Genomic DNA, 54,825 nt, shown 5'->3' with positions numbered 1-54,825 from the left:
CATCGGCTACCGGGCCTACGAGAAGCACGGCGTGACCCCCGCCTACCCCTTCGGGCACGGCCTCGGCTACACCGACTGGGCCTACGAGTCCCTCGAAGTCACCGCCGACACGGCCCGGGTGCGCCTGACCAACACCGGTACCCGGCCGGGCCGCGAGGTGGTCCAGATCTACCTGGCACCCGTCGCCGACGCCGTCCCGCGCCCCGCGAGCTGGCTGGCGGCCTTCGCGGGCGTCGCGGCCGGCCCCGGCGAGAGCGTCGAGGTGCGGATCCCGCTGCCCGCCCGCGCCTTCGAGATCTGGGACGAGACCGCGCACGGCTGGCGGCGGATCGGCGGGACGTACGAGGTCCGCGCGAGCCACTCGCACGCCGACACCCGGCTCTCCGCCACCCTCGACCTGTGACCCGCCCGGCGGTCCGCTGACCGGCGCGACACGCCGTAGGGCCGACATGGCCGGATAACGACCATGAAAACGGCCGGTGGACCGGACCGGGGGCGGGCCCTGACACCCGCCCCCGGTCCCTCGGCGTCAACGCGGGGGCTGGGCCGCCGTCACCTGTCGGTGCGCCAGTTCCGCGAGCCGCGCCTGCCCGTCCCGGCCCGGGTGGAACCAGTCCCAACGGCTCAGCTGCTCCGAGGAGAAGGGGTACTGGAAGACGGCGCCGCCGTCGTAGCGGCACAGCTCGTCCTTCGCGCACACCTCGCGCAGCACCTCGTTGTACTCGACCACCCGCGCCCGCACCTTCTCCCGGCGGGCCGTCGCGGCCTCGGCCCCCGACAGCGGGTCGGCCAGCATGGACTGACAGATCCCCAGCTTCCAGACCTGCCGCACCATCGGGGCGTCCTTGCCCTGTTCCCACAGCCGCTGGAGGTCCGGCACCGAGGACACGTACACCTGGGAGGCCGGCGAGGCCGCCCGCAACTGCCCCAGGGCCCGCTCGAACGCGGCCCGGAAATCGGCCACCGAAGTCATCGAGGAAACCGTCGGCCGGCAGGCGTCGTTCGAGCCCACCATGACCGTGACCAGGCCGGGCTTGTGCTGCGCCGCCGCGGTCAGCTGTCCCGCGAGGTCCGCCATCCGCGCGCCGGTCACCGCGTAGTTCCAGCTGTGCGCGGGCACCTCGGCCTCGCCGAGCAGCCGGGCCGCGAGGGACCGCACCGCGGGATCGCCGCCGGTGGCCCAGGACACCTCCGGACAGTCGGCCAGCACCGAACAGGCGTCGAAACCGCGGGTGATGGAATCCCCGACGGCCGCGACCGACGTGGGCGCGGTGTTCCAGCGCGGGGCCGCGGCCCGCGGCCCCCGCTCGCCCCCGGACGCCGGCTCGCCCGAGTCGCAGCCCGTGACCGCCGCGGCCAGCAAGGCCACCGCCATGCCCGCCCCCGCGACGGTCCGGCGCACGCTGCGGCGCGGAGCGGTGGTGCGCATCGCGTGGTCCCTCCCTCGTCGTCCCCGTCCTTCCGGGGGCGTCCTGCTGAGTGAATGCTCTGTCTTTACGGGCCTGGGAGCGACCGTACGTCACACCAGGACCCCCGGCGCACGGTAGCTTTTTCCCGTGGCGTTTCGGCCGCAGGTGCCGCTACGCAATGTCAAATAATTTCCGTTACATTACATCACGTCACATACTGTCCGTTTTCTGGAGTTTATTCCCGACCTCGTCCCACACTGGAGGTCCCGGTGACGACACGTGGAGTTCTGTACGTGCATTCCGCACCGCGCGCGCTCTGCCCGCATGTGGAATGGGCTGTTGCGGGCGTGCTCGGGGTGCGGGTGAACCTCGACTGGATCCGGCAGCCCGCCTCCCCCGGCACCTGGAGAGCCGAGTTCTCCTGGCAGGCAGAGGCGGGAACCGCCTCGAAACTCGCCTCCGCCCTGCGCGGCTGGCATCTGCTCCGCTTCGAGGTGACCGCCGAACCCTGCCCCACCGCCGAGGGGGAGCGCTACAGCTCGACCCCGGAGCTGGGCATCTTCCACGCCGTCACCGGCATGCACGGCGACATCCTGATCCCCGAGGACCGGCTGCGCGCCGCGCTCGCCCGGTCGGCACGCGGCGAGACCGACCTGGAGGCGGAGATCGCCAAACTGCTCGGCAAGCCCTGGGACGACGAACTGGAGCCCTTCCGCTACGCGGGCGAGGGCGCCCCGGTCCGCTGGCTGCACCAGGTCGTCTGAGCCCGGCGACGCGAAAGGCCCACCCGGAGTCCGGGTGGGCCTTCGTCGCGTTCGGAACCGCTACACGCTGCGGAACGCCAGGGTCACGTTGTGACCGCCGAACCCGAAGGAGTTGTTGATCGCGGAGATCGGGCCGTCGACCGGCAGCTTGCGCGGCTCGCCGCGCACGATGTCCGCGTCGATGTCGTCGTCCAGCTCGTCGACGTTGATCGTCGGCGGAGCGATCCGGTGGTACAGCGCCAGCACGGTCGCGACGGTCTCGATGCCGCCCGCACCGCCCAGCAGGTGACCGGTCATCGACTTGGTCGCGGAGATCGCGATGTGGTCGAGGTCGGCGCCCAGGACCTTGCGCAGGGCCTTCAGCTCGGCCGTGTCACCCTGCGGGGTGGACGTGGCGTGCGCGTTCAGGTGCACCAGCTCGGACGTGTCCAGGTTCGTGTTGTCGAGCAGGTTCTGCACGGCCGCCGCGACACCGCGGCCCGTCGGCTCCGGCTGCGCGATGTGGTGGCTGTCCGCGGACAGACCCTGGCCCAGCACCTCGCAGTAGACCCGGGCGCCGCGCGCGGCGGCGTGCTCGGCGGACTCCAGCACCACGACGCCCGCGCCCTCGCCGAGGACGAAGCCGTCACGGCCCTTGTCGTACGGACGCGAGGCACCCGTCGGGTTCTCGTTGTTCTTGGACATCGCCATCATGTTGGCGAACGCCGCGATCGGCAGCGGGTGGATGGCCGCCTCGGTGCCGCCGGCGACGACCACGTCGGCACGGCCCGTACGGATCATCTCGACGGCGTAGCCGATGGCCTCGGCACCGGACGCGCACGCGCTGACCGGGGTGTGCACACCGGCGCGGGCGTTGACCTCCAGGCCGACGTTGGCCGAGGGGCCGTTCGGCATGAGCATGGGGACGGTGTGCGGGGAGACCCGGCGCACGCCCTTTTCCTTCAGTACGTCGTACTGGTCGAGCAGGGTGGTGACGCCGCCGATGCCGGAGGCGATCACGGTGCCCAGCCGCTCCGGGGCGATGGACGCGTCCTCGCCGGCCGGAGCGGTGTAACCCGCGTCGGCCCAGGCCTCGCGGGCCGCGATGAGGGCGAACTGGGCGGAGCGGTCGAGCTTGCGGGCCAGCGGGCGGGGCAGTACCTCGCTCGGGTCCACGGCGGCCTGTGCGGCGATGCGTACCGGCAGTTCGGCGAAGCGCTCGCCCTCCAGGGGCGAAACGCCGGACCGGCCGGCGAGCAGACCTTCCCAGGTCGAAGCGCTGTCGCCACCCAGCGGAGTGGTTGCGCCGATACCGGTGACGACCACGGTGCGATTGGTCGGGCTCACAGGAATTCTTTCTCCACGTCTCAGGGGGTGCTGAATTGTCACGGCGCCACCGCCAGGTGGCGACAAACGCTCGTCAGGCTCAGGCCTGGTGCTTCAGGATGTAGTCAGCGGCGTCGCCGACCGTCTTGAGGTTCTTGACGTCCTCGTCCGGGATCTTCACCTCGAAGCGCTCTTCGGCGGCGACGACGACCTCGACCATGGACAGCGAGTCGACGTCCAGGTCGTCGGTGAAGGACTTGTCCAGCTGGACGTCCTCCTGCGGGATGCCGGCGATCTCGTTGACGATCTCCGCGAGACCTTCGAGGATCTCTTCCTGCGTGGCGGCCATGTGGCGCTCCTTCTGTAGCTAACTGGATGAATCAGGGCCGGAACGGGTCCCGTGCCCTAGGGGAGGGTAACGACCGTCGCGGCGTAGACGAGCCCCGCCCCGAAGCCGATGACGAGCGCCGTGTCGCCGCTCTTCGCCGCTCCGGTCGCCAGGAGCCGCTCCATGGCGAGCGGGATCGAGGCGGCCGACGTGTTGCCGGTGGTTTCCACGTCACGGGCGACCGTGACGTGTTCCGGCAGCTTCAGAGTCTTCACCATCGAGTCGATGATCCGCATGTTCGCCTGGTGCGGAATGAAGACGTCCAGGTCTTCCGCGGTGATCCCGGCCGCGTCGAGCGCCTGCTGGGCCACCTTGGCCATCTCGAAGACGGCCCAGCGGAAGACCGCCTGACCCTCCTGCGTGATGGCCGGGAACTTCTCGCCGCCGTCCTTGCCGAGGTACTCGTCCCACGGCACGGTCTGCTTGATCGTCTCGGACTTGTCGCCCTCGGAACCCCAGACCGTGGGGCCGATGGCCGGCTCGTCCGAAGGACCGACGACCACGGCGCCGGCACCGTCACCGAACAGGAAGGCCGTCGCGCGGTCCTCCAGGTCGGTCAGGTCCGACAGCCGCTCGACACCGATGACGAGGACGTACTGCGCCGACCCCTCGACCACCAGGCCCTTGGCGAGGGTCAGGCCGTAACCGAAACCGGCACAGCCCGCGGAGATGTCGAACGCGGCGGGCTTGCCCGCGCCGATCCGGTGCGCGATCTCGGTCGCGACGGCCGGGGTCTGCTTGAAGTGCGAGACCGTCGAGACGATCACCGCACCGATCTGCTCCGGGGAGACCCCGGCGTCCGCGAGCGCCTTCCCGGAGGCCTCCACGGACATCGCGGCGACCGTCTCCTGGGGCGAGGCCCAGTGCCGGGTCGCGATGCCGGAACGGGACCGGATCCACTCGTCGGACGAGTCGATCGTCTCCAGGATGACCTCGTTGGGCACCACCCGGGTCGGGCGGTAGCCGCCGACACCGAGGATGCGGGCGTACGGGGAGCCCTTGGCCGGTTTGATCTTCGACATGCTGTGTGGGCTCCTTCTCTCAGGCCTGCTGCTCGGCGAGGAGCGCCGCGGCCTTGTCGAGATCGTCCGGGGTCTTCAGAGCCACGTTCGGAACGCCCTTCAGCGCCCGCTTGGCCAGACCCGTCAGGGTGCCCCCGGGAGAGAGCTCGACGATCCCGGTGACGCCCAGATCGGCGAACGTCTCCATGCACAGGTCCCAGCGGACCGGGTTGGCCACCTGGCCGACCAGGCGGGCGACGACATCGGCGCCCTTCTCGACGACGAGGCCGTCCCTGTTCGAAACGTACTTCAGCGTCGGGTCCGCCGGGGCGAGGGCCTCCGTGGCCTTCTGGAGCGCCGCGACCGCGGGCGTCATGTGGTGCGTGTGGAAGGCGCCCGCGACCTTGAGGGCGACGACCTTCATGGAACCCTCGGGCTTGTCGGCCACGAGGGCGGCGATCTGCTCCGCGGTGCCCGCGGCCACGATCTGTCCCGCGCCGTTGATGTTGGCCGGGGTCAGCCCCAGCTTCTCCAGGTGCGCGAGGACCACGTCCTGGTCGCCGCCGAGGACCGCGGCCATGCCGGTCTCGGTGACGGCGGCGGCGTCGGCCATGGCCAGACCGCGGGTGCGGACGAAGGACAGCGCCTCCAGCTCGGAGAACACGCCCGCGTACGCGGCGGCGGTGATCTCACCGACGCTGTGACCCGCCACCGCGCCGAAGGCGTCCGGCGCGCCGAGCGCGGTCGCCGACAGGAGACCGGCCGCGACCAGCAGCGGCTGGGCCACGGCCGTGTCGCAGATCTCGTCCGCGTCGGCGTTCGTGCCGTAGTGGGCAAGGTCGAGCCCGATGGCGTCCGACCACCCGGCGACGCGTTCGGCGGCACCGGGGAGTTCGAGCCAGGGAGTCAGGAAGCCGGGCGTCTGAGCGCCTTGGCCGGGAGCGACGAGTACGAGCACCCTCACACTCTCTCTTGTGGACGGTCCCCGCCGCCCGTGGGGACAGGGACGAAGAACCGTCGGGCTAATTGTTGATGTCCGACAAAAGTCTAGGACTGCGGATCCCCGTCGGCCAGACGCCCCAGGATCAGGGCGATCCGCAGCGTGAAGGCCGAACGCACGTCGGAGGGTGACCAGCCGGTGACGTCGGTCACACGTCGGAGCCGGTAGCGCACCGTGTTCGGGTGCACGAACAGCATCCGCGCCGCCCCCTCCAGGCTGCTCGCCTGCTCCAGATACACGCTCAGCGTCTCCAGCAGAGCGGAACCGGCCTCTTCGAGCGGTCTGTAGATCTCCTCCACCAGCTGCTCCCTGGCCGAGGGATCCGAGGCGATGGCGCGCTCCGGCAGCAGATCGTCCGCCAGCACCGGCCGGGGCGCGTCCTGCCAGGCCGTGCAGGCCTTCAGCCCGGCCGCCGCCGCCTGCGCCGACTTCGTCGCGTTCAGCAGGTCCGCCACCACGGGCCCGGCCACCACCGGACCCGCCGCGAACGGCCCGATCAGCGACTTGGCCACCTGCATCGGGTTGTCGCTGCCGCCCGCGATGACCACCAGCCGGTCGCCCAGCACGCCGGTCAGCACCTGGAGCTTGTGGTGGCGCGCCGCGCGCCGGATCGCCTCGACCGTCAGCTCGCTGTCCCCTTCCGGGGCGGTGCCCAGCACCACGCACACGTGCTCCGGCGAGTTCCAGCCGAGCGCCGCGGCCCGCGACAGGGCGCCCTCGTCGGCCTCGCCCGAGAGCACGGCGTTGACCACCAGCGACTCCAGCCGGGCGTCCCAGGCACCGCGCGCCTCGGCGGCCTGCGCGTAGACCTGGGCGGTCGCGAAGGCGATCTCCCGGGCGTACACCAGCAGCGCCTCGCGCAGGATGGACTCGTCGCCCGGGGCCGCCACCTCGTCGATCGCGGTCTCCATGACCTCGATCGTCGTACGGACCATCTCGACGGTCTGGCGCAGGGTGATCGCCCGGGTCAGCTCGCGCGGAGCCGTCCCGAAGACGTCCGTGGAGATGGCCTGCGGGGTCTCCGGGTGCCGGAACCACTCCGTGAACGCGGCGATGCCGGCCTGGGCGACCAGGCCGATCCACGACCGGTTCTCCGGCGGCATCGCCCGGTACCACGGCAGGGTCTCGTCCATCCGCGCGATGGCGTTGGCGGCGAGCCGGCCGGAGGACTTCTCCAGCCGCCGCAGCGTCGCGCCGTGCGGGTGGGCCGGATGCGCGGGACGGGTCTCGGGGGACTGCTCACGTTCGGGTTGGGGCACGGGACAAGACTGCCTTATCGGCGCCCCGGCGCGGACTCGGGTCCACGGCCGGTCTCCCGCCGGGAGCTACCGTGACCCCCATGATTGATGTACGCCGCGCCGCCGACCGGTACGAGGGAGGGGACCCGGGCGCCGGGATCAGCACCCGCCACGCCTTCTCCTTCGGGTCCTTCTACGACCCGGACAACATCCGCTTCGGCCCGGTGCTGGCCTGCAACGAGGAGCGCCTCGCCCCCGGATCCGGCTTCGACGAGCACCCGCACAGCCACACCGAGATCGTCACCTGGGTGCTGGAGGGCGAACTGACCCACCAGGACGGCATCACCGGCGAGAGCGGCCTGGTGCGGCCCGGCGACGTCCAGCGGCTCGGCGCCGGAGCCGGGGCGCGGCACGTGGAGCGCAACGACGGCGCGGCCCCGCTGCGGTTCGTGCAGACGTGGCTCGCGCCGCTGACGCCGGGCGGGGAACCCTCGTACGAGGTCGTACGGGGCCTCGCGGACGGCACCCCCTACGAGGTCCCGCGGGCCGGCGCCGTGCTGCACGTGCGGCGGCCGGGCGCGGGCGAGCGGGTCCCCGTACCGGCGGCGGAACGGGTCTACCTGCACGTGGTGCACGGGGACCTGCGGCTCGACGGGGCCGAGCTGGGCCCGGGGGACTCGGCGCGGATCACCGGCGAGAGGGGCCTGGAGATCACCGCCGGGTCCCCGGGCGAGCTGCTGATCTGGGAGCTTCCGCTCTAGGCGGCGCGCAGCTCGGCCAGGACCGCGTCGGTGAAGGGGGTCCAGGCCTCCACCGCCCAGGGGCCGAAGGCGCGGTCGGTCAGCGCCACGCAGGCGGCGCGGGCGTCCGGGTCCACCCACAGGAAGGTGCCGGACTGGCCGAAGTGGCCGAAGGTGCGCGGGGAAGAGGTGGTGCCCGTCCAGTGCGGGGATTTGCCGTCGCGGATCTCCAGCCCGAGGCCCCAGTCGTTGGGGGACTGGTGCCCGTAGCCGGGCAGCACGCCCTTGAGGCCCGGGTGCACCACGGAGGTGGCCTCGGCGACGGTGCGGACGTCCAGCAGCCGGGGCGCCTGGAGCTCGGCGGCGAAGCGCACCAGGTCGCGGACGCTGGAGACGCCGTCCTTGGCGGGGGAGCCCTCCAGGGTGCTCGCGGTCATGCCCAGCGGCTCGAAGACGGCCTGGTGGAGGTATTCGGCGAAGGGGATTCCGGTGGCCTTCGCGAGGTGGTCGCCGAGCACCTCGAAACCGGCGTTCGAGTACAGCCGGCGCTGTCCGGGCGGACCCATCACGCGGTGCTCGTCGAAGGCCAGGCCGCTGGTGTGCGCGAGGAGGTGACGGACCGTCGACCCCTCGGGGCCGGCCGGTTCGTCCAGCTCGACCGCCCCCTCCTCGTACGCGACGAGGGCGGCGTACGCGGTGAGCGGCTTGGTGACCGAGGCCAGCGGGAAGCGGTGGTCCAGCGGCCCGTGGGAGCCGGCCAGGCTCCCGTCGGCGCGCACGACGGCCGCGGCGGCGGTCGGTACCGGCCAGCTCTCGACGGTGCGCAGGCTTTCCAGCGTGTTTCCGGGCTCCAGGCTCTCCATGCCGCCGAGCCTACTTGCTTGGAGTGCACTCCAGGGTTTTAGCGTGGAGCCATGAGCCAGAGCCTGACGCAGATGCAGACGCAGACGCGGTACACGATCAGCGAGGTCGAGGCCCGGACCGGTCTGACCCAGCACACGCTGCGCTGGTACGAGCGGATCGGCCTCATGCCGCATGTGGACCGCTCCCACTCGGGCCAGCGCCGGTTCACCGACAAGGACCTCGGCTGGCTGGCCTTCGTCGGCAAGCTGCGCGCCACCGGGATGTCGGTGGCGGACATGGTCCGCTACGCGGAACTCGTCCGCGAGGGCGACCACACGGTCGACGAGCGCCGTGAACTGCTGGAGCACACCCGCCGCGAGGTGCGGGCCCGGATCGCCGAGCTGTCCGACGCGCTCGGCGTCCTGGACTACAAGATCGAGATGTACGCGCTGAACACGGTCGCGGGGAAGGCACGGTCATGACGGAGCACACCACCATCGAGCGGGTGGAGCTGGGCAGGGGAGGCCCCGTCGTCGGGGTCCAGGGGCTCGGCTGCATGGGCATCAGCGAGTTCTACGGGGACACCGACGAGGCGGCGGCGCGGGCGACCCTGGACGCGGCGCTGGCCGCCGGGGTGACCCTCTTCGACACCGCGGACGCCTACGGGCGCGGGGCGAACGAGGAGTTCCTCGCGCCGTTCGTCGCCGCTCACCGGGACGAGATCACCCTCGCCACGAAGTTCGCCATCGAGCGCACCGACGACCCCGCCCACCGGGGCATCCGCAACGACCGGGCGTACGTCCGCCGGGCCGTCGAGGGCAGCCTGCGGCGGCTCGGGGTGGACGTGATCGACCTGTACTACATGCACCGGCGCGACCCGGCCGTGCCGTTCTCCGAGTCCGTCGGCGCCATGGCCGAGCTGGTGCGCGAGGGCAAGGTGCGCCACCTGGGGCTCAGCGAGGTCACCGGGCCGGAACTGCGCGAGGCGTACGCGGTGCACCCGATCGCGGCGCTCCAGTCGGAGTGGTCGCTCTTCAGCCGGGACGTGGAGCGCAGCGCGGTCGGGGCGGCGGCGGAACTGGGCGTGGCCTTCGTGCCGTACTCCCCGCTCGGGCGGGGCTTCCTGACGGGGTCCTTCGCGGACGCCGCCGCCGAGCTGCCGGCCGACGACTACCGGCGCCACCAGCCCCGCTTCACCGGGGTCAACGCCAAGGCCAACGCGGCGCTGCTGGACCCGGTCCGGGAGATCGCGCGGGCGCACGGGGCCAGCCCGGCGCAGGTGGCGCTGGCCTGGGTGCAGCAGCGGGCGGCGGTGCACGGGCTGCCGGTGGTCCCGATCCCGGGCACCCGCAGGCCCGGCCGGGTCGCGGAGAACACCGCGGCGACCCGGATCACGCTGAGCGGGCCGGAGCTGGCGCTGCTGGAGCCGGTCGCGGGCCGGGTCGCGGGGGACCGCTACCCGGACATGACCTTCAGCTCGGCGGCGCGCGAGGAGGGCTAGCGGCGGGAGCGGGCGGCGGGGTCGGGCGGCGCCGGGTCGGGCAGCGCCGGGGTCGGCGGCGGCGGGATCCGGGAGGGCCTACGCGTCCGCGGAGAGGCGCTCGCGCAGGGCCTCGTACTCCGAGTCGGTCAGCAGGCCCGCGCCGTAGAGCTCGCTCAGGTGCCGCAGGCGGGCGGCCTCGGCGGAGCGGGCGCGGGGCAGCGAGGCCACCGGGGTGCGGGCGCGCAGGGCCGCGAGGACGGCCGCCGCGAACGGCAGGGACTCGTGGACGGCCCCGTAGCCGATCCCGAACACGGCGGCGGCCAGGTCGTGGTCCGCGCGGGGGTCGCCGACCCCGGGGGCGGGGTCCCGGGGCAGCAGGCGCAGGTGCCCGATGCCCGGGCGCTCGGGGGAGACCCACTCGACGCCGGACAGGGCGGTCAGCGCGAACCGCTGGTCGCCCGCCCGCCACTTGGTGCTGGAGGCGCCGGTGCGCGACCACTGGAAGGTGACGGCCGAGCCGTCGAAGCCCACCCGGGCGTCGTACGCCTTCAGGTGCAGCGGTGGCTGCGGGACGTCGACCAGGAAGTGGTCACAGGGCTCGGCCGCCCCGGGGTCCAGCCGCTCGCGCAGCGCGTCGGCGAATTCCCCGGCCTGCGCCGCCCGGTCCCCGGGCAGGGTCAGCCGGTAGGGGTCGCAGACCTCCTTCAGCTGCCCGGCGGCAGCCTCCATCAGCGGATCCGCCCCCGCACGCGGCACGGCGCGCAGCACCACCGCGTCGCGCCGGCCCCCGGTCACCTCCACGCTCACCCCGGACAACGCTTCCAGGGGGATCCGCCGCTCGCCCAGCGCGTGCCAGAGCCGTGGCGTCCGTATCCCCCGTGCGAAGCGGATGAGCACCGAGTCCGAGTCGAACTCCCAGACGGCATGATTTCCGGCCAGTACGTCACCCATGCGGCACATCGTAGAGGGACGCACCCCTGCGCGTCCCCCTCGTCGGCCATGCCGTTTTTCCGTCTGCGACGCCCGCGGGCCGGAGGCGGTGGCCCTCAGGGGCCTTGGGTGCCGGAAATTCCGCGTCGGCAGTCGTCGGCGCCGCTCGCACACGCGACGGAACCGAAGGCGCCGGTTCCGATCTTGGCGAAGTTGTCCAAGGAGGCGGTCCCTGGCTCGAAATAACCGGTATGGCTCCTGGCCCCGGCCGAGGACAGCACCCGGGCCCCGAACGCCGCGGAGACCGGATCCGCGCCGTGCCCCAGCCCGCCGAACTCCAGGTGCGGTACGTCGGCGATCCAGTCGCCCTCGTCCCGCATGGCCCAGACCCGCGCGGAGGTGTGCAGTTCGGCCGCGTTCCCGGCGCGCATGCCGGGGCTGCCGGCCACCACCACGTCCGTCACCCGGCCCGGCAGCCTGTGCGCGGCCACCCCGCACACCACGGAGCCGTAGCTGTGGCAGAACAGGGCCACGCTGGCGTCCCCGGGCAGGGCCGCGGCCAGCGATTCCAGCCGCGCGGCGCCCAGGACGGCGAGCCGGCCGGTCGCGGCGTCCACGCCGAGGCCGGTGGGCGCGGTGTAGCCCGCCCAGGCGATGACGGCGCTGGAGGCGCCGGGCGCGGCCGCGCGCTCGGCCTCGTACAGGGACTGCGCCATGCCGACGGGGGCGGTGAGGCGGCGCTGGCTGCGCTCGAAGGTCACGGCGTCGGTGTCGACGCCGGGCACGATCACCGAGACCCGGCGGGCGGCGGCGAGGTTGCCGAACACCTCGGCCGCGAGGCCGGAGCCGGTGGGGTCGAAGACGAGGATCTGCCGGCCGGGCTCGGCCAGCGACTCGAAGCGGTGGGCGCGGCGTATCGCGGCCGCCCGGTCGGACGGGGTCAGCGCGACGTCCTTGCCGCGGGCCTCCTCGACCCGGGCGGCCTGGGTCAGGGCGGCGCGGTTGGCCCGGTAGCGGGTCTCGGCCGGGGCCCCGTCGAGGTTGCCGACCACGAGCGGGTAGCCGTCGGCGAGCCGGGACCGCTGGGCGGCGTCGAGACCGGCGAAGAAGCGCGAGACCGTCCGTACGGGGGAGTCGGCCGCCGGTACGGGCCGTCCGTCGATCCGGGCCACGGCCCACGCCGCGAGCGCGAGGGCGCGCGGCGCGGCCGGCGTCTCGGGGCGGTGCACGGCGGTCCAGCCGGTCGTCGCCAGCATCAGGAAGACCACGGCGAGCGCGAGCATCATGCGCAGGGCGGCCGGACGTACGGAGACGTCGTCGTCGGCGGAGTGGGCGGGGTGGCCGGGCAGGTTCACTGGAGCCAGCGTAGGAGACCGGTCGAGCCCGTGGCGCTCCGGGTGACCGGTCTCACGGCCGTACGTGGAGGCACCGCCCCTCCGGTCACGGTGGGTTGCCGGCCGCCCCCGTCGGCGCGGCGTCCGCCCCGCGGGACGCGCCGCGCTCAGCCCGCGGCGGGGGCGGCCGCGCCCGCGGGCCGGGGCCCGCGCCAGTCGGCCGCGAGGGCCGGGCCGATCTGGTCGAGGTAGGTCTGCGTCATCCGCCGGATGGCGGCGACGCTCGCGTCCTCGCCCTGCCCCCACAGCCGGCCGGTGACGCGCATCACCCCGCAGAACGCGGCCACGGCGACCCGGGGGCGGGGGTCGGCGTCGACGTCCAGGCCCTCGCGGGCGGCGATCAGCCGGGCGATCCGCTCCTCCAGCTCCGTGGAGCGCCGCAGGTGCACGGCGAGCAGGGCCGGGGTGGACTCGATCAGCTGGTAGCCCCGCATGTACAGGTCCACGGGGACCACCTCGGAGATGGCCTCCTCGACGGTGTCCCAGGCGGCGAGCACCGCGGCGCGCATGGCGGCGAAGGGCCCCTCGGCGGCGGGCCGGGCCCGCAGGGCGGCGACGAAGTGCGACTCGACGAGGTCCTGGACGGCGAAGGCGACCTCCTCCTTGTTCGCGAAGTAGCGGAAGAAGGTGCGCTGGGAGACGTCCACGGCATCGGTGATCTCGTCGACGGTGGTCCGTTCGAAGCCCTGCGAGACGAACAGGAGCAGGGCGGAGCGCAGCAGGGCGTCCCGGGTGCGCCGCTTCTTGCGTTCGCGCAGTCCGGCCGCCGGGGCGGCCGGTGCCGGCCGCAGGTCGGTCATCACCATGGCTCCCTTCTGACGCTGAGTGAGCGGTCAGGGTACCTGTGACCGAGCTGACAGCGACCGTCTCGCTAAGCCGTCTGTGAAGTGTCAGTCGCTGTCACTAACCTGGCGGTATGACGAGTCAGATCACCCTCGCCAAGGAATCGGACCCCTCGCGCGGCCGCACCGGACGGCGCGGTCATCCATGGCTCACCCTCTTCGCCGTGGCGATCGGGGTCATGATGGTCACCCTCGACGGCACCATCGTCGCCGTCGCCAACCCCGCGATCCAGAAGGACCTCGGCGCCAGCCTCGCCGAGGTGCAGTGGATCACCAACGGCTACCTGCTGGCCCTCGCGGTCTCCCTGATCACCGCCGGAAAGCTCGGCGACCGCTTCGGACACCGCCAGACCTTCCTCATCGGCATCGCCGGCTTCGCGCTCTCCTCCGCCGCGATCGGCCTGTCCTCCGGCGTCGGCCTGGTCATCGGCTTCCGCGTCGCCCAGGGCGTCTTCGGCGCCCTGCTGATGCCCGCGGCCCTCGGCCTGCTGCGCGCCACCTTCCCCGCCGGGAAGCTCAACATGGCGATCGGGATCTGGGGCATGGTCATCGGCGCCTCGACCGCGGCCGGGCCCATCGTCGGCGGTCTGCTCGTCGAGCACGCCAGCTGGCAGTCCGTCTTCTTCATCAACGTGCCCGTCGGCGTCGTCGCCCTGCTCTTCGGGCTGTTCGTCCTGCTCGACCACCGCGCCGAGAAGGCCCCGCGCTCCTTCGACGTCATCGGCATCGTGCTGCTGTCGGGCGGGATGTTCTCGTTGATCTGGGCCCTGATCAAGGCGGCCGAGTGGGGCTGGGGGGACACCAGGACCCTGCTCTTCCTGGGCGCCTCGGCCGTCTGCTTCGCGGTGTTCGCCGTCTGGGAGTCCAAGGTCGCCGAGCCGCTGATCCCGCTGGGGATGTTCCGCTCGGTGCCGCTGTCCGCGGGCACCGTGCTGATGGTCCTGATGGCCTTCGCCTTCATGGGCGGGCTCTTCTTCGTCACCTTCTACCTGCAGAACGTGCACGGCATGAGCCCGGTCGACAGCGGCCTGCACCTGCTCCCGCTCACCGGCATGATGATCATCGGCTCGCCGCTGGCCGGCGCCGCCATCACCAAGGCGGGCCCGCGCCTGCCGCTCGTCGCCGGGATGGTCGCCACCGCCGTCGCCTGCTTCGGGATGGCCCGGCTCACCCCGGGCACCGGCACCCTCACCATGTCGCTCTGGTTCGCCCTCCTCGGCCTCGGGCTGGCGCCCGTCATGGTCGGCGCCACCGAGGTCATCGTCGGAAACGCCCCGCTGGAACTCTCGGGTGTGGCCGGCGGCCTCCAGCAGGCCGCCATGCAGGTCGGCGGAAGCCTGGGCACCGCGGTCCTCGGCGCGGTCATGGCGGCCCGGGTCGGTCACACTTTCGGGGACAACTGGGAGAAGGCGCAGCTGCCCCCGCTCACCCCGGAGCAGCTGGACCTGGCGCAGAAGGGCGTCCAGGTCGGCATCGCCCCGGTGCCGCCCGGCGCCCCCGAGCCGGTGGCCCGGGCCATCGCGGCCGTCGCCCACGACACCTTCGTCTCCGGGATGAGCACGGCCTTCACCGTCGCGGGCCTCGTCGCCGTCGTCGCCGCGGTGGTGGCCTGCTTCACCAGGCGCGGGGAGCACCACGCCGCCGCCGGTGCGGGAGCGGCCCACATCTGAGCCGCCCGCCCGGCCGTTACCACCGGGTCAACCGCACGCCCGACGCAGCCCCGCCGGATGGTTCCGGCGGGGCTGTCGCCTATCAGGGTGGACCCGCCCGCAGCCCCTTCCGCCCGGCCGTCGCCGCAGGTCAGCGTGGTGCCACGAAGCCTTCGGAAACCGTCCGGGGCCCGTCTCGTCAACGAGGAGCCGAACCGTCATGCGTACGTGGACCACCGCTCGTGCCACCACCCTCGCCGCCGCCCTGCTGGCGGCCACCGCCCTGATCCCGGCCACCGCCACCGGGGCCCACGCCACCGGCGCCCGGGCCGCCGCCGCGCCGGCCTGTGCCACGGGGGAGCTGTGCCTGTGGACCAAACCGGACTTCAAGGGGACCAAGCAGGTCTACGACCTCAGCACCCTCACCATCAACAGCTGCACCGCGCTCCCCGCCGGCACCTACCAGTCCCTCATCAACCGGACCGGGCGCCCCGTGACCACGTACCAGTCGGACGTGTGCGCGGAGACCGGGGAGTTCCAGACCTACCCCGGCGACGGGGTCCTGTTGCCCCAGTCCCCCTACCAGGTCAGGGCGTTCAAGGTGTGGGAGACGTAAGCCCCGCCTGACCGGCGCGGGCGGCGGTGGCGGCGGCCTGGGCGGGCATCGCCTCCGCCTCCTGCTCCGGGCCGCCGCCGCTGCTGCCGCCTCCGCCTCCGCCTCCGCCGAGCCGGGCCACCTCGTCCCGCAGCGCCCGCACCTCCTGCTGGAGCTCCCGGATGGCCGCCAGCTGGAGCCGCTCCACCTGGTCGTCCCGCTCGAAGCGGGCGATGAACCAGGCGGCGATGTTGGCCGTCACCACACCCAGCAGGGCGATCCCCGACAGCATCAGCCCGACCGCCACGAGGCGCCCGAGCCCCGTGGTGGGGGAGTGGTCCCCGTACCCGACCGTGGTCATGGTGGTGAAGGACCACCACACCGCGTCGCCCAGGTTCTTGATGTTGCCGTGGGGGGCGTCCCGCTCCACGCTCAGCACCGCCAGCGAGCCGAACATCAGCAGCCCCACCACGGCCCCGGCCACGTACGTGGTCAGCCGGACCTGCGGAGCCATCCGGGCCCGGCGCCCCACCAGCATCAGCGTGGCCACCAGCCGCAGCAGCCGCAGCGGCTGGACCAGCGGCAGCACCACCGCCGCCAGGTCCAGCCAGTGCGTCCGCACGAACACCCGGCGGTCCGCCGCCAGCCCGAGGCGGACCAGGTAGTCGACCGCGAACGCGGCCCACACCACCCACTCCGCGTGCGTGCACGCCCGGTGCACGCTCCCGTCCGCGTCGGGCGCGACGATGGGCACGGCGTAGGCGACGGCGAAGGCCACGGCGAGCACCAGCAGCGGAACCTGCGTACGGCGCTCCCACCGCGCCTGACGGGAGGGTTGCTTCATGCCCAGCATCGTAAAGAACGAGTAAGGGGCGCCGGGCCAAGTGTCCCGGCGCCCCCGCTCACGGGTGAGCGTTACGCGTCGCCGCCCGCGGCGCCCGGATCGGCCGCCGCCACGTCCAGCAGCTGGTAGCGGTCGATGGCCTGCTTCAGCAGCGAGCGGTCGATCCTGCCCTCACGGGCCAGCTCGGTCAGCGTCGCCAGGACCACCGACTGCGCGTCGATGTGGAAGAAGCGCCGGGCCGCGCCGCGCGTGTCGGCGAAGCCGAAGCCGTCCGCGCCCAGCGAGGTGTACGTCCCCGGGATCCAGCGCGCGATCTGGTCCGGCACCGAGCGCATCCAGTCCGAGACCGCCACGAACGGCCCCTCCGCGCCGGACAGCTTCCGGGTCACGTACGGAACGCGCTGCTCCTCCTCGGGGTGGAGCAGGTTGTGCCGGTCCACCTCGACGGCCTCGCGGCGCAGCTCGTTCCACGAGGTCGCCGACCAGACGTCCGCCCGGACGTTCCAGTCGGCCGCCAGGATCCGCTGCGCCTCCAGCGCCCACGGCACCGCCACGCCCGAGGCCAGGATCTGCGCCCCGATGGCGCCCTCGGTGCCCTGCGAGACGCGGTGGATGCCCCGGAGGATGCCGTCCACGTCCACGCCGGCCGGCTCGGCCGGGTGCTGGATCGGCTCGTTGTAGACCGTCAGGTAGTAGAAGACGTCCTCGGCGTCGGGGCCGTACATCCGCCGCAGGCCGTCCTTGACGATGTGCGCGATCTCGTAGCCGTAGGCCGGGTCGTACGCCACGCAGCCCGGGTTGGTCGACGCCAGCAGCTGGGAGTGACCGTCGGCGTGCTGGAGGCCCTCACCCGTCAGGGTGGTCCGGCCCGCGGTCGCGCCGAGGACGAAACCGCGCGCGAGCTGGTCGGCCATCTGCCAGAACTGGTCACCGGTGCGCTGGAAACCGAACATCGAGTAGAAGACGTACACCGGGATCAGCGGCTCGCCGTGCGTCGCGTACGCCGAACCCGCGGCGATCAGCGAGGCGGTGCAGCCCGCTTCCGAGATGCCGTCGTGCAGCATCTGCCCGGTCGGGGACTCCTTGTAGGCGAGCAGCAGGTCGCGGTCGACCGCCTCGTACTGCTGGCCGAGCGGGTTGTAGATCTTGGCGCTCGGGAAGAAGGCGTCCATGCCGAAGGTGCGGTACTCGTCGGGCGCGATCAGCACGAACCGCTTGCCGATCTCCTTGTCCCGCATCAGGTCCTTCAGGATGCGGACGAACGCCATCGTGGTGGCGATCGACTGGTGCCCCGAGCCCTTCTTGGCGGCCGCGTACGCCGCGTCGCCCGGCAGCTGCAGCGGCTTCGAGCGCACCACGCGGGTCGGCACGTAGCCGCCCAGCGCGCTGCGGCGGTCGTGCATGTACTGGATCTCGGGCGAGTTGCGGCCCGGGTGGTAGTACGGCGGCGCGCCGTCCTCCAGCTGCTTGTCGGTGACCGGGATGTGCAGGCGGTCGCGGAAGCGCTTGAGGTCGTCGACCGTCAGCTTCTTCATCTGGTGCGTGGCGTTGCGGCCCTCGAAGTTCGGACCCAGCGTCCAGCCCTTGACCGTCTGCGCCAGGATCACCGTCGGCTGGCCCTTGTGGGCCTTGGCCGCCGCGTAGGCCGCGTAGACCTTCTTGTGGTCGTGACCGCCGCGGCCCAGGTGCTGGATCTGCTGGTCGGTCATGTTCTCGACCATCGCGCGCAGCCGCTGGTCGCCGCCGAAGAAGTGGTCGCGGACGTACGCGCCGGACTCGGTGGCGTACGTCTGGAACTGCCCGTCCGGGGTCGAGTTCATCTTGTTGACCAGGATGCCGTCGCGGTCCTGCGCCAGCAGCGGGTCCCAGGAGCGGTCCCAGATCAGCTTGATGACGTTCCAGCCGGCGCCGCGGAACTGCGACTCCAGCTCCTGGATGATCTTGCCGTTGCCGCGCACCGGGCCGTCGAGGCGCTGGAGGTTGCAGTTGACGACGAAGGTCAGGTTGTCCAGACCCTCGCGGGCGGCGATGGACAGCTGGCCGAGCGACTCCGGCTCGTCCATCTCGCCGTCGCCGAGGTACGCCCACACGTGTGACTTCGAGGTGTCGGCGATCCCGCGCGCCTCCATGTACCGGTTCATCCGGGCCTGGTAGATCGCGCCGAGCGGGCCGAGGCCCATCGAGACCGTCGGGAACTCCCAGAAGTCCGGCATCAGCCGCGGGTGCGGGTAGCTGGAGAGCCCGTACGGGGCCTTCGACTTCTCCTGCCGGAACGCGTCGAGCTGCTGCTCGGAGAGCCGGTCCAGGAGGTAGGCGCGGGCGTAGATGCCGGGGGAGGCGTGGCCCTGGAAGAAGATCTGGTCGCCGCCGTCGCCCTCGTCCTTGCCCCGGAAGAAGTGGTTGAAGCCCACGTCGTAGAGGGAGGCGGAGGACGCGAAGGTGGCGATGTGGCCGCCGACGCCGATGCCGGGGCGCTGGGCGCGCGAGACCATGACGGCCGCGTTCCACCGGGTGGCGTTCAGGACCTTGCGCTCGATCTCCTCGTTGCCGGGGAAGAACGGCTCGTCCTTGGTGGCGATCGTGTTGACGTAGTCCGTGCTGCGCATCTCGGGCACGGCCACGCGCTTCTCGCGGGCCCGCTCGATCAGGCGCAGCATCAGGTAGCGGGCACGTTCGCGGCCCCGCTCGTCGATCGCGGCGTCCAGGGAGTCGAGCCACTCCTGCGTCTCTTCCGGATCGAAGTCCGGGACCTGGCTGGGGAGGCCGCCAATGATGATCGGATTGCGATCGGATGCGGAAGCCACGCTGTTCCTTCGCTGTCGGGGGAGTCGTGCCTTGGGTCGCCGCCTCCCATGGTCTTACGCTCGGCCGAAATCTTCACCTCTACCACTGGGTAACACCTGGAGCGGAGAAGGAGCGGCCGTCGGCACTGCCGGGGGCCGGGCCAAATCGCAACCTTACGCCCAAGACGATCAGGGGGTTCGTAAGGCCGTTCGTCCCTCAAACAGGTAGGAAAGTCCTCATGCGATGCCGAATGAGCTGGAATGGTGTGGGATGAATCACGGGTGGTAGACCAGGGAAGCCTGAAAGTTGCGGCGAGACGGCCGCAATCGTCACCGTTTCGGCGGTCCCGGCGGCCGGGTACTTGCGCGATCCGCCGCGCCCGTGTGGACTACGCCCAATGCTGCGCGTACGCGCGCCGCCGAAAGACATTCACCGAACATGAGCAGGAGGCACCCCGTGAGCGCGACCGCGGACCACGCGGAGAGCCTGGCCGCCCGGCTGGGTTTCCAGTCCGAACAGGTGGTCCAGGAGATCGGCTACGACGACGACGTCGATCAGGAATTCCGTGACGCCGTCGAGAAGCTCGTCAGCGAGCTCGCCGACGAGGACTACGACGACGTCGCCGACGCGGTGCTGTTGTGGTTCCGCGACGAGGACGGCGATCTGACGGACGCCCTGGTCGATGCGACCGAGCTGGTCGAGGACGGCGCACTGATCCTGCTGCTGACCCCCAAGACGGGCCGTGACGGCTACGTCGAGGCCAGCGACATCAGCGAGGCGGCCGAGACGGCCGGCCTCTCCCTCGCCAAGGGCCTGCCCGTCGGCAAGGAGTGGACCTCCACCAAGCTGGTGACGCCGAAGGCCGCCAAGGCCAAGCGCTGAGCCGTAGACCCGCACCACAGCGGACGCACACCCCGTCGCCCCGGTTCTTCCGCGGTCGGCGGGGTGTGCGCGTTCGGCGGGCCGGCCGCGCCTAGGCTGGGACTCACCCGAACAGCCCCGTGCAGCGATGCAGGAACGAAGGGATGCGAAAGATGGCGATCGAGGTCGGAACCAAGGCCCCGGACTTCGAGCTCAAGGACAACCACGGCGCGACCGTGCGGCTCTCCGACTTCCGGGGGGAGAAGGCCGTGGTGCTCCTCTTCTACCCGTTCGCCTTCACCGGGGTGTGCACCGGCGAGCTGTGCGAGCTCCGCGACCAGCTGCCCCGCTTCCAGAACGACGACGTGCAGCTGCTGGCCGTCTCCAACGACTCGGTGCCGACCCTGCGGGTCTTCGCCGAGCAGGAGGGCCTGGAGTACCCGCTGCTGTCCGACTTCTGGCCGCACGGCGAGACCTCCCGCGCCTACGGCGTCTTCGACGAGGAGAAGGGCTGCGCGGTCCGCGGCACCTTCATCATCGACAAGGACGGCGTCGTGCGCTGGACCGTCGTCAACGGACTGCCCGACGCGCGTGACCTGAACGAGTACATCAAGGCCCTCGACGCCATCTGAGGGCCGGGGGCGGATCCGTCGCCGGAAAACCGCCTGCGGGCGGGAACCCGTCACTAGGATCTGAACGTTGATCCAGGTAGCAACCGCACGACGGGGCTCCGCCCCACACACATACCAATGGAGGACCTGTGGGAGTCAGCCTCAGCAAGGGCGGCAACGTCTCGCTGACCAAGGCCGCGCCTAACCTGACGGCGGTCATCGTCGGTCTGGGCTGGGACGCTCGCACCACCACCGGTGTCGACTTCGACCTCGACGCCAGCGCGATCCTGACCAACGACCAGGGCAAGGTCGCCAACGACTCGAACTTCGTGTTCTTCAACAACCTGAAGAGCCCGGACGGCTCGGTCGAGCACACCGGTGACAACACCACCGGTGAGGGCGAGGGCGACGACGAGGCCATCAAGGTCAACCTGGCCGGCGTCCCCGCCGATGTCGCCAAGATCGTCTTCCCCGTCTCGATCTACGAGGCCGAGAGCCGCCAGCAGAGCTTCGGCCAGGTCCGCAACGCCTACATCCGCGTCGTGAACCAGGCCGACAACAGCGAGCTCGCCCGCTACGACCTCTCCGAGGACGCCTCGACCGAGACCGCCATGGTCTTCGGCGAGCTGTACCGCAACGGCGCGGAGTGGAAGTTCCGTGCCATCGGCCAGGGCTACGCCTCCGGCCTGCGCGGCATCGCGCAGGACTTCGGCGTCAACGTCTGAGTCCGAGAGCAGTCCGTCCGACCGGCGCCGTGCACCTGTGTGTACGGCGCCGGTCCGGCTTTGCCACCATGACCGTTGGTGGCCGTGTCACCATCACCACGTCGTCCGGGGAGGACCAACATCATGGGCGTCACACTCGCCAAGGGGGGCAACGTCTCCCTGTCCAAGGCCGCACCCAACCTCACCCGGGTTCTGGTCGGCCTCGGATGGGACGCGCGCTCGACCACGGGGGCGGACTTCGACCTCGATGCCAGCGCGCTGCTGTGCAACAGTGGCCGTGTGCTCGGGGACGAGTACTTCGTCTTCTACAACAACCTGAAGAGCCCCGAAGGCTCCGTCGAACACACCGGGGACAACCTCACCGGCGAGGGTGAAGGCGACGACGAGTCGATCATCATCGACCTCACCAAGGTCCCGGCCCAGGTCGACAAGATCGTCTTCCCGGTCTCGATCCACGATGCGGACAGCCGCCGGCAGAGCTTCGGCCAGGTGAGCAATGCCTTCATCCGTGTGGTGAACCTGGCGGACGACCTGGAACTCGCCCGCTACGACCTGACCGAGGACGCCTCCAGCGAGACGGCGATGATCTTCGGCGAGGTCTACCGGTACGGCGGGGAATGGAAGTTCCGTGCGGTAGGGCAGGGGTACGCGTCGGGGCTGCGGGGCATCGCTCTAGACTTCGGGGTCAACGTTTCGTAAAGCCGTACAAGACGATGGGGTGCCAGTGGTTCTCAAAACCTTCGGCTGGTCGTTCGCAATCACTGCGCTCGGTCTGGCCGCTGCGGTGTTGTACGGGGGATGGCCCGCTCTCGGGATCGTTGCGATCCTGTCGATCCTGGAGATCTCGCTCTCCTTCGACAATGCGGTGGTCAACGCCGGAATCCTGAAGAAGATGAACGCCTTCTGGCAGAAGATCTTCCTCACCGTCGGTGTCCTCATCGCCGTGTTCGGCATGCGCCTGGTCTTCCCCGTCGTCATCGTGGCGATCAGCGCGAAGATCGGGCCGATCGAGGCCGTCGATCTCGCCATGAACGACAAGGACATGTACGAGCAGCTGGTCACGGACGCTCACCCGTCCATTGCCGCCTTCGGTGGCATGTTCCTGCTGATGATCTTCCTCGACTTCATTTTCGAGGACCGCGACATCAAGTGGCTCGCCTGGCTGGAGCGTCCGCTCGCGAAGCTCGGCAAGATCGACATGCTTTCCGCGTGCATCGCCCTGATCGTCCTCGTCATCACCTCGATGACCTTCGCGGCCCATGCCCACCAGCACGGCGGCGTCCACGTGGACAAGGCGCAGACCGTCCTGATCTCCGGCATCCTCGGCCTGATCACGTACATGATCGTCGGCGGCCTCTCCGGCTTCTTCGAGAACAGGCTGGAGGAAGAGGAGGAAGCCGAGCACGAGGCGGAGGAAGAGGCCAAGCGGAGCGGCAAGCCCGTCTCGGCCGTGGTCATGGCCGGCAAGGCCGCGTTCTTCATGTTCCTCTACCTGGAAGTCCTCGACGCCTCCTTCTCCTTCGACGGGGTCATCGGCGCCTTCGCCATCACCAACGACATCGTGCTCATGGCGCTCGGCCTGGGCATCGGTGCCATGTACGTCCGGTCGCTCACGGTCTACCTGGTCCGCCAGGGCACCCTCGACGACTACGTCTACCTGGAGCACGGCGCCCACTACGCCATCGGCGCCCTCGCCGTGATCCTGCTCGTCACCATCCAGTACGAGATCAACGAGATCATCACCGGTCTCGTCGGCGTCGTGCTCATCGCCTGGTCCTTCTGGTCCTCGGTGCGCCGCAACAACCGCCTCGCGGCGGAGGGCGGCGGCGACGGAGCACAGGCGGAGGTCGGGGCGGGGGTGTGACCCGGCCCTGAATGCGGAACCCTTTCCACAGAACCGTTTCGGTTTTGACGGGGCGGCCGCGCGGATCCATCGGACCGCGGGGCCGCCCCGCCGCGCATCCGGTGCACACCGGGTGCACATCCGCCGCACGTCCGGTGCGCGGACGGACCGACCTGGGGGGTTGGGACATGGGGTTCTTCGACGGGATCAGGGGCGCGCGCGCCATGGGGTTCGACTCGGGGCAGGCGTCCTCGAACGCGATCGAGCTGACCAAGCGGCAGTCGACGGTGTCGCTCACCCGCCAGCAGGCGGTGCACGGCAACCTGCGCGTGAACCTCTCGTGGCGCATGCGCACCTCGGACATCGGCGGCCGGGCCGCCGGCCAGAGCGGACAGCTCCTGCGGCATCCGTTCAAACTCTTCAAACCCGACATGGTGCAGGCGCACACCCAGGGCATGGTCAACGTCGACCTGGACATGGGCTGCCTGTACGAGCTGACCGACGGCACCCGGGGCGCCGTACAGCCGCTGGGCAACCTGCTGGGCGACCTCAACGACCCGCCGTACGTCAAGCTCAGCGGGGACGACCGCTTCGGTTCGGGCTCCGGGGAGACGCTCTACATCAACCTGGACCACGCCGACGAGATCAAGCGGATGCTCGTCTTCGTCTACATCTACGACCAGACCCCGGCCTTCGACCGGACCCACGCCATGGTCACCCTCTACCCGACGGCCGGGCCGCGGATCGAGATCCCGCTCGACGAGCGGCACCCGCAGGCCCGCTCCTGCGCCGTCTTCTCCCTGGCGAACGTCAAGGGCGAGCTGATCGTCCGCCGCGAGGTGAAGTTCGTCTACGGGTTCCAGGCCGAGCTGGACCGGCTGTACGGGTGGGGGCTCCAGTGGGGCCGGGGCTACAAGAGCACCAAGGCCTGACCGGAGCCCCCGCGACTCAGCGCCGGATGAACTGCGGGCCCTGCACCGGCAGCCGGAACGACGGGTCCCCGGCCGGGGCCGGCACCACGGCGGGCACCGGGGCCGGGGACACCGGCTGCGGGTACCCGTAGGCGGGCGGGACGGCCGGCGGGGCCTGGGTGGGCGGGGCCGGCGGCAGCGGCGGCACGGACTCCGAGGGGCGCATGGCGGCGGTCCGCTCGTCGGTGGGTCCGCCCCTCGCGCCGGAGGGGGCCGCGGGCTCCGCCGGGCCGGAGCCGGGCCCGGGCGCGGGGGTGCTCTCGGCGGCGTTCTCGGCGTTCTCTGCGTTCTCGTCCACGGAGATCCCGTGGTCGGTGGCCAGCCCCACGAGCCCGTCGGAGTAGCCCTCGCCCAGCGCGCGGAACTTCCACCCCTCGCCCCGGCGGTACAGCTCCCCGCAGATCAGGGCCGTCTCGGCGCCGGTCTCGGGGCGCACGTCGAAGTAGGCCAGCGGCTCGGGGCCGCCGCCCGGCGTGGCGTCGTAGAGCAGGATCCGCAGGTCCCGGACCCGTCGGAAGGGGACGTCCTCGGCGGAGGCCACCACGAGGATCCGGTCCACCGCCGGGGTCACGGCCCGCAGGTCCGCCTGGACCGCGTCGGTGACCCCGTCGCCCAGCTGTTTCTTGCCCAGCCGCCAGACCGCGCCGGAGGGATGGCGGGGCTGGTTGTAGAACACGAAGTCCTCGTCCGAGCGCACGCGCCCGTCCGCGCCCACGAGCAGCGCGGAGGCGTCCACGTCCGGCACCTCGGTGCCGGTGGTCCAGCGCAGCACCGCCCGGACCGCCACGGGGGCCACCGGGATGTTCGAGCCCTTCTGCATCGCGTGCGTCATGCCCGTCATCCTGCCCTCCCGGACGGGACCGGGACAATGCGGCCCCCCGTAGGGCCTTGTCCAGAACGCGCGGAGCTGGGCATGGTGCATGAGGGTTACCGGAACTTCATGTGCTTGAGGAACTCTTGACTCCTGTTCGTACGTACTATTACCGGCCACGCCAGTTGGGCCGCCGAGGCAGTACGGGGGAAGCACATGCGTCACTTCGGGCACATATCGCCCACTGTCCGCAAGGACCTGTTCCACCAGGAACCGGTGGAGTTCTCCCCGTCCTCGCCCGCCCGGACGCTGGCCGCCGCGCTCGGGGCGACCCTCTACAGCCCGGCCACCCGGCCGCACCTGGCCGCCGACATCCGCAAACAGGCGGCCCGCGGAGTCGTCTCCATGGTCCTCTGCCTGGAGGATTCCATCAGCGACTCCGATGTCCTGGGCGGCGAGGAGAACCTCGTACGGCAGTTCGCGGCCCTCGACGCCGACCCGGCCGGCACCGAGGACCTCCCGCTCCTCTTCATCCGCGTCCGCACGCCCGAGCAGATACCCGACCTCGTGCGCCGGCTCGGCGGACCGGTCCGGCTCCTGGCCGGATTCGTACTCCCGAAGTTCACCGAAAGTCGCGGAACGGCCTTCCTCGACGCCGTCGCCGAAGCCGAGGCCGCCTCCGGACTGCCCCGGCTGTACGCCATGCCCGTCCTGGAGAGCCCGGACCTCCTCCACCTGGAGACCCGCGTCGAGGCCCTCGCCGGGATCGCGCGCACCGTGAACCGCTACCGCGACCGGGTGCTGGCCCTGCGGCTCGGCGTCACCGACTTCTGCTCCGTGTACGGGCTGCGCCGCACCCCCGACATGACCGCCTACGACGTCCAGATCGTCGCCGGAGTCATCGCCGACGTGGTCAACGTCCTCAGCCGTGCCGACGGCACCGGCTTCACCGTGACCGGCCCCGTGTGGGAGTACTTCCGCAGCCAGCAGCGCCTCTTCAAGCCCCAGCTGCGCCGCAGCCCCTTCCTGGAGGAGGGCGTGGAGGAGCTGCGCACCGCCCTGATCGAGCACGACCTGGACGGGCTGCTCCGCGAGATCGAGCTCGACCGGGCCAACGGACTGCTGGGCAAGACCTGCATCCACCCGGCGCACGTCACGCCCGTCCACGCCCTGTCGGTGGTCTCGCACGAGGAGTTCAGCGACGCGCAGGACATCCTGCGCCCCGAGCGCGACGGCGGCGGAGTCATGCGTTCCGCCTACACGAACAAGATGAACGAGGTGAAGCCCCACCGGGCCTGGGCCGAGCGCACGATGCTGCGCGCCGAGGTCTTCGGGGTGGCCAGGGAAGAGGTCGGCTTCGTCGACCTGCTCACGGCCGGGCTCCGGGTGTGAGCCGCCCGGGGCGGACGGATCCTGACGGGAGGGGCCCGGTGGAAGCCGGCCCGATGGACGGGGACCCGATGGACGGGGACCCGATGGACGGGGGCCCCACGCAGACGGAGAAGGGGAAGACGATCGACGAGGTGTGGTCGGGAGACTGGGTCGCGGACCGGCTGGGCGTCGCCCTGGAGGACGGCGGTGCCCCGGGGGCGCCGCGGCTGGACTCCCTGCTCGGGCTCGCCCTGCGGCGCAACCCCAAGCGGGCCCACCTGCTGGTCTCCCAGGTGCTCGGCAAGCACGTCCCGCAGTCCCCGGCGGTGGTCCACGCCGCGGGGCACGGACTCGGGCAGCGGGTGCGGGCCCTGCTCGGCGAGGAGGCGGCGGCCTCGGCGGTGGTCCTCGGGTACGCCGAGACCGCGACCGGCCTCGGCCACTGCGTCGCCGACGGCCTGGGCACCGCCCCCTACCTGCACTCCACGCGCCGGCCCGTGCCGGGAGTGGCGACCGCGGGCGGCTTCGAGGAGGCGCACTCGCACGCCACCTCGCACCTGCTGCTGCCCGAGGACCCGCGACTGCTGGCGGGCGACGGGCCGCTGGTCCTGGTCGACGACGAGTTCTCCACCGGCAACACGGTCCTGAACACCATCCGCGACCTGCACGCCCGCCACCCGCGCGGCCACTACGTGGTCGTCGCCCTCGTCGACATGCGCTCGCCCGCCGACCGCGACCGGCTGACCGCCTTCGCCGACGGGCTGGGCGCCCGCGTCGACCTCATAGCCCTCGCCTCCGGGACGGTCTCCCTCCCCGAGGGGGTCCTGGCCAAGGGGCGGGCACTGGTCGAGGAGTACGAGGCCGCACCGCCGCAGCCCGCTCCCTCCGGGTCCCTCGGGGGCGTACGGCGCGGCGGGGAGTCCGGCGGCTCCGCCCGTTCCGCCCCGGGGGCCGCCTCCCCGGCGGACCGCCCGGACCCGGTCACCCGGATCCCGCTCGACTGGCCCGCCGGAGTTCCCGACGGGGGCCGGCACGGCTTCACCCCCGCGCACCGCGAGGCCCTGGAGGCGGCGCTCCCGTCCCTCGCCGGGCAACTCGCGGACGCGCTGGGCGGGGCGCCCGGGCGGGTCCTCGTACTCGGCAACGAGGAGCTGATGTACGCGCCGCTGCGGCTCGCGCTGGCCCTGGAGGAGTCGGGCGCCGCCACCGAGGTGCGCTTCTCCACCACGACCCGCTCGCCCGTACTGGCCCTGGACGACCCCGGCTACGCCATCCGCAGCCGGCTGGTCTTCCCCGCCCACGACGCCCCGGCCGACGGTCCCGGCGACCGGTACGCCTACAACGTCGCGGGCGCGGGCTTCGACACCGTGGTCGCCGTCGTGGACTCCGCCGGGGACACCCCCGAGCTGCGGACGGGACTCCTCGCGGAGCTCGCCCCGCACACCGGCCGGGTCCTGCTGGCCGTCGTACCGGCGTACGTCCCGGCGTACGCCGCCGGGGGTGCCGCTGCGGGTGCCCCTTCCGCCGCCCCCTCGTCCCTTTCCCACCGGCAGGAGCCGACCATGACCGAGCCCGCCCTGGCCGAGCCGCTGCGCGGGCCGGCCTTCTCCTCGTACGCCCCCGAGGATGTCGGCTGGCTGCTCCAGGACCTCTCCGGCGTCGAGCTGGAGGCCCCTACCGAGGAGCGCGAGGAGGCCATCCAGGCGGGCGGCGCCCACTACGCCGAGTCCCTGCCGGTGGAGTACCAGCCCTCCGAGGGCTACCAGGAGCTCTACCGCAGCGCCCTCGCCGCCTCCGCGGCGCGGATGGCCCGGGCGGTCGGCACCGTCACCGAGACCGTGCTCGCCGAGCGCTCCCCCTCCCCGGTCCTGGTCTCCCTGGCCCGCGCCGGGACGCCCGTCGGGGTGCTGATGCGCCGCTGGGCCCGCGCCCGGCACGGCCTGGACCTGCCGCACTACGCCGTCTCCATCGTGCGCGGCCGGGGCATCGACGCCAACGCGCTGCGCTGGCTGGCCGCCCACCACGATCCGGCCGACGTCGTCTTCGTCGACGGCTGGACCGGCAAGGGCGCCATCACGCGCGAGCTGCGCGAGGCCCTCTCCGCCTTCGAGGGCTTCGACCCGGAGATCGTCGTCCTCGCCGACCCGGGCTCCTGCGTGCGCACCTACGGCACCCGCGAGGACTTCCTGATCCCCTCCGCCTGCCTGAACTCCACGGTCTCCGGCCTGGTCTCGCGTACCGTCCTGCGGTCGGACCTGGTCGGCCCCGACGACTTCCACGGCGCGAAGTTCTACCGCGAGCTCGCCGGGGCCGATGTCTCGACCGGCTTCGTCGACGCCGTCGCCGCGCACTTCGACGCGGTCGCCGACGCCGTGGACGGGGAGGTCAAGGAACTGCTCGCGGCCGACCGGACCCCCACCTGGGTGGGCTGGGCGGCGGTCGAGCGGATCAGCGAGGAGTACGGGATCCACGACGTGAACCTGGTCAAGCCCGGCGTCGGCGAGACCACCCGGGTGCTGCTGCGCCGCGTCCCCTGGAAGATCCTGGCCCAGCGCGGGGCCGGCGCCGACCTGGACCACGTACGCCTGCTCGCGGAGCAGCGGGGGGTGCCGGTCGAGGAGGTCGACGGGCTGCCCTACACGTGCGTGGGACTCATCCACCCCCGATACACGCGCGGCGCCACCGGCGCCGACGGAAAGGCAGTGGCCGCCAAGTGACCGTCCTCGTAGCCAGTGATCTCGACCGCACCCTCATCTACTCGGCGGCCGCCCTCGCCCTGACCATGCCCGATGCCCAGGCCCCCCGGCTGCTGTGCGTCGAGGTGCACGAGAGCAAGCCGCTGTCGTACATGACGGAGACGGCCGCCGGGCTGCTCGCCGAGCTGACCGCCGACCCGTCGGCGGTCTTCGTCCCGACCACCACCCGTACCCGCAAGCAGTACCAGCGGATCCGCTTCCCCGGCCGGCCCGCCCCGTACGCGATCTGCGCCAACGGCGGCCAGCTGCTGGTGGACGGGGTCCCGGACCGGGACTGGCGGCGCGCGGTCGCCACCCGACTCGCGCGGGAGTGCGCCCCCCTGGAGGAGGTGCACGCCCACCTGCTGTCCGTGTCCGACCCGGCGTGGCTGCGCAAGGCGCGGCTGGCGGAGGACCTCTTCGCGTACCTCGTCGTCGAGCGCGCGCTGGTCCCCGACGCGTGGCTGAAGGCACTGGAGGAGTGGGCGGCGGAGCGCGGCTGGGGGGTCTCCCTCCAGGGCCGCAAGATCTACGCCGTCCCGCGTCCGCTGACCAAGAGCGCGGCCATGCGGGAGGTGGCCCGGCGCACCGGAGCCACCAGCACCCTGGCCGCGGGCGACTCCCTGCTCGACGCCGACCTGCTGCTCGCGGCGGACCGGGCCTGGCGGCCGGGCCACGGAGAGCTGGCCGACGCGGGCTGGACGGCGCCCTCGGTGACGGCCCTGACCACGGGGGGCGTACTCGCCGGTGAGGAGATCATCCGCGAACTGGGCAGGGCGGTTGCGACACTGAGCGCATGACCAAGGGCAACAGCACCAAGATCACCGATGAGCTCTACGCCTACGTGCTCGCGCACAACCCCCCGCTGGACGCGGTCCAGCGGGGGCTGATCGCGACCACGTGGGAGAAGTTCCCGGACGCGGCCGGCATGCAGTCCGCCGAGGAACAGGGGCCGCTGCTGGCCTTCCTGGTCCGGCTGACCGGCGCCCGCCACATCGTCGAGGTCGGCACCTTCACCGGCTTCTCCGCCCTGTCCATGGCCCAGGCCCTGCCCGCCGACGGCCGCCTGATCGCCTGCGACGTCTCGGAGGAGTGGACCCGGTACGGGCGCGAGGCCTGGGAGGCGGCGGGCGTCGCCGACCGCATCGACCTGCGCATCGCCCCCGCCCTGGACACGCTGCGCGCGATGCCGGCGGAGCCGCACATCGACCTGGCGTACGTGGACGCGGACAAGTCGAGCCAGATCCTCTACTGGGAGGAGCTCGTGCCGAGGCTGCGCCCGGGCGGGCTGATCGTCACGGACAACACGCTCTACCACGGGACGGTCCTGGACGAGTCGCCGGAGAGCCGGGGGGCGGCCGTCCGCGCGTTCAACGACCACGTCGCGGCGGACACCCGTACGGAGTCCGTCCTGCTGGCCATCTCGGACGGAATCACCCTCTCGCGCAAACGCTGACGCGCCCGGCGCCCCGGCGCCCCGGCGCCCCGGCGCCCCGGCGAGCCGTAGTCCGGTCAGCCGCAGCCGCCGCCACCGCAGCAGCCGCCGCCGCCGCCGCCCATCGCGGGGGCGGAGGCGGGAGCGCCGGAGCTCCCGCCGACGGCGACGGCGGAGAGGAGCTTGACGGTGTCGGCGTGACCGGCCGGGCAGTCGGCGGGCTCGCCCGACTGGGCCATCGGCCGGCTGATCTCGAAGGTGTCGTCGCAGGTCCGGCAGCGGTATTCATAACGAGGCATGCGCACAGGCTACGCAGCCCACCCCCGCCCGGGAAGCGCCACGCGCCAGGAGGTGGGAGGGCAGGGGCCGGGAACTCAGTGCCGCTGCGGAACGGTCCGCCGTTCGCGGGCGGCCGCCTCGGGGTGGCGGGCGCGCCAGTACGGGTTGTCGTGCGGCAAGGCGCTGCCGACCCGGCCGTACATCCCGAACCACATCAGCATCACGCCGACGACGAAGCTGAACAGGACGTTGGGCATGTGGAAGGCGAGGAAGTTCAGCCCGGTGTCGAGCAGGGCCAGGTTCACGAACCCGCTCGCGATGAACAGCAGCCCGAGCACGATGTTCAGGGTGGAGGCGAAGGTTCCGCCGATCATCATCCCCGCGAACAGCAGCGCCCCGATGCAGAGGGACAGCACGCTGAGCGCCCCGTTGGTGTTCAGGGCGAGCACCGTGTCGCCGCCGGTGCTGAAGAACCCGATGCGGTGGACGAGGCCGAGGATCCCGAAGACGACCAGCAGCAGGCCCATCAGCCCGGCGCCGACCTGGTAGATCTTGTTGAGCCGGTGGTCGGCGGGCAGGTGCTCGTCGAGCTTGGCGTTGACGGGGTGCAGGAGGCGCCGCACGAAGTGCGAGCTCTCGGGCGTGCTCCCGGTCCCGTACGGCTCGTGGGCCACGTAGGGCGCGTAGTGCTCGTGCGCCTCGTGACACCCGTACGCCGCGTGGGGCGCGAACGACCGGGGTGGCGCCGGGGGCGGCGGCCTGTGGGACGTGCGGGCAGCAGCCATGGTGCGCTCCTCTGCTCCGGCCCCCCGGCCCCTCCCAGCATCCGCCGCCGAGGGCCCCGCGACAACCTCTGGCCGCGGGTGGGCCGCCGGGCTGCTCAGGCGTGTCCGCGCTCCGTACGGATCCCGTTCACCACCCGGGCCACGGCACCCCGTACGTCCTCCATCTCCAGCAGGAACGCCCAGTAGTCCGGATGCCGGCCCTCCAGTCCCGCCAGCGCCCGCTCCACCCGCGCCACCGACTCGTCGAGCGGGCGCGCGTGCCGCGCGTCGGGCACGCTCCGGCCCGCCATCGCCAGCCGCTGCGCGTCCCGGATCGCGAACCGGGTCCGCTCCACCTCGGCCTTCGGATCCCGCGCCACCGCCTCCAGCCGCGTGAGCCGGTCCTGCGCGGCCGACACCGCCTCGTCGGTCGCGTCCAGCGAGGCCCGGACCTCCTCCAGCAGCGTCCCTACGTCGGCCCAGCGCTGTTCCTCCCGCGCCCGGCCGGCCTCCCCGAGCCGGTCCTCGGCCCGCGCGACGTCCCGTACCGCCTGCTCGGGGACCTGCTGGAGGTCCTGCCAGCAGGCCGCGCTGAACCGGCGCCGCAGCTCGCTGAGCACCGGATCCACCCGGTCCGCCCGGTTGCGCAGCGCTTGCGCCCGGGTCCGCAGGCTCACCAGCCGCCGGTCGATCTCCGCCGCCCGCTCCGGCAGCCGCACCGCCTCGGCCCGCACCGCCTCCGCGTCCCGCGAGATCCGGTCCGCCCGCTGCACGGTCGCCTGGACCCCGTGCTGCGCCGCGCCCTGGTTCAGCAGGGTCAGCTCCGGACCCAGCGCGGCCAGGCGCGCGGCCAGCTCGTCGGCCCGCATCCCCCCGGCCCGCGCGGCGTCCAGCGCGTTGCTCGCCGCCCGCAGCGCCGCCTTCGCCCGCTCCCGCGCCGGCGCGACCCGCGCCAGCTGCGTCTCCGCCTTGTCCAGCAGCGGCTGCAGCCCCTGCTCGAAGCGCTCCAGCTCCCCCTTGACCCGTACCAGCTCGTCCCGCGCCCGCGTCAGCTGCTCCCGCGCCTGCGCGGCGACCGAGCCCTCCAGATCGACCCGGTCCAGGTCGTGCGCGTCGACCGCCTCGATGTAGACGTGGCTCACCTGGTCGATCCGCCGCCCGAGCGCGGCGAACCCCTCGGTGGCCTGCCGCGCGGCGGGAGACCCGTCCGCGGCGGCGATGGTCTCGATGGAGATCCTCAGGTCCCGCTGCGCGGTGTCCAGCTCGTAGAACGCGGCCGCGGCGGCATCCTTCGCCGCCTGCGCATCCGCCCGCCGACTCTCGTCCCGCCCACCGAACCACCGCCGGGATGCCGTCGTCACAATCCCTCTCCCGTGCCCCGTCCGCCTTGCCCCGCTCCATTCTCCCCCACGCACACGGGTTTGCGTGGGGGGTGCGCCCGCCATGTAGGCTGTCCACTCGTCCACGGGTGCGTAGCTCAGGGGTAGAGCGCTGCTCTTACAAAGCAGATGTCGGCGGTTCGAAACCGTCCGCGCCCACCAGCGAAAAGGCCCCCCGCCAGTCATGGCGGGGGGCCGTTTGCATCCACATCGAGGCAGGCCCGCACGTCCGCAGCCACGGCGGCCGCCCATTTCTTCGGACGCCGTCGTGAGCATCCGGGCCAAGGCAGCGGGGCGGCCGGCCGACCGTGAACGCGGATGAACGCCCATGCACCCAAACCGGACCAGTAGCAGCGGACTTGGGAAACGGGCGCCCCCCGGGCGGTACTGGGCCACAGGAGGGCGCTCCGTGGTGAGTGGCGGCTCCCCGACTGCCGTGATGGCTACGCGGCGCGAGGGCTGGCCGGCGGAATGAGCGGCTCGTGGTGGTGCCAGATGAGGTAGCGGTCCTCCCGGCGTAGCTCCGCCGAGCCCCATTCGACCCGCATCACGCCCTGGTCCATCGAGCAGGCGTACGCCACGATGATCAGCCGCAGTTCCGGCGGAAGCAGGGCTACGTCCGGGTGCAGGGGCTCCTCGTCCAGTTCCGCCAAGCCGAGGTCGAGAGCCTGCTGCACCGGCTCTGGGCCATGGCGCCGGATCAGGTCGGCCCGGAAGCCGGCCGCCTTCCGTAGCCGCGCCGCCGTGACCGGCACATCCTTCTTCGCGTACCGGATGGGGTAGATGACGTTGCCGCCGATGATCATCACCGTGCGGTTCTGCAACCGCCGGGCCATCGCTCCGCTGAGCGGAGAGAGTTCGGCGGCCAGCGTTTCGTACTGCGCCGCGTAGAGGCCATGGCCGTAGGCCTCCAGCGTCTGGGTGTGCACTCCTTCATGGCCGTGACGGGCCCTGGTGTGGGCTTCCATGAGGCAGGCTGGAATCGCTTCGGTCAGCCGGTCGGCCAGTGCCCCGAAAGTCGCCCTGGCCCATGGTGTCGCCGAAGTCACCATGCGTTGCCCTCCCCCTGCGTCGCCGGAACGCTGAGCTGCATCTTCATCACGGTCTTGGTACTGGATGAGGCATGCAAGAGGGCATCGGTGCACGGGCCCCGCGCATGGCACGAGGCTGAGATCCACCAGTACGAAGGCCCCCGACCAGTGAGGGTTGGGGGCCTTTGGTGCATCACCCGCCCCCCGTAAGGGCGTTCGGCCCCGGGGGGTCAGGCGTTGGGGCGCTTGCCGTGGTTGGCGTTCTTCTTCTTGCGGGCGCGGCGCTTGTTTCCTCGCTTGGCCATGGTGGCTCCCTCATGCTCGGGTGCGGACATTTCGGGCGTTCGTCAGTCTAGGTTCCGGGGGTGTTTCCCGCGCGGTGGGGTGGGGATCTCATCGCCGGGGGTGGTGGGCGTGGCATGGGGCGGGGCTTGGGTGTGGGGGATCGGGCTGGCGGTGCTGGTTGTGGGGGCCGTGTGGGGGGAGTGGCGTCGTGGGGGAGGGTTCGACGCGCAGCGGGACGCCGAGCGGGCGCGGCTGGTCGCCGGAGTGGAGGCCGGATCGGGAGAGCGCGGGGATCCGAGGCTGCTCGACGCCGGGCGGGGCGGGGTGGCCGAGCCCGGGGACCGGCCCGACGCGTTCACCCCGATCCTCATCGAGTACTACGCCTACGGGCTGGCGCAGGCGCGCAGCAGCTTCGTGACCAGTCAGCGGTTCGCGGGGATCGGCGCGGCCGTGCTGCTGTCCGGGGTCGGGCTCGCGGTCTGGAAGGCGCAGAGTGCCGGGGACGCGTACACCGGGGTGGTGACCACCTGCGTCGGGCTCGTCGTCACGCTGGTCGGGCAGCTGTTCCACCGGCGGGCCGACCTCGCGCTGCGCCACATGGCCGCCCAGAGCGCCGCCCTGCGCGAGGACCAGCGGGCCGCGGAGAACATGCGGCAGGCCGTCGGGCTGCTGGAGGAGGTCTCCGACCCGGTGCTGCGCGGCCGGCTCCAGGCCGGGCTGATCATGCGGCTTTCCGGGGCCGAGCTGCCGCCCGCAGGGCCATAGTGGAGGTATGTGCCGCTCCATTAAGACCCTGCGCCCGCCCGCCATCCCCGAGAAGGCGACCGAGGAGGAGATCCGCGCCGCCGCGCTCCAGTACGTACGGAAGGTGTCCGGCTTCCGCGCTCCCGCGGCGCACAACCGGGAGGTGTTCGACGCCGCCGTGGACGCGGTCGCCGAGGCCACCAGGCTGCTGCTGGACGGGGTGCAGGTGCGCGGGCAGTCCGTCCCGGCCCGGGCGTAGGCGCCGGGCGGGGACGGTGGTCAGCCCGGCTGGGTCGCGCGCCGGCGCAGGATCCAGATGCCGGTGCCGAGTGCGCCGGCCGCCAGGGTGGCGCCCAGGGCCATCTGGCCCGGGCTCATCGCGTCCACGCTGCCGCCGATGCCGCCCCGGGCCGCGCCGGGGGCGACCTGGAGGGTGACGGTGACGCGACGGCCGCCCGTGCCGCCGCATTCGAAGGTGACGGCGTGCGAACCGGTGGGGGCGTCGCGGTAGACGGTGGCGGTGCCGGAGAAGTTGGCCGCCGGCCGGTTGGCCGAGGTCAGCGGGACGTCGCCGAACGCGCGCGAGGTGGCCCGGGCGCTGGGGGTGCCGCAGCCCTCGACGTTCAGGCTGACCCGGCCGCCGGGGGCGACGGTGCCGGGGGAGACGGTGGCGGAGGGCGAGCCGCCGCCGGACGGGGCGCCGACCGGGGCGGCCGAGGCGAGGGTGACGGGTGTGACGGCTGTTGCGGCGAGGGCCGCGACCGCGGCTCCTGCCAGGCGGTACCGGATGCGCGTGGGGGACATGGAGAGAACTCCTCGGGCTCCTCGAAACGGCGCGGCCAGGGCACGGGCGTGACGCGGATTCGGTTGCGCGCCGTGCTCTGGACGCTAGAAGCCCGGCCGGGAGGCGGCGATCGGGGCAAGGTGAACGGGTGACCGGCTGACCCGCCCGGCCTAGGCGCCGACCCCGTTAGGGGGGGGCAGCCGCAGATCTCGGCCCTCCCGACGGGGCCCGGGCGCGGGCGGCTACGTCGCGGGCGCGGCCGACGGGGACGGACGGCGGATCAGGAAGGCGGCCAGGGAGCCCGCCGCGAACAGGGCGATCAGCGAGATCGCGGTACCGAGCCAGGTCGTGCCCAGCCACTGGGTCCCGAAGTAGCCCAGCGCCACGCTGTAGCTCGCCCACGTCATGCCCGCCAGCACCGACCAGGGCAGGAACTCCCGCACCGTGCGCTGCGTCTTGCCCGCGCCGAGGGAGACCACCGAGCGGCCCGCCGGGGCGAAGCGGGCGATCACCACCAGGGCGCCGCCGCCGCGGGCCAGGGCCGTCCCGAGCCGCTCGTGGGCCCGGGTCAGGCGCCGGGAGCGGGCGATGGCCCGGTCCAGGCGGGCTCCGCCGCGCCGGGCCAGCCGGTACGCCGCCATGTCGCCCAGCACCGAGGCCGTCGTCGCGGTCACCAGGAGCGCCAGGACGTCGGGCACCCTCGGCGGCGGGCCGGCGGCCGCCGCGGCCGCCGCCGCGGTGATGACCAGTACGCCGCTGGGGAGCACCGGCAGGAACACGTCGAGCAGGATGGACACCGCCACCACGACGTAGATCCATGGGCTCGAGGTCAGCGACCCCAGAATCTCAACCACAGCGGGACTCCCCAGTCCGAAGCGCCGCGTCGTCGCGGGGAGCGGCAGGGGCGGCTTGACAGCCCTACAGCGTACGCCCGGGGCGACTGCCGCGACGTCCCGGGTCCCGCCGGGCGGCCGGCTACGGCGTGCCGCTGAGCTCCCGGTCCAGCACGGTCACCAGCCGGGCCGCCTTCCCCCGCCCCCCACGGGCCTGGTCCAGACGCAGCCGGGCGCCGCGGCCCGTCAGGGCCAGCGTCATCAGCTGGTTGCCGAACCACGGGCCCGCCGTACGCCGCCAGCTCAGGGGAGGCCGGCCCGTCCGGCCGTGCCGGGAGAAGCCGCGCCCCAGCCAGCGGCCCAGCCTCGACCAGCCGAGCCGGAATCCCCATGTGACGGCGGTGTGGATGGAGTTGTGCACCGGTGAGCAGGTCAGCTGGAACACGCGGGAGGTACTGGGTATGCGGGGCTCGGCCACATACGCATGATGGACGTCACCGGACAGGACGCAGACGGTCGCCGGAGCCCTCGGTCCCGTCCCCACCTCCTCGACGAGGTCGCTCAGGGCCGCGAACGACCGGGGGAACGCCGCCCAGTGCTCCAGATCGCTGCGCCGCCGCAGGTTCTCCCCGATCCGAGCCCAGCGCTCGCCGCGCTCGCCCCGGCACAGCGCGGCGTTCCACACTTCCGCGTCGTGGATCAGCGGTGGCATCAGCCACGGCAGGGAGGACCCGATCAGCAGGTGGTCGTAGTCCCCGTGCCCGGCGAGGGCGTTCTCCCGCAGCCAGGTTTCCTCGGCCGGGTCGAGCATGGCCCGGCCGTCCTCGGCGAGGACCCGGGCCGCCCGGGTGTCCACCATCAGCAGCCGGGACCGGCCGAAGTCCCGCCGGTAACTCCAGCGCACCGAAGCCGGATCGGCATCGGCCCGGGCCGCGAAGGCGCGCAGGGCGTCCGTGCCGTCCGGGGTGGCCCGCACCGCCGCGTACAGCGGGTCCGCGGCGAGTTCGGCGGGGGAGAGGTTGCCCAGGTGCTGGTACACCCAGTAGGACATCAGCCCGCTGAGGACGCGCTCCGGCCACCACGGGGTCGCCCGCATCTCCGCGAGCCACGCCGCGCTGGTGTTCCAGTCGTCGATGACGTCGTGGTCGTCGAATATGTGCAGGCTCGGGACGGTCGAGAGCAGCCAGCGGATCTCGGGGTCGAGCCAGGACTCGTAGTAGAGGCGGGTGTACTCCTCGTAGTCCGCGACCTGCGCGCCGGGCGGCTCGCGCAGGTCGCGCCGGGCCGCGAGCCACTGCCGGGTCTCCTGCGACAGGTGGTCGGCGTACACCTGGTCGCCGAGCAGCAGCAGGACGTCCGGCCGCTGCGCCTGCGGCTGCGCGGCGAGCTGCGCCGCGAGGGTGTCGAGGGCGTCTGCGCCGTGCGGTCCGCGCCGGCCCGCGGGCGGGGCGGCCTGCCGGCAGGAGCCGAAGGTGACCCGCAGTCCGGGCGCGGGCGCGCCGGGACGGCCGCCGACCGCCGGGGTGGTGATCGTGCTCGGCGGGAAGCCGCTGCCGGCGCCGGGCCAGACGGGGATCCCGTCGAGCAGCACCTCGTACGCCGTGGTCGTGCCCGGTGTCAGCCCGGTGACCGGCACCAGGGCGTAGTGGTGGCCGGCGACCTGGAAGGTGCGGACGCTGCCGGCGGCCCCGTCCGCGCACCGCACCTCGGCCGTGCACGGGCGGTCCGCCTCGACCCATATCGTGGCGGCTCCGCCCGTGTCCCAGTCGACGTAGCGCAGCAGTGGCCCCAGACGCAGTCCGGCCATGGAACTCCCCCTCCTCCGTGCCCCTTTGGATCACGGTACGGGGCGAAGGGCGTAGCCCGCCTCCCTCTCGCGGGGGAGAACGGGGGTGAATGTCCCCGGGAGGAGGGCGAGTGGCGTCAGCAGCCGTTCAGGACGTTCACCAGGGCCGTCTTCTCCCCGGAGTCCATGCGCAGGCCCCAGTACTGCTTGACCTGCACCCACATGCGCGCGTACGTACAGCGGTACGCGGTGCGCGGGGGCAGCCACTTGCCGGGGTCGAGGTCGCCCTTGGCCTGGTTGACGTTGTCCGTGACGGCTATGAGCTGCGGGCGGGTGAGGTCGTTGGCGAACTGCCGGCGCTGTTCGGTGGTCCAGGAGCTGGCGCCGGAACGCCAGGCCTCGGCGAGCGGGACCATGTGGTCGATGTCCACGTCGGACGCGGCGGTCCAGGTGGCGCCGTCGTACTCCGAGTACCAGCTCCCGCTGACGGCCGCGCAGGCCGCGTCGGTGACGACGTTCGCGCCGTCCCGCTTGAGGACCGTCTCGCGGGTGTTGCAGGTGCCGGAGACGGTGCTCCAGTGCGGGAACTGGTCGCGGCTGTAGCCGCTGAGGGAACCTTCCGCCGCCGGGGTCACCGTGTCGAGGTAGCTCCGGGCCGCGGCCGCGCTGATGGGGGCGGGCGGGGAGGCCAGGGCGGCGGGGGCGTTGACGAGCGAGGTGAGCGCGGCGAGGGCCACGGCGGACGCGAGGACGCCCGCGCGGGCGGTCCGGGTGGCGCGGCCGGGGCGGCCGGGACGGCCGGGGCGGACCGGGTGGCCAGGCCGGCCCGAGCGGTCCGCTTGACGCGCGTAGAAGGAGGGCGTGCGGAAGGACGTGAGGGCCATGAGGGCTCCCTGGATGCGGGGGGTGGCGGCCGTTCGGCCCCGGCGGGGCGCGGCCATGCTGGCGGCGCCAGATGTCTGGGGAACGGGCGCCAGGTGACAGGTTGCCGACATGAGCACGTCACATCAAGGGTGCCAACGGTCCCCGGCCACCACGCAGTTGGAATCCGGCCACGCGGACGGAGCGGATGGCCGGTGAAGTGGGGTCAAGCTCACATACCGGACGGGCTGGGGCCGGCGGGCTCCGTCGCGTACCCTGGACGGAGCAGAAGGGGAGTAGCTCTTCGCCGGACCGTCGACATACTGCTGGGTCACCCAGCCGGCGCCCGGAGGCAGGCCGCGTCAGCGGTCGGCCAGCGAGACCTTCGGCCGCAGTGTCCTGTCCGCGTTTACGCATCTCAGGGCGCCGCCGAGCCGAAGCGACCCCTGAAACACCCCAGGTCACGGTCTCTCGGTCCCGATGGCGTCCTGCCCGACCGATAGAGGTTCCACCCCGTGTTCAGCTTCACCGTCATGGCGATCGCCTTCGGCGTCGTCTTCCTCGCCGAGCTCCCGGACAAGACGGCCCTCGCCGGTCTGATGCTCGGCACCCGCTACCGCGCGTCGTACGTCTTCGTGGGCGTCGCGGCCGCCTTCGCCGTGCACGTCGCCCTCGCCATCGCCGCGGGCAGCGTGCTGACGCTGCTCCCGCACCGGCTCGTCCAGGCGGTTGTCGGCGTCCTCTTCCTCGCGGGCGCGGCCATGCTGCTCCTGAAGAAGAACGACGACGACGAGGAGGTCAAGGCGCCCGCCGACCAGTCCTTCTGGAAGGTCTCGGGGGCCGGCTTCATGCTGATCCTGGTGGCCGAGTTCGGTGACCTGACCCAGATCATGACCGCCAACCTGGCCGCGCGGTACGACAACCCGGTCTCCGTCGGCCTCGGCGCCGTGCTGGCGCTGTGGGCGGTCGCGGGCATCGGCATCCTGGGCGGGCGCACCCTCATGAAGTACGTGCCGCTGCGGCTGATCACCAAGATCGCGGCCGCCGTGATGGCGGCGCTGGCCGTGTTCTCGCTGTACGAGGCGATCGCGGGCTGACGGGGGCGTGGCGGCCGGGCGGGTTCCGGAAATCCCTTGCGGGGCTCCGGACCCGTGGGCACGCTCGCGGGCATGAGCACCTTCGCACCCGGGGACGCGCCCCGACCGGACCGTGACCGTGGTTTCGGCTGGTCCAACCTGTTCGTCCACCCCGACCAGGACGCCCGTTCCGGCGGCGGGTTCTCCGGTGAGCGGAAGGTCCTCGCGGGCTATCTGCGCGACCAGCGCCTCACGTTGGAGCTGAAGTGCGGGGGCCTCGACGCGGTGGCGATGGCCCGCCGGTCGGTGCGGCCCTCGGACCTGTCACTGCTGGGCCTCGTACGGCACCTCGCGGGCGTGGAGCAGAAATGGTTCCGCGGCGTCATGGCGGGCGAGGACGTACGCCGCCACTACCGCTCGGAGCGGGAGCCCGACGGGGAGTTCACCGGCGCGGTGGCCGATCCGGCGGTGGTGGCGGAGGCGTGGGCGACCTGGCGTGCGGAGGTCGCCTTCGCGGAGCGGCTGGTGGCGCGGGCGCCCGATCTCGGTGTCACCGGGGAGGTGGGCGGCGGGCCGATGGAGCTGCGCGAGGTGCTGGTGCACATGATCGAGGAGTACGCCCGCCACAACGGGCACGCGGACCTGCTGCGGGAGCGGATCGACGGGCGCGTCGGGCAGTAGCCGGCCGCTTTCGGGGTGCCCGGGTGCATCCCCCGCCCCGCGGGCCCGAGACCCGAACCGGCAAGGCCTGGCGGGGGCCGGGTCCGATGGGCCTCTACGGGGGTCGGGGCGGCGAAGCCGGTCGGACGGTCCGTTCGCGGCAGCTCTGGCCGGGTGGCTGCAGTCAGGCGGCCCGGTGGGCGGCACGGTGATGCGGCCGGGGCGGGGGTGGCCGGAGGGCGGCGGTCTTTCGGCTGGCCCGGCCAGGCGGCCGGGGTGCGGTGGTCCGGGCCGGGCGGTGCTGCGCAGGCGGGCGCCGGTGAGCCCCGTGGAGCAGCCGTTCGGGCGCCCGGTGCGGCGGCCCTGTCGGGGGTGGCGCGGCAGGTGGGGGCGCGAGCCGGGCGGCTTCGTCGGGCGGGGTGCGGTGGTCCGGGCGGGGGCGGCAGCGCTGAAGGGGCCCCGTAGCGGCCTGGGCCGAGCGGTCCGGTCGGGTGGGCCGGTTGGGGTCGACGGCCCGACCCGGCCCGGGCTGAGCGGCCGCGGGCGGGTGACCCGGTCGAGGGGTGACGGCTGGCCGGCCCGGGTGGCGCGGTTCGTGCGGCGACCGGATGCGCCGGGCCGGGGTGTGACGGTGGCCCGGTGGTGGTTCCGTCAGGGGGTGAGCGTCAGGCGGATCGTGCCGTCTTCGGCGGCTTCCACGCGGACCGAGGTCAGGTCGGGGACGTGGGCCGTCGGGCCGTACGCCGCCGCGCGGGGGCCGATGCCGATCACGCGCATGCCGGCCGCCAGGCCCGCGGCGATGCCGGCGCCGGAGTCCTCGAAGACCACGCAGTCGGCGGGGTCCACGCCGAGCTCGGCGGCGCCCTTCAGGAACCCCTCGGGGTCGGGCTTGCTGGCTCCGACGGACTCGGCCGTGACCCGTACGCGCGGCATCGGCAGGGCGGCCGCGGTCATCCGGGCGGTGGCCAGGGCGGCGTCGGCCGACGTCACGAGGGCGTGCGGGAGCCCGGCTATCGCCGCCATGAACTCCGCGGCGCCGCCCACGGGCACCACACCGTCGGTGTCGGCGGTCTCGCGGGCCAGCATCAGCTTGTTCTCGGCGTGGTTGAGCTCCATGGGGCGCTCGGGGAGCAGGATCGCCATCGTCGCGTAGCCCTGGCGGCCGTGGACCACCTTGAGGGCCTCCTCCGGGTCCAGCCCGTGGGACAGCGCCCACTCGCGCCAGCAGCGCTCGACCACCGCGTCGGAGTTGACGATGGTGCCGTCCATGTCCAGGAGCAGGGCCCGGGCGGAGAGGACGACGGGGGCGGTGGTGGTGCTGGCCGGCATCGGCGGGGCTCCAGACGGGGCGGGAAAGAGAACAAGCGGTTCCGTCCGCCGGTCAGGGAATACGGACGGAACCACTTTGTTCCTACACGATACAAAACGCGGGGCGGTGCGCGCCACCGTGCGCGGAGTGACCTATCCCTCCAAGGCGCGGCGGGTCGCCGGCCCGTAGACCCCACGCGGGTCCTCGTAGACGCCGTTGTAGTACTGGAAGTCCTCGACGGCGTGCTCCACGGAGCGGCCGTACCTGCCGTCGACGCGGCCGCGGTAATAGCCCTGGCTCGCCAGCAGCCGCTGGAGCTTCTCCACCTCGGGGCCGGAGTCCCCGGAGCGCAGGGTGGCGGCCTTGGCGGGGGGCGGCGGCGGGGGCGGTGCGGGCGTGGGGCTGGTGGTACGGGTGCGGCTCGGAGAGGGGGTGGGCGGCGGGGCGGAGGTCCGTGACGCGGAGGCGCTGGCGCCGGCCGACGGGGACGAGGACCGCGACGGGGTCGCGTCGGCGTCGGCCGACGCGGACGGGGTGGCGCCGGTCGGCGTCGGCCCGGTGGGTCCGTCCGACGGGCCGACCGGAGCCGCGGTGATGGCGGGGGCCGACGGTTTGGGGTCCAGCAGTACGGCGTCGCCGTCGCCGGAGCCGGTGAACAGCCCGAGCGCCAGGGCCACCGCGGTGGCGGCCACCACGACGACCCCACCGGCGATCAGCGGCACCAGCCGGCGGGGGCGTCGGGGCGGCGCGGAGCCGGCGTGGGGCGGGCGCGCGGGGACGGCACGCAGCTGGACCGTCTGTTCGGCCACGGGTATCCCGTACGCGGGTGTGTCGGCCCCCCGCGCGCCGTACCCGGGGCCCGGGCCGGGCGGAACGGGGGGCAGCAGCGCGGTCGGCGCCTCGCCCGTCGGCGCACCGGACCCGGAGCCACCCGGCTGCCGGTAAGCGGCATCGCCGCCGCCGGGCTCCTCGTGCGCGTGCGGGCTGCGGCTGTCCCGGACGGTTGCATGCGCCTCGGAGGCGTCCGCCCCGTCGGGCCCCTGCCCGGGCGCGGGCGCCGGCGGCCGGAACGGCGCTCCGGAGCCCGGCTCGGCGGTCTGGTACGCGGCTTCGGGCGCCTCCGGGACGGGCCAGCGGGCGGCCTCGTACCCGGGAGGGGAGGCGGGGCCGGGCGGCGTCGGGCGCAGCGGCCCGCCGGAGCCCGCCGCGGTGGGGTGGTAGGCCGTTTCGGGGCCGGGCGGGCCCGGCCGCGACGTGGCGTCGGGTGCCGGCGGCGTGGGTCGGTAGTCCGCGTCGGGCGCGGGCGCGGGCGGGGCGGGCCGGGTCGCCGAGTCGGGCGCGGGCGGGCCCGGGCGGTGTGCCGAGCCCGGGGCGAACGGCGTCGGCCGGTAGGCGGCGTCGGGCGCGGGCGGGGCCGGGCGGTGTGCGGAGTCGGGCGGCGCCGGGCTGGGCTGGTGCGGGGTCTCGGGGGTTGCCGGGGCGGGCCGGTACGCCGAGCCCGGGGCGGACGGCGGCTGGGGTGGGGCGGGGTGGGGGAGCGGGGCGTAGGGGCGGATGCGGAGGGGGTCGTATCCGCTTGGCCCGCACGTGCAGTCGGCGCGCACGGCGCCGCAATCCGGACAGCGCTCAGCGCTCACTGCTACCCCTCCCCTGGCCACTGCCTGCGATTATGCAGACCCCTCGGGCCCCGCCCAACCGCCCGACAGGCCATAACCGGACACACCGCTCAGGATGGATGGTGCTGATCCTGCCTGAGGAGGACCCGATGGCCCAGGATGTCACCGATCCCACCGTGGAACCCGGTCCCCGTACCGAGCACGCCTCCCGCGAGGTGCTCGTCTCCATCGGAGCGCTGCTGCTGGGCCTGCTGATCGCCGCGCTCGACCAGACCATCGTCTCCACGGCCCTGCCCACCATCGTCAGCGAGCTCGGCGGCATGGAGCACTTGTCCTGGGTGGTCACCGCCTACATGCTCGCCTCCACCGCGGCCACCCCGCTCTGGGGGAAGCTGGGCGACCAGTACGGGCGCAAGAAGCTGTACCAGTACGCCATCGTGCTGTTCCTCATCGGCTCCGCGCTCTGCGGCATCGCCCAGAACATGCCCCAGCTCATCGGGTTCCGCGCCCTCCAGGGCCTCGGCGGCGGCGGGCTGATGGTGCTGTCGATGGCGATCGTCGGAGACATCGTCCCGCCGCGCGAACGCGGCAAGTACCAGGGACTCTTCGGTGCCGTCTTCGGCGCGACCAGCGTCCTGGGGCCGCTGCTGGGCGGCCTGTTCGTGGACCACCTGTCCTGGCGGTGGGTGTTCTACATCAACATCCCCATCGGTCTCGTCGCCCTCGTCGTCATCGCCGCGGCCCTGCGCATCCCGGCCCGCTCCTCGAAGCACACCATCGACTACCTGGGCACCTTCCTCATCGCCTCCGTCGCCACCTGCCTCGTGCTGGTCGCCTCCCTCGGCGGCACCACCTGGGCCTGGGGGTCCAGCCAGATCATCGGCCTCGCCGTCCTCGGCGCGGTGCTCCTCGTCGCCTTCGTCCTCGTGGAGCGCAGGGCCGCCGAACCGGTCCTGCCGCTCAAGCTGTTCCGCATCCGCACCTTCACCCTCTGCTCGGTGATCAGCTTCATCATCGGCTTCGCGATGTTCGGCGCGATGGTCTACCTGCCGACCTTCCTCCAGGTCGTGCGGGGCGTCTCGCCGACCATGTCGGGCGTCCACATGCTGCCGATGGTGTTCGGCCTGCTGATCGCCTCCACCGGCTCCGGCCAGATCGTCAGCCGCACCGGGCGCTGGAAGGTCTTCCCCATCCTCGGCACCGCCGTCACCGCCATCGGCCTGCTCCTCCTGCACCGGCTGGAACGCACCAGCTCCGACTGGGAGATGAGCGTCTACTTCTTCGTCTTCGGCTTCGGACTCGGACTGGTCATGCAGGTGCTCGTCCTGGTCGTGCAGAACGCGGTCAGTTACGCCGACCTCGGTGTCGCCACCTCCGGTGCCACCTTCTTCCGCTCCATCGGCGCCTCCTTCGGCGTCGCCATCTTCGGCACGATCTTCACCAACCGGCTCGGCGACAAGCTGTCCGCCGCCCTCGCCGGAGTCCCGCTGCCACCGGCCGCCACCCCGGAGCGGCTGGAGGCGGACCCCCGGGCCATCGGCGCGCTCCCGCCCCGGCTGCGGCCCGCCGTCCTCGACGCCTACTCCACGGCCATCACCGACGTCTTCCTCTACGCCGTACCCGTGGTGCTGCTCGCCTTCGTGATCTCCTGGTTCCTCAAGGAGGACAAGCTCCGGGCCTCCGTCACCGCACCCGACGTGACGGAGACCCTCGCCTCCAACCCCGTCGAGCGCACCTCACACGAAGAGGTCGCCCGCGCCCTGTCGGTGCTGGGCACCCGCGAGGGCCGCCGCCACGTGTACGAGAAGATCACCGCGACAGCGGGCTTCGACCTGCTCCCCGCCGCCAGCTGGCTGCTGCTGCGGATCAAGAAGTACGGTTCCGCCGATCCCGCGGTGCTCGCGGAACGCACCGGCGTGCCCCTGCGGGTCGTCACGGACGCCGGCCGCCAGGTGGAGGAGCGCGGGCTCGCCGCCCGCGAGGGGCTCTCGCTGGTCCTGACCGACCGGGGCCGTCAGGCGGCGGGCCGGCTCTCCGACGCCCGTCAGGAGTCCCTCGCCGAGCTGCTCGGTGATTGGTGGGGTCCCGAGCGGCCCACCGACCTGATCAAACTCGTCGAGGAACTCAACCGGGAGCTGTGCGGTTCCGACGCCGAGGAGCCCTACGACACCCTCCCGCGCCGGGACCACTCCGCCCACTAGCCCACTAGCCCACTAGCCCACTAGCCCACTAGCCCACTAGCCCCCTGAATCCACTAGCCGGCCAGCGGCTTCTCGAACCAGTGCTGGGCGTACGGGCCGGAGTTGTAGGCGGGTATCTCGTGGTACCCGTGGCGCGCGTACAGGGCGCGGGCCTCCACCAGGTCGCTGCGCGTGTCCAGGCGCACCCGGGCCGCGCCCAGCGCGCGGCCCGCCTCCTCCAGCGCGCTGAGCAGGGCCGCCCCGCCGCCGGTGCCGCGGGCGCGCGGGTCGACGTAGACCCGGGTGAGCTCGGCGGTGCCGGGGTCGAGGAGACGTATGCCGCCGCAGGCCAGGGGCTGTCCGCCCCACCGCCCGACGACGAAGACGCCGGTGGGCGCGGCCAGTTCGTCCGCCGGGTCGTCCAGCATCCCCTGGTCGATCTCGGCCTCGGTGACCGGCCGTTTCCAGTACCGGCCGGCGACCTCCGCGTAGTACGCGCGGCGCAGGGCCGTGGCGTCCGGAGTGGTGAAGGGTTCCGTCGTCATCTCCCAGCGGGGGGAGGCCGTCTCCCCGCTGGGAGGGGTCGCCGCCGTTTCCCGGCGGGTGGTCGTCGTAGCGGGCGTGTTCCTCATCAGGTGTTCCGTCATGGCGCCAGTGTGGAGCGTCCGCCGGCCTTCTCGCGTGGAATATCCACAGGCGCGGACCGATGATGGGGAAAGGTGAATATCGGATGTGCGCGCAGGACTGAACCACGTGTCAACGGAGGTGTGAACGGTCATGTCGGAGCACCCGGACTGTGCCCTGATCCGCCGCGGCTACGAGGCCTTCGGCCAGGGCGACATGGAGACCATGAGCACGCTGATGACGGCCGACGTCATCCACCACGTGCCCGGCAACAGCCCGCTCTCCGGGCACCACAAGGGGCGGGACGCCGTCCTCGGCCTCTACCGGCGGATGGGCGAGGAGACCGGCGGCACCTTCCGCGTCCGCCTGGACCGGGTCCTGGCGGACGGCCGGGGCCACGCCATGTCCTTCCACACCGCCACCGGCGACCGCGGCGACCGCGGCATCGAGATCCACGAGGGTCTCTTCTTCACCATCATCGGCGGCAAGATCACCGACATCGACCAGTGCACCCAGGACATCGACGAGAGCGACGCCTTCTGGAGTTGACCCGAGGGCCGAGGGCCGAGGGCCCAGGGCCGAGAGCCACGGCTCACGGGCCACGGCTCACGGCTCACCGGCCACGGCTCACCGGCCACGGCTCACGGGGCGCGGGTCAACAGCCGAAGGGGCCCGGGGCGGCGCGCCGCCCCGGGCCCCTTCGCGTCACCGGCGGCTCACGCCTGCTTCGGCGCCGCCTGCTGCACGACCTCGAACGACCACACCTGGGACCCGGACGCCGCCGGCTTCGGCCGCTCGCCGCCGCCGCCCGCACCGCCCCCGCCCTGGTGCGCCGCCTTCATCGGACCCTCCATCCACGCCTGGAAGTCGGCCTCCGAACGCCACCGCGTGTAGACCAGGTACTGGTCGGTGCCCTCGATCGGACGGAGCAGCTCGAACCACTCGAACCCGTCCGAACCCTCCACGGACCCCGCCCGCGAGGCGAAGCGCTGTTCCAGGACTTCCCGCTGCTCGGCGGGCACGGTCAGTGCGTTGATCTTCACGATGCTCATGGACGCCATCCTAGGGATCGCCCGGGGGATATCGTCGTCCGGAGGTAATCAACCGGTGCATCGTGCGCGGCAGCCAGGCGAAGCCGGGGTTGCGGTCGGCAGGACGCGGGGCGGGAGGACGGCGAGGCGTGGCGAACGCGGCGGAGCACGGCGGTGCCAACGGACATGCCGGTGTCATAGGCGGTGGCGGCAGACTCGGGGCGGCCCGGTTCGTGCTGTGGGCCCTGGCGGCCGTACTCGCCGTCAGACAGGCCGCCGCGGTGCTCAGGACGCCGCCGGGCGAGTGGCTCAGCGACTTCCACCTCCCCGGCGGCCCCGGCAGCCTGCCCGGCTCCCTCTACGACGCCGGCCAGTTCACCGGCACGCCCTTCGCGGGGCTCGTCCTCAAACCCCTGGTCGCGCTCGCGGCGCCGTCCCTGGAGGTGGCCTGGACCTGCGTGACCCTGCTGTTCGTCGCCGCCGTCGGGCTGGTGGCCGCGCGCGGGCTGCCCGATCCCGTGCCCCGCCGGACCGCGCTGCTGGCCGCGCCGGGGCTGGTCGCGCTGATGATGGTCTCGCTGCCCGTCCGCGAAGCCGCCTCCCCGGGGCAGACCGCCGTCCTGCCCGTGCTGCTGGTGCTGCTCGCGTTCTTCCGGGTGCCGGGGGAGCGGCCTTCCGGGTTCCTCGTCGGCCTCGCCGCCGCCCTCCAGCCCGCCCTGCTGTGCTTCGCGCCGCTGCTGTGGCTGACCGGGCGCCGCCCCACCGCCAAGGCCGCCGCCGTGACCTTCGCCGGCGCCACCGCGCTGTCCTGGGCGTCGCTGCCGCGCGACTCTTGGACGTACTGGGTCGAGCACGTGGCGGGCACCGGCCTCGGCGGCGCCCCCGACGGGCCGGCCAACCAGTCCGTGCACGGCGCCCTGCTGAGGCTCGGCCTGAGCGGCCCCGGCGAGGTCCTCCTGCACCTCGCCCTCGCCGCCGCCCTCGCCTTCGTCGGCCTGCGCCGCGCCGCCCGCTACGCCCGCGACGGCCAGCTGCTGCTCGCCGTCGCCGTCACCGGCTGCGTGGCCGTCGCCGTGTCCCCGACCGGCTGGCGCCACCAGCTGCTGTGGGTGCTGCTCGCGGTGGCCGGCAAGGTGGGCCGACGCGCCGCCGACCGGCCGGTGTGGCCCGTGGCCGTGGTGCTGGCGATGACCCTGCCGAGCGCCGTGCTGCTGCCGAACCTGACCGCGCTGGCCCCCGTACGGGACAACGTGCTGCTCCTCGCGGCCGTGGCGGCGGCCTGCGCCGTGCCGTTCCTGCCGCGCTCGTCCCCGTACTGGCGCGAGCCCGTGCCGACGCGCTACGGGCGCCCCGCCGCCGCGCGCTGGTCGCGCGTGCCGCTGCTGCCGTTCTGGCGCCGGGTGCTGTCCCGCCCGAACCTGCTGCTGGAACTGCTGCTGATACGGGTCGGCTACTCGCTCTACTCGCACATCCGCGCCGCCGCCCCCACCAGCCGCACCCTCGCGGAGGACAACGGGAGCCGGATCCACGCGATCGAGCGGGCGCTGGGCATCGACATCGAACACGCCGTCAACCGGGCCGTGGTGGACACGCCCTGGCTGGAGGCGTTCTTCAACTTCTACTACACGTCCTTCCACTTCGTCGTCCCGCTGGCCATCCTGGCCGTCCTGTACTGGCGCCGCCCGGCGGACTACCGCTGGGCCCGGGCCTCGCTGGGGCTGGCGACGGTCATGGCGCTGGCCGGGTTCTGGCTCTACCCGCTGGCCCCGCCGAGGCTCATGCCGGACCTCGGCTTCGTGGACACCGTGCACGGGGTGCAGGACTTGGCGAACCCCTCGTACGGGGCGATGACCGCGATCTCCAACCAGTACGCGGCGATGCCCTCGCTGCACTTCGGCTGGTCGCTGTGGTGCGGGACGGTGATCGTGGTGCTCGCGCCGAAGGGGTGGCAGAAGCTGCTCGGCGCGCTGCACCCGCTGATCACCGTCTGCGCGATCGTGGCCACCGCGAACCACTGGGTGCTCGACGCGGTCGGCGGTGCGCTCGTCGTCGGCGCCGGGTTCGGGCTGGTGCACGTGCTGTCCGGGCCGCGCCGCCTGCGGCTGAGCCTGCCCGGGCCGCGGCCCGGGGCGGGGGAGGCCGGAGCGGCGGGGGAGGCGGGCGAGGCCGGAGAGCCGGTACGCGCCCCGGCCCGCTCGGGGCGGGCCTGAGCCGCCCGCCCGCCCGGCGCAGGCTGAGGACCGCCGACGCCCCGCCTACGGGCGCGGCGGCCTCGGGCCCGCGCCGGGGCGCCGCCGCAGCAGCGTGCGCAGCGGACCGGGGCTCTCGTAGCCGACCCGCCGGGCGACGGCGGCGAGCGGCAGGCCGGTGGTGCGCAGCAGGTGTTCGGCCTGCTCGACCCGCAGGTCCTGGACCAGCCGGATCGGGGAGCAGCCGAGCGTACGGGCCAGGGTGCGCTGGAGGGTGCGCTCGCTGACGCCGAGGTCGCGGGCGGCCTCCGCGATGGACAGGGGGCCGTCGATCCTGGCCCGGACCCACTGCTCGAACGCGGCGACCAGCGGCTCGTGCCGGGCCATCGCGCCGGGGATCATGTACGCGGCCTGCGAGGGCCGGTCGTCGACCACCAGGTAGTGCCGGACCAGGTCGGCGAGGGCCGGGCTGCGCGTCCCGACGACGGACAGCGCGAGGTCGAGGTGGCTGAAGGCGGCGCCCGCGGTGGTGACCCCGTCCGAGGTGGTGACCATCCGGGTCTCCTCCAGCGTCACCCGGCGGTAGCGGTCGCGGAACACCGGCGCGAGCCACCAGCTCGTCGTGGCCCGCAGCCCGTCCAGCACTCCGGACTCGGCCAGCAGGAACGTCCCCGTACAGGAGGAGGCGAGCGGGGTGCGCCGCTCGCGGGCCGCGGCCAGCAGCCGGCGCGCGGAGCGGTGCGCGGGCGAGGCGACCGCCTCCAGCAGGGCGGCCGGCCGGCGTTCCACGAGGGCGGGCAGGACGAGGAGCGCGGCGTCCTCGGCGGCCGCGGCGGGCTCGGTGTCGATGCGGTGGCCCAGCCCGGTGCGGACGTGGCGGCGCACGCCGACGGTGCTGATGTCGAAGGCCGGGGGCACGGCTCCGGCGAGCTGCCCGCGCAGCGCGTTGGCGGTGTGCAGCACGTCCAGGACGGCCGAGATGCCCGAGTCGAAGACCCCGTCGAGGGCCAGTACGGCGACTTTCACCCGGCCACCCTAGCCGCGCCGGCGCGTCGCCCGGCTGTCGGAATCGGTGCGGAACGCGCCGGATCCGACACTCGTCCGGTGGGGCCGCGCTGCCTAGGGTCGATGGCATGACCACGTACGAGACACCCGCCGCCGCCCCCGCCGCCGCCCCCGCAGCCCTGCGCACCCGGACCCACACCTGGCAGCCGCGGCCCGACCTGACCCCGGAGATCCTGGGCATGAGCGGGCTGGAGGTGCTCCGGGCCGCCCTGGAGGGCACGCTGCCCGCCGCCTCGATGATGAGCACGCTGGGGTTCCGGCTGACCGAGGCCGACGAGGGGCGCGTCGTCTTCGAGGGCGATCCGGGGGACCATCTGCTCAACCCCATGGGCACCGTCCACGGCGGCTTCCTCGCGACCCTGCTGGACTCGGCGCTGGGTTCGGCGGTGATGACGCGGCTCCCGGCCGGTACGGCCTACACCACCGTGCAGTTGGGCGTGCACATGATCCGCCCGGTGCTGGCGGACACCCCGGCGCTGCGCTGCGAGGGCACGGCCCTGCACGTCGGGCGGACGACGGCCACCGCCGAGGCGCGCGTGGTCGGGACCCGCGACGGAAAGCTGTACGCGCACGGTACGACGACCTGCGCGATCCTCCGCTGACAGCGGAGCCGGCGGCCGGGCGCCGGTCGGCAGCCGGGTGCTGGTCGGCAGACGACAGACGACGGCCGGAGGGGCGCCGGGGCCGCGGAGGCCCCGGCGCCCCTCCGGGTGGATCGCCGCGTCCTGCCAGGATCGGCCGGGCACCGCGATCCCGCCACTCGGGGAAGCCCGCCGGGCGCCGGGAGGGACCAGCGGACGGCAGGGGCCGGGGGCGTGGGAGGTGGACGGCCCCTGCCGCCCTGGACCACGGGTCAGCGGGCGCTGACCCGGAGCTCCTTGATGCCGTTGAGCCAGGCCGCGCGCAGCCGGCGCGGCCCGTCGGCGGCCAGGCGCAGGTCGGGCAGGGCGTCGGCCAGGGCGTTGAAGATCAGGTCGATCTCCATGACGGCCAGGGACTTGCCGAGGCAGAAGTGCGGTCCGCCGCCGCCGAAGCCGAGGTGGGGGTTGGGGTCGCGGGTGATGTCGAAGAGGTCGGGGTCCTCGAAGACCTCGGGGTCGTGGTTGGCGGAGGAGTAGAACATGCCGACCCGGTCGCCCGCCTTGATCTTCTGGCCGCCCAGCTCGGTGTCCTGGGTGGCGGTGCGCTGGAAGGACACCACGGGGGTGGCCCAGCGGACGATCTCCTCCGCGGCCGTCGCCGGCCGGGTCGCCTTGTAGAGCTCCCACTGCTCGGGGTGGGTGAGGAAGGCGTGCATGCCGTGGCTGATGGCGTTGCGGGTGGTCTCGTTGCCGGCGACGGCCAGCAGCAGGACGAAGAAGCCGAACTCGTCGGAGGCCAGGTTGCCCTGGCCCTCGGCGGCCACGAGCTGGGAGACGATGTCCTTGGCCGGGCACTCCTTGCGCTCGGCGGCCAGGTTCATGGCGTACCCGATGAGTTCCATCGCGGCGTTGGCGCCGACCTCTTCGGTGATGGCGTACTCGGGGTCGTCGTAGGCGATCATCTTGTTCGACCAGTCGAAGATCCGGGACCGGTCCTCCTGCGGTACGCCGATCAGTTCGGCGATGGCCTGGAGCGGGAGTTCGCAGGCGACCTGCGTGACGAAGTCGAAGCTGCCGTCGGCCGAGGCGGCCACGGCCTCCTCGGCGATCCGGCGGGCCCGGTCGCGCAGGGCCGCCTCCAGTCCGCGGATGGCCCGGGGGGTGAAGCCCCGCTGCACGATCTGGCGTACGCGGGTGTGTTCCGGCGGGTCCATGTTCAGCATGATCAGGCGCTGGGCATCGATCTGCTCGCGCTGGATGTGCTCGTTGAAGCGGATGATCGCGGTATTGGTGGTGGAGGAGAACAGCTCCGGATGCGTGGAGACGTACTTGACGTCCGCGTGCCGGGTGACGGCCCAGTAGCCCTCGTCGTCGAAGCCGGTGACGCCCCGCCGCTGCGGGCACCACCACACCGGCGCGGTCTGCCGCAGCTGGGCGAACTCGGGGAGGGGGACCCGGTCTTGGAGGAGGTCCGGATCGGTGGCGTCGAAGCCTTCGGGCAGCGCGGGACAGGGCATCGGGCGACTCCATGGTCTGGCGAAGGACTGACGGCCCATCAGAACAAGTTGGCCTGAAGGTAGTAACGAGTTCTAGAAGTGACAAGGGCTCCCGCGCCAACTGTTGCGTGTGGAATCCGTGTAAGCCGCGTGCAAGACCCTTGCGTGGTGGGGGTCCAGGTCATAAGACTGCGGGGGAGAACTAGAACGCGTACTAGTTCGGGACGGGGCGCCGGGACGGCCCGTCCCGTCGGCGCTGTACAGGACGTGCAGGAGAGGACGAGCTCATGGCCGCGGAACCCGTCATCGTCGAAGCCGTACGCACCCCCATCGGGAAACGCGGGGGCGCCCTGGCCAACCTCCATCCCGCCTACCTCCTCGGCGAGACCTACCGCGAACTGCTCGCCCGTACCGCGATCCAGCCCGACTGCGTCGAACAGATCGTCGGCGGCACCGTCACCCACGCCGGCGAGCAGTCCATGAACCCGGCGCGCACCGCCTGGCTCGCCATGGGGCTGCCCTACGAGACCGCCGCGACCACCGTCGACTGTCAGTGCGGCAGCTCCCAGCAGGCCAATCACATGGTGGCCAACATGATCTCCGGCGGGGTCATGGACATCGGCATCGCCTGCGGGGTCGAGGCCATGAGCCGGGTCCCGCTGGGCTCCGGCTCCAAGCACGGCCCCGGCAAGCCCTTCCCCGACGAGTGGAACGTCGACCTCCCGAACCAGTTCGAGGCAGCCGAGCGGATCGCCCGCCACCGGGGACTGACCCGCGAGGACGTCGACCGCCTCGGCGTGCTCTCGCAGGAGCGGGCCGCGGCCGCCTGGGCCGAGGAGCGCTTCAAGCGCGAGACGTTCGCCGTCCAGGTCCCCACCACCGAGGCCGAGCAGGCCGCCGGGCAGGGCATGTGGCGGCTGGTCGACCGGGACGAGGGCCTGCGCGACACCAGCATGGAGGGTCTGGCGCGGCTCAAGCCGGTCATGCCCACCGCCGTGCACACCGCCGGGAACTCCTCCCAGATCTCCGATGGCGCCGCCGCCGTGATGTGGGCCTCGCGCAAGATGGCCCGCGCCCTCAAGCTCAAGCCGCGCGCCCGCATCGTCGCCCAGACGCTGGTCGGCGCCGATCCGCACTACCACCTGGACGGGCCGATCGACGCCACGCGGGCCGTGCTGGGCAAGGCCGGGATGTCGCTGCGGGACATCGACCTGGTCGAGATCAACGAGGCCTTCGCCTCCGTCGTCCTCAGCTGGGCCCAGGTCTTCGACCAGGACCTGGAGAAGGTCAACGTCAATGGCGGCGGCATCGCGCTCGGCCACCCCGTCGGCGCCACCGGTGCCCGGCTGATCACCACCGCGCTGCACGAGCTGGAGCGGCGCGACAAGGAGTTCGCGCTGATCACCATGTGCGCGGGGGGCGCGCTGGCGACCGGCACGATCATCCAGCGCCTCTAGGCGGCCTCCGGGCCGCCCCCCTCCGGGGCGCGCGCCGGACAGGAACCCAGTGGGATGGGAAAGCCGAAGGCCCCGGTGGCCGGCCTGGGGAGGCCGGCCACCGGGGCCTTCGCACGTGCGTCGCTCTGCCGCTGGTGGCTTAGTACCAGTGGTGGGACTGCCAGAAGTTCCAGGCGCCGACGGGGCTGCCGTAGCGGGAGTTCATGTAGTCCAGCCCCCACTT

Annotated in this window: 54 protein-coding genes, 1 tRNA gene and 1 pseudogene (1 of these 56 only partly in view); 27 read left to right on the top strand and 29 right to left on the bottom strand. The window is 72.8% G+C overall.

What is annotated here, in order from left to right; all coding sequences use genetic code 11:
- On the top strand, nt 1–403 hold the 3' end of the coding sequence (locus ACFYYT_RS08390; RefSeq protein WP_388607187.1) for a beta-glucosidase. It extends 2,096 nt beyond the left edge of the window; only the last 403 of its 2,499 coding nucleotides appear in the window; its start codon lies off the left edge, out of view; its stop codon occupies nt 401–403.
- 126 nt (nt 404–529) lie between these two features.
- On the opposite strand, the gene ACFYYT_RS08385 is transcribed toward ACFYYT_RS08390, so the two are convergent.
- Nucleotides 530–1,429 carry an SGNH/GDSL hydrolase family protein gene (locus ACFYYT_RS08385; protein WP_351821422.1) on the bottom strand — a complete coding sequence of 300 codons (900 nt, stop codon included), beginning with the start codon at nt 1,427–1,429 and terminating at the stop codon, nt 530–532.
- A 249-nt stretch (nt 1,430–1,678) separates the two neighbouring features.
- Here ACFYYT_RS08385 and ACFYYT_RS08380 point away from each other — a divergent pair, with 249 nt between their 5' ends.
- Entirely contained in the window at nt 1,679–2,173 is a 495-nt protein-coding gene (locus ACFYYT_RS08380) for a DUF3145 domain-containing protein (RefSeq protein WP_030160508.1), read from the top strand.
- Nucleotides 2,174–2,233: 60 nt separating this feature from the next.
- Here the strand turns inward: ACFYYT_RS08380 and ACFYYT_RS08375 are convergent, their stop codons facing one another.
- The 5 genes from ACFYYT_RS08375 to ACFYYT_RS08355 form a co-directional block, all read right to left on the bottom strand.
- Entirely contained in the window at nt 2,234–3,499 is a 1,266-nt protein-coding gene (locus ACFYYT_RS08375) for a beta-ketoacyl-[acyl-carrier-protein] synthase family protein (RefSeq protein WP_351821425.1), read from the bottom strand.
- A gap of 79 nt (nt 3,500–3,578) precedes the next feature.
- Nucleotides 3,579–3,827 (bottom strand): acyl carrier protein, encoded by a 249-nt coding sequence (locus ACFYYT_RS08370; RefSeq protein WP_150519766.1) that lies wholly within the window; start codon nt 3,825–3,827, stop codon nt 3,579–3,581.
- A 56-nt stretch (nt 3,828–3,883) separates the two neighbouring features.
- Nucleotides 3,884–4,888 (bottom strand): ketoacyl-ACP synthase III, encoded by a 1,005-nt coding sequence (locus ACFYYT_RS08365; RefSeq protein WP_351821428.1) that lies wholly within the window; start codon nt 4,886–4,888, stop codon nt 3,884–3,886.
- 19 nt (nt 4,889–4,907) lie between these two features.
- Complete coding sequence (locus ACFYYT_RS08360) at nt 4,908–5,825, bottom strand: ACP S-malonyltransferase (RefSeq protein WP_351821430.1); 918 nt, start codon at nt 5,823–5,825, stop codon at nt 4,908–4,910.
- Between the two features lie 89 nt (nt 5,826–5,914).
- A complete protein-coding gene (locus tag ACFYYT_RS08355) occupies nt 5,915–7,126 on the bottom strand; it encodes a helix-turn-helix domain-containing protein (protein ID WP_351821433.1) in 1,212 nt (403 codons plus the stop codon).
- A gap of 80 nt (nt 7,127–7,206) precedes the next feature.
- On the opposite strand from ACFYYT_RS08355, the gene ACFYYT_RS08350 reads away from it, so the two are divergent.
- On the top strand, nt 7,207–7,866 hold the full coding sequence (locus ACFYYT_RS08350) for a pirin family protein (RefSeq protein WP_351821435.1): 660 nt from the start codon (nt 7,207–7,209) through the stop codon (nt 7,864–7,866).
- Here ACFYYT_RS08350 and ACFYYT_RS08345 read toward each other — a convergent pair.
- The gene (locus tag ACFYYT_RS08345) at nt 7,863–8,681 is read right to left on the bottom strand and encodes a serine hydrolase domain-containing protein (RefSeq protein ID WP_351821539.1); all 819 of its coding nucleotides are present in this window, start codon (nt 8,679–8,681) and stop codon (nt 7,863–7,865) included. The genes ACFYYT_RS08350 and ACFYYT_RS08345 overlap by 4 nt on opposite strands.
- Before the next feature lie 78 nt (nt 8,682–8,759).
- Here ACFYYT_RS08345 and ACFYYT_RS08340 point away from each other — a divergent pair, with 78 nt between their 5' ends.
- Both ACFYYT_RS08340 and ACFYYT_RS08335 read left to right on the top strand, forming a co-directional pair.
- Nucleotides 8,760–9,170 carry a MerR family transcriptional regulator gene (locus ACFYYT_RS08340; protein ID WP_351821438.1) on the top strand — a complete coding sequence of 137 codons (411 nt, stop codon included), beginning with the start codon at nt 8,760–8,762 and terminating at the stop codon, nt 9,168–9,170.
- Nucleotides 9,167–10,189, top strand: coding sequence for an aldo/keto reductase (locus tag ACFYYT_RS08335; protein ID WP_351821441.1), 1,023 nt, complete (start codon nt 9,167–9,169; stop codon nt 10,187–10,189). Before ACFYYT_RS08340 ends, ACFYYT_RS08335 begins: the two co-directional genes overlap by 4 nt.
- Before the next feature lie 78 nt (nt 10,190–10,267).
- Here ACFYYT_RS08335 and ACFYYT_RS08330 read toward each other — a convergent pair whose 3' ends face one another.
- The 3 genes from ACFYYT_RS08330 to ACFYYT_RS08320 form a co-directional block, all read right to left on the bottom strand.
- On the bottom strand, nt 10,268–11,122 hold the full coding sequence (locus tag ACFYYT_RS08330) for a DUF4429 domain-containing protein (protein ID WP_351821443.1): 855 nt from the start codon (nt 11,120–11,122) through the stop codon (nt 10,268–10,270).
- Nucleotides 11,123–11,217: 95 nt separating this feature from the next.
- On the bottom strand, nt 11,218–12,387 hold the full coding sequence (locus ACFYYT_RS08325) for an alpha/beta hydrolase (protein ID WP_351821542.1): 1,170 nt from the start codon (nt 12,385–12,387) through the stop codon (nt 11,218–11,220).
- A 215-nt stretch (nt 12,388–12,602) separates the two neighbouring features.
- The gene (locus ACFYYT_RS08320) at nt 12,603–13,295 is read right to left on the bottom strand and encodes a TetR/AcrR family transcriptional regulator (RefSeq protein WP_351821545.1); all 693 of its coding nucleotides are present in this window, start codon (nt 13,293–13,295) and stop codon (nt 12,603–12,605) included.
- Nucleotides 13,296–13,411: 116 nt separating this feature from the next.
- Between ACFYYT_RS08320 and ACFYYT_RS08315 the strand changes: the two genes are divergently transcribed.
- Entirely contained in the window at nt 13,412–15,007 is a 1,596-nt protein-coding gene (locus ACFYYT_RS08315) for an MFS transporter (RefSeq protein ID WP_351821446.1), read from the top strand.
- Nucleotides 15,008–15,206: 199 nt separating this feature from the next.
- Nucleotides 15,207–15,602: a peptidase inhibitor family I36 protein gene (locus ACFYYT_RS08310; RefSeq protein ID WP_351821449.1), complete on the top strand. Its 396-nt coding sequence runs from the start codon at nt 15,207–15,209 to the stop codon at nt 15,600–15,602.
- Here ACFYYT_RS08310 and ACFYYT_RS08305 read toward each other — a convergent pair.
- The gene (locus ACFYYT_RS08305; protein WP_351821452.1) at nt 15,583–16,425 is read right to left on the bottom strand and encodes a potassium channel family protein; all 843 of its coding nucleotides are present in this window, start codon (nt 16,423–16,425) and stop codon (nt 15,583–15,585) included. The genes ACFYYT_RS08310 and ACFYYT_RS08305 overlap by 20 nt on opposite strands.
- 71 nt (nt 16,426–16,496) lie before the next feature.
- A complete protein-coding gene (aceE, locus tag ACFYYT_RS08300; RefSeq protein WP_351821455.1) occupies nt 16,497–19,229 on the bottom strand; it encodes a pyruvate dehydrogenase (acetyl-transferring), homodimeric type in 2,733 nt (910 codons plus the stop codon).
- A gap of 436 nt (nt 19,230–19,665) precedes the next feature.
- Here aceE and ACFYYT_RS08295 point away from each other — a divergent pair, with 436 nt between their 5' ends.
- The 6 genes from ACFYYT_RS08295 to ACFYYT_RS08270 all read left to right on the top strand — a co-directional run bounded on the left by ACFYYT_RS08295 (nt 19,666) and on the right by ACFYYT_RS08270 (nt 24,181).
- Entirely contained in the window at nt 19,666–20,091 is a 426-nt protein-coding gene (locus ACFYYT_RS08295; protein ID WP_030009300.1) for a DUF3052 domain-containing protein, read from the top strand.
- A gap of 152 nt (nt 20,092–20,243) precedes the next feature.
- On the top strand, nt 20,244–20,702 hold the full coding sequence (locus ACFYYT_RS08290) for a peroxiredoxin (protein WP_351821548.1): 459 nt from the start codon (nt 20,244–20,246) through the stop codon (nt 20,700–20,702).
- A 128-nt stretch (nt 20,703–20,830) separates the two neighbouring features.
- Entirely contained in the window at nt 20,831–21,406 is a 576-nt protein-coding gene (locus ACFYYT_RS08285; RefSeq protein WP_030160471.1) for a TerD family protein, read from the top strand.
- A gap of 123 nt (nt 21,407–21,529) precedes the next feature.
- On the top strand, nt 21,530–22,105 hold the full coding sequence (locus ACFYYT_RS08280) for a TerD family protein (RefSeq protein WP_351821459.1): 576 nt from the start codon (nt 21,530–21,532) through the stop codon (nt 22,103–22,105).
- 25 nt (nt 22,106–22,130) lie between these two features.
- A complete protein-coding gene (locus ACFYYT_RS08275; RefSeq protein ID WP_351821462.1) occupies nt 22,131–23,270 on the top strand; it encodes a DUF475 domain-containing protein in 1,140 nt (379 codons plus the stop codon).
- Nucleotides 23,271–23,437: 167 nt separating this feature from the next.
- On the top strand, nt 23,438–24,181 hold the full coding sequence (locus ACFYYT_RS08270; RefSeq protein ID WP_351821465.1) for a Tellurium resistance: 744 nt from the start codon (nt 23,438–23,440) through the stop codon (nt 24,179–24,181).
- 16 nt (nt 24,182–24,197) lie between these two features.
- On the opposite strand, the gene ACFYYT_RS08265 is transcribed toward ACFYYT_RS08270, so the two are convergent.
- A complete protein-coding gene (locus ACFYYT_RS08265; protein WP_351821551.1) occupies nt 24,198–25,052 on the bottom strand; it encodes a TerD family protein in 855 nt (284 codons plus the stop codon).
- A gap of 195 nt (nt 25,053–25,247) precedes the next feature.
- On the opposite strand from ACFYYT_RS08265, the gene ACFYYT_RS08260 reads away from it, so the two are divergent.
- From ACFYYT_RS08260 to ACFYYT_RS08245, 4 genes are all read left to right on the top strand, one after another.
- On the top strand, nt 25,248–26,423 hold the full coding sequence (locus ACFYYT_RS08260) for an HpcH/HpaI aldolase/citrate lyase family protein (protein ID WP_351821468.1): 1,176 nt from the start codon (nt 25,248–25,250) through the stop codon (nt 26,421–26,423).
- Nucleotides 26,424–26,506: 83 nt separating this feature from the next.
- Nucleotides 26,507–29,119, top strand: a complete 2,613-nt coding sequence (locus ACFYYT_RS08255) for a phosphoribosyltransferase (RefSeq protein WP_351821554.1) — start codon at nt 26,507–26,509, stop codon at nt 29,117–29,119.
- Nucleotides 29,116–29,937, top strand: a complete 822-nt coding sequence (locus ACFYYT_RS08250) for an HAD family hydrolase (RefSeq protein WP_351821471.1) — start codon at nt 29,116–29,118, stop codon at nt 29,935–29,937. The genes ACFYYT_RS08255 and ACFYYT_RS08250 overlap by 4 nt, the downstream gene beginning before the upstream one ends.
- Complete coding sequence (locus ACFYYT_RS08245; RefSeq protein WP_351821474.1) at nt 29,934–30,593, top strand: class I SAM-dependent methyltransferase; 660 nt, start codon at nt 29,934–29,936, stop codon at nt 30,591–30,593. The genes ACFYYT_RS08250 and ACFYYT_RS08245 overlap by 4 nt, the downstream gene beginning before the upstream one ends.
- 56 nt (nt 30,594–30,649) lie before the next feature.
- Here ACFYYT_RS08245 and ACFYYT_RS08240 read toward each other — a convergent pair whose 3' ends face one another.
- The 3 genes from ACFYYT_RS08240 to ACFYYT_RS08230 all read right to left on the bottom strand — a co-directional run bounded on the left by ACFYYT_RS08240 (nt 30,650) and on the right by ACFYYT_RS08230 (nt 33,060).
- Complete coding sequence (locus ACFYYT_RS08240) at nt 30,650–30,871, bottom strand: zinc ribbon domain-containing protein (protein WP_351821477.1); 222 nt, start codon at nt 30,869–30,871, stop codon at nt 30,650–30,652.
- 75 nt (nt 30,872–30,946) lie between these two features.
- Nucleotides 30,947–31,636 carry a DUF4383 domain-containing protein gene (locus tag ACFYYT_RS08235; RefSeq protein ID WP_351821480.1) on the bottom strand — a complete coding sequence of 230 codons (690 nt, stop codon included), beginning with the start codon at nt 31,634–31,636 and terminating at the stop codon, nt 30,947–30,949.
- A 95-nt stretch (nt 31,637–31,731) separates the two neighbouring features.
- Complete coding sequence (locus tag ACFYYT_RS08230; RefSeq protein WP_388607563.1) at nt 31,732–33,060, bottom strand: hypothetical protein; 1,329 nt, start codon at nt 33,058–33,060, stop codon at nt 31,732–31,734.
- Between the two features lie 21 nt (nt 33,061–33,081).
- Between ACFYYT_RS08230 and ACFYYT_RS08225 the strand changes: the two genes are divergently transcribed.
- Nucleotides 33,082–33,156, top strand: a tRNA-Val gene (locus ACFYYT_RS08225).
- A 281-nt stretch (nt 33,157–33,437) separates the two neighbouring features.
- On the opposite strand, the gene ACFYYT_RS08220 is transcribed toward ACFYYT_RS08225, so the two are convergent.
- Together ACFYYT_RS08220 and ACFYYT_RS08215 are read right to left on the bottom strand one after the other, a co-directional pair.
- Nucleotides 33,438–34,046: a hypothetical protein gene (locus ACFYYT_RS08220; RefSeq protein ID WP_351821486.1), complete on the bottom strand. Its 609-nt coding sequence runs from the start codon at nt 34,044–34,046 to the stop codon at nt 33,438–33,440.
- A 209-nt stretch (nt 34,047–34,255) separates the two neighbouring features.
- Entirely contained in the window at nt 34,256–34,330 is a 75-nt protein-coding gene (locus tag ACFYYT_RS08215) for a 50S ribosomal protein bL37 (RefSeq protein WP_015034725.1), read from the bottom strand.
- A gap of 151 nt (nt 34,331–34,481) precedes the next feature.
- Here ACFYYT_RS08215 and ACFYYT_RS08210 point away from each other — a divergent pair, with 151 nt between their 5' ends.
- Both ACFYYT_RS08210 and ACFYYT_RS08205 read left to right on the top strand, forming a co-directional pair.
- A complete protein-coding gene (locus ACFYYT_RS08210; protein ID WP_351821489.1) occupies nt 34,482–35,075 on the top strand; it encodes a hypothetical protein in 594 nt (197 codons plus the stop codon).
- Nucleotides 35,076–35,082: 7 nt separating this feature from the next.
- Nucleotides 35,083–35,313 (top strand): DUF2277 domain-containing protein, encoded by a 231-nt coding sequence (locus tag ACFYYT_RS08205; protein ID WP_351821492.1) that lies wholly within the window; start codon nt 35,083–35,085, stop codon nt 35,311–35,313.
- A 20-nt stretch (nt 35,314–35,333) separates the two neighbouring features.
- Here ACFYYT_RS08205 and ACFYYT_RS08200 read toward each other — a convergent pair whose 3' ends face one another.
- The 4 genes from ACFYYT_RS08200 to ACFYYT_RS08185 all read right to left on the bottom strand — a co-directional run bounded on the left by ACFYYT_RS08200 (nt 35,334) and on the right by ACFYYT_RS08185 (nt 39,341).
- Nucleotides 35,334–35,858: a hypothetical protein gene (locus ACFYYT_RS08200; RefSeq protein ID WP_351821495.1), complete on the bottom strand. Its 525-nt coding sequence runs from the start codon at nt 35,856–35,858 to the stop codon at nt 35,334–35,336.
- Nucleotides 35,859–36,080: 222 nt separating this feature from the next.
- Nucleotides 36,081–36,692, bottom strand: coding sequence for a VTT domain-containing protein (locus ACFYYT_RS08195; protein ID WP_351821498.1), 612 nt, complete (start codon nt 36,690–36,692; stop codon nt 36,081–36,083).
- Between the two features lie 121 nt (nt 36,693–36,813).
- Nucleotides 36,814–38,478, bottom strand: coding sequence for an alkaline phosphatase D family protein (locus ACFYYT_RS08190; protein ID WP_351821501.1), 1,665 nt, complete (start codon nt 38,476–38,478; stop codon nt 36,814–36,816).
- A gap of 116 nt (nt 38,479–38,594) precedes the next feature.
- Nucleotides 38,595–39,341, bottom strand: a complete 747-nt coding sequence (locus tag ACFYYT_RS08185; protein WP_351821504.1) for an HNH endonuclease family protein — start codon at nt 39,339–39,341, stop codon at nt 38,595–38,597.
- 492 nt (nt 39,342–39,833) lie between these two features.
- On the opposite strand from ACFYYT_RS08185, the gene ACFYYT_RS08180 reads away from it, so the two are divergent.
- Together ACFYYT_RS08180 and ACFYYT_RS08175 are read left to right on the top strand one after the other, a co-directional pair.
- On the top strand, nt 39,834–40,415 hold the full coding sequence (locus tag ACFYYT_RS08180; protein ID WP_351821506.1) for a TMEM165/GDT1 family protein: 582 nt from the start codon (nt 39,834–39,836) through the stop codon (nt 40,413–40,415).
- Between the two features lie 72 nt (nt 40,416–40,487).
- Nucleotides 40,488–41,075 carry a DinB family protein gene (locus tag ACFYYT_RS08175; protein WP_351821509.1) on the top strand — a complete coding sequence of 196 codons (588 nt, stop codon included), beginning with the start codon at nt 40,488–40,490 and terminating at the stop codon, nt 41,073–41,075.
- Nucleotides 41,076–41,705: 630 nt separating this feature from the next.
- On the opposite strand, the gene ACFYYT_RS08170 is transcribed toward ACFYYT_RS08175, so the two are convergent.
- Both ACFYYT_RS08170 and ACFYYT_RS08165 read right to left on the bottom strand, forming a co-directional pair.
- Entirely contained in the window at nt 41,706–42,383 is a 678-nt protein-coding gene (locus ACFYYT_RS08170) for an HAD-IA family hydrolase (RefSeq protein WP_351821512.1), read from the bottom strand.
- Nucleotides 42,384–42,515: 132 nt separating this feature from the next.
- Nucleotides 42,516–44,000: a peptidoglycan-binding protein gene (locus ACFYYT_RS08165; RefSeq protein WP_351821515.1), complete on the bottom strand. Its 1,485-nt coding sequence runs from the start codon at nt 43,998–44,000 to the stop codon at nt 42,516–42,518.
- A gap of 128 nt (nt 44,001–44,128) precedes the next feature.
- Between ACFYYT_RS08165 and ACFYYT_RS08160 the strand changes: the two genes are divergently transcribed.
- Nucleotides 44,129–46,180 carry an MFS transporter gene (locus ACFYYT_RS08160; RefSeq protein WP_351821518.1) on the top strand — a complete coding sequence of 684 codons (2,052 nt, stop codon included), beginning with the start codon at nt 44,129–44,131 and terminating at the stop codon, nt 46,178–46,180.
- Nucleotides 46,181–46,233: 53 nt separating this feature from the next.
- Here the strand turns inward: ACFYYT_RS08160 and ACFYYT_RS08155 are convergent, their stop codons facing one another.
- Complete coding sequence (locus ACFYYT_RS08155) at nt 46,234–46,704, bottom strand: GNAT family N-acetyltransferase (protein ID WP_351821557.1); 471 nt, start codon at nt 46,702–46,704, stop codon at nt 46,234–46,236.
- A 232-nt stretch (nt 46,705–46,936) separates the two neighbouring features.
- Here ACFYYT_RS08155 and ACFYYT_RS08150 point away from each other — a divergent pair, with 232 nt between their 5' ends.
- The gene (locus ACFYYT_RS08150; RefSeq protein WP_351821520.1) at nt 46,937–47,332 is read left to right on the top strand and encodes a nuclear transport factor 2 family protein; all 396 of its coding nucleotides are present in this window, start codon (nt 46,937–46,939) and stop codon (nt 47,330–47,332) included.
- A 167-nt stretch (nt 47,333–47,499) separates the two neighbouring features.
- Here ACFYYT_RS08150 and ACFYYT_RS08145 read toward each other — a convergent pair whose 3' ends face one another.
- Nucleotides 47,500–47,835, bottom strand: a complete 336-nt coding sequence (locus ACFYYT_RS08145) for an antibiotic biosynthesis monooxygenase (protein ID WP_351821522.1) — start codon at nt 47,833–47,835, stop codon at nt 47,500–47,502.
- Nucleotides 47,836–47,963: 128 nt separating this feature from the next.
- Between ACFYYT_RS08145 and ACFYYT_RS08140 the strand changes: the two genes are divergently transcribed.
- Complete coding sequence (locus ACFYYT_RS08140; RefSeq protein ID WP_351821525.1) at nt 47,964–50,024, top strand: bifunctional glycosyltransferase 87/phosphatase PAP2 family protein; 2,061 nt, start codon at nt 47,964–47,966, stop codon at nt 50,022–50,024.
- Between the two features lie 45 nt (nt 50,025–50,069).
- Here the strand turns inward: ACFYYT_RS08140 and ACFYYT_RS08135 are convergent, their stop codons facing one another.
- Nucleotides 50,070–51,029 (bottom strand): helix-turn-helix domain-containing protein, encoded by a 960-nt coding sequence (locus ACFYYT_RS08135; RefSeq protein ID WP_351821527.1) that lies wholly within the window; start codon nt 51,027–51,029, stop codon nt 50,070–50,072.
- Between the two features lie 107 nt (nt 51,030–51,136).
- Here ACFYYT_RS08135 and ACFYYT_RS08130 point away from each other — a divergent pair, with 107 nt between their 5' ends.
- A complete protein-coding gene (locus ACFYYT_RS08130; RefSeq protein WP_351821530.1) occupies nt 51,137–51,670 on the top strand; it encodes a PaaI family thioesterase in 534 nt (177 codons plus the stop codon).
- 251 nt (nt 51,671–51,921) lie between these two features.
- Here the strand turns inward: ACFYYT_RS08130 and ACFYYT_RS08125 are convergent, their stop codons facing one another.
- Nucleotides 51,922–53,166, bottom strand: coding sequence for a cytochrome P450 (locus ACFYYT_RS08125; RefSeq protein WP_351821533.1), 1,245 nt, complete (start codon nt 53,164–53,166; stop codon nt 51,922–51,924).
- Between the two features lie 266 nt (nt 53,167–53,432).
- Here ACFYYT_RS08125 and ACFYYT_RS08120 point away from each other — a divergent pair, with 266 nt between their 5' ends.
- Nucleotides 53,433–54,602 (top strand): steroid 3-ketoacyl-CoA thiolase, encoded by a 1,170-nt coding sequence (locus ACFYYT_RS08120; protein ID WP_351821536.1) that lies wholly within the window; start codon nt 53,433–53,435, stop codon nt 54,600–54,602.
- A 139-nt stretch (nt 54,603–54,741) separates the two neighbouring features.
- On the opposite strand, the pseudogene ACFYYT_RS08115 reads toward ACFYYT_RS08120, so the two are convergent.
- A pseudogene (locus tag ACFYYT_RS08115) lies at nt 54,742–54,825 on the bottom strand (lytic transglycosylase domain-containing protein); the annotation flags it as partial.

The organism is Streptomyces sp. NPDC002032, from assembly GCF_042890765.1.
GTDB lineage: Bacteria > Actinomycetota > Actinomycetes > Streptomycetales > Streptomycetaceae > Streptomyces.
This window is presented reverse-complemented; position numbering and strand designations above follow the sequence as displayed.

Bases quoted from the DNA above. Each gene is read 5' to 3' on its own strand.
- ACFYYT_RS08365 (WP_351821428.1), bottom strand. From the start codon at position 4,888: ATGTCGAAGATCAAACCGGCCAAGGGCTCCCCGTACGCCCGCATCCTC.
- ACFYYT_RS08350 (WP_351821435.1), top strand. From the start codon at position 7,207: ATGATTGATGTACGCCGCGCCGCCGACCGGTACGAGGGAGGGGACCCG.
- ACFYYT_RS08150 (WP_351821520.1), top strand. From the start codon at position 46,937: ATGTCGGAGCACCCGGACTGTGCCCTGATCCGCCGCGGCTACGAGGCC.
- ACFYYT_RS08130 (WP_351821530.1), top strand. From the start codon at position 51,137: ATGACCACGTACGAGACACCCGCCGCCGCCCCCGCCGCCGCCCCCGCA.
- ACFYYT_RS08330 (WP_351821443.1), bottom strand. From the start codon at position 11,122: ATGGGTGACGTACTGGCCGGAAATCATGCCGTCTGGGAGTTCGACTCG.
- ACFYYT_RS08230 (WP_388607563.1), bottom strand. From the start codon at position 33,060: ATGGCGGGCGCACCCCCCACGCAAACCCGTGTGCGTGGGGGAGAATGG.
- ACFYYT_RS08185 (WP_351821504.1), bottom strand. From the start codon at position 39,341: ATGGCCCTCACGTCCTTCCGCACGCCCTCCTTCTACGCGCGTCAAGCG.
- ACFYYT_RS08145 (WP_351821522.1), bottom strand. From the start codon at position 47,835: ATGAGCATCGTGAAGATCAACGCACTGACCGTGCCCGCCGAGCAGCGG.
- ACFYYT_RS08335 (WP_351821441.1), top strand. From the start codon at position 9,167: ATGACGGAGCACACCACCATCGAGCGGGTGGAGCTGGGCAGGGGAGGC.
- ACFYYT_RS08280 (WP_351821459.1), top strand. From the start codon at position 21,530: ATGGGCGTCACACTCGCCAAGGGGGGCAACGTCTCCCTGTCCAAGGCC.
- ACFYYT_RS08370 (WP_150519766.1), bottom strand. From the start codon at position 3,827: ATGGCCGCCACGCAGGAAGAGATCCTCGAAGGTCTCGCGGAGATCGTC.
- ACFYYT_RS08160 (WP_351821518.1), top strand. From the start codon at position 44,129: ATGGCCCAGGATGTCACCGATCCCACCGTGGAACCCGGTCCCCGTACC.
- ACFYYT_RS08155 (WP_351821557.1), bottom strand. From the start codon at position 46,704: ATGACGACGGAACCCTTCACCACTCCGGACGCCACGGCCCTGCGCCGC.
- ACFYYT_RS08120 (WP_351821536.1), top strand. From the start codon at position 53,433: ATGGCCGCGGAACCCGTCATCGTCGAAGCCGTACGCACCCCCATCGGG.
- ACFYYT_RS08125 (WP_351821533.1), bottom strand. From the start codon at position 53,166: ATGCCCTGTCCCGCGCTGCCCGAAGGCTTCGACGCCACCGATCCGGAC.
- ACFYYT_RS08340 (WP_351821438.1), top strand. From the start codon at position 8,760: ATGAGCCAGAGCCTGACGCAGATGCAGACGCAGACGCGGTACACGATC.
- ACFYYT_RS08170 (WP_351821512.1), bottom strand. From the start codon at position 42,383: ATGCCGGCCAGCACCACCACCGCCCCCGTCGTCCTCTCCGCCCGGGCC.
- ACFYYT_RS08385 (WP_351821422.1), bottom strand. From the start codon at position 1,429: ATGCGCACCACCGCTCCGCGCCGCAGCGTGCGCCGGACCGTCGCGGGG.
- ACFYYT_RS08200 (WP_351821495.1), bottom strand. From the start codon at position 35,858: ATGTCCCCCACGCGCATCCGGTACCGCCTGGCAGGAGCCGCGGTCGCG.
- ACFYYT_RS08220 (WP_351821486.1), bottom strand. From the start codon at position 34,046: ATGGTGACTTCGGCGACACCATGGGCCAGGGCGACTTTCGGGGCACTG.
- ACFYYT_RS08175 (WP_351821509.1), top strand. From the start codon at position 40,488: ATGAGCACCTTCGCACCCGGGGACGCGCCCCGACCGGACCGTGACCGT.
- ACFYYT_RS08305 (WP_351821452.1), bottom strand. From the start codon at position 16,425: ATGAAGCAACCCTCCCGTCAGGCGCGGTGGGAGCGCCGTACGCAGGTT.
- ACFYYT_RS08290 (WP_351821548.1), top strand. From the start codon at position 20,244: ATGGCGATCGAGGTCGGAACCAAGGCCCCGGACTTCGAGCTCAAGGAC.
- ACFYYT_RS08325 (WP_351821542.1), bottom strand. From the start codon at position 12,387: ATGATGCTCGCGCTCGCCGTGGTCTTCCTGATGCTGGCGACGACCGGC.
- ACFYYT_RS08190 (WP_351821501.1), bottom strand. From the start codon at position 38,478: ATGGCCGGACTGCGTCTGGGGCCACTGCTGCGCTACGTCGACTGGGAC.
- ACFYYT_RS08270 (WP_351821465.1), top strand. From the start codon at position 23,438: ATGGGGTTCTTCGACGGGATCAGGGGCGCGCGCGCCATGGGGTTCGAC.
- ACFYYT_RS08260 (WP_351821468.1), top strand. From the start codon at position 25,248: ATGCGTCACTTCGGGCACATATCGCCCACTGTCCGCAAGGACCTGTTC.
- ACFYYT_RS08245 (WP_351821474.1), top strand. From the start codon at position 29,934: ATGACCAAGGGCAACAGCACCAAGATCACCGATGAGCTCTACGCCTAC.
- ACFYYT_RS08235 (WP_351821480.1), bottom strand. From the start codon at position 31,636: ATGGCTGCTGCCCGCACGTCCCACAGGCCGCCGCCCCCGGCGCCACCC.
- ACFYYT_RS08265 (WP_351821551.1), bottom strand. From the start codon at position 25,052: ATGACGCACGCGATGCAGAAGGGCTCGAACATCCCGGTGGCCCCCGTG.
- ACFYYT_RS08255 (WP_351821554.1), top strand. From the start codon at position 26,507: ATGGACGGGGGCCCCACGCAGACGGAGAAGGGGAAGACGATCGACGAG.
- ACFYYT_RS08315 (WP_351821446.1), top strand. From the start codon at position 13,412: ATGACGAGTCAGATCACCCTCGCCAAGGAATCGGACCCCTCGCGCGGC.
- ACFYYT_RS08205 (WP_351821492.1), top strand. From the start codon at position 35,083: ATGTGCCGCTCCATTAAGACCCTGCGCCCGCCCGCCATCCCCGAGAAG.
- ACFYYT_RS08240 (WP_351821477.1), bottom strand. From the start codon at position 30,871: ATGCCTCGTTATGAATACCGCTGCCGGACCTGCGACGACACCTTCGAG.
- ACFYYT_RS08320 (WP_351821545.1), bottom strand. From the start codon at position 13,295: ATGACCGACCTGCGGCCGGCACCGGCCGCCCCGGCGGCCGGACTGCGC.
- ACFYYT_RS08310 (WP_351821449.1), top strand. From the start codon at position 15,207: ATGCGTACGTGGACCACCGCTCGTGCCACCACCCTCGCCGCCGCCCTG.